The following is a 54,197-nucleotide window of genomic DNA, read 5'->3' as shown; positions in this document are numbered from 1 at the left end:
GCTCGAACAAGGGCAGGCCCAGCTGCATCTCGAGATTGCCGATGCCGTAGCTGACGACCGACACCGCGCGGTTCATCCGGCGCGCGGCGGCGGCGAAGCTGCCCGTCTCGACGACCGCGAGGAACAGGCGGAGCTGATCGAAGGTGGGCGTGCCGGGGCCGGACATTTCTATTTCCTAGAATAAGCTCGCCGATATTATGCGGCTTATCCGCCAAGTTGCGCAAGCCTATCTCGGCTCCAACACGATAGGAGGTCGAGATGATCGCAGCCCAGCCCCAGCTCAGCCGCTCCGAATGGCAGGCGGTATCGATCGCGTTCAAGGACGTCGCGCAGTGCGGCTGCACCTCGAACCGCGAGCCGGGCAAGTTGCGCAAATTCTACGGCGTGCTGACCGGCAATCGGGCACCCCGCCCGCTGGCTGACCAAAGGCTGGAGGCGATCCGCAGCTTCGTCTGCTCCACGCGTCGCAGCCGCAAGCCGGCCGAGGCGCTGGTGCCGAGCTTACGCGATCAGGGCTTCAGCCCCGCGCAGGTCGATGCGCTCGCTCTCCTCTCGCTCTGAACCCAAACCCCGAAATCGGGAAAGGATCTGACATGATCGAAGTACGGCCCTTTGCGTCGCTCGGCGGCGAAAATCACGGTTGGCTAAATGCCAAGCACCATTTCTCCTTCGCGAACTATTATGATCCCAAGCGGACCAACTGGGGCAATCTGCGCGTCTGGAACGACGACGTGATCGCGCCGAACAGCGGCTTCCCCGCGCATCCGCATCGCGACATGGAAATCATTACCTATGTCCGCACCGGCGCGATCACGCACAAGGACAATCTCGGCAACCAGGGCCGCACCGGCGCGGGCGACGTGCAGGTGATGTCCGCCGGCACCGGCATAGCGCATGCCGAATATAATATGGAAGACGTGCCGACGACGTTGTTCCAGATCTGGATCCAGCCGACGCGCACCGGCGAGAAGCCGAGCTGGGGCGCCAAGCCCTTCCCCAAGGACGATCGCGCCGGCCAGTTCGTCGTGCTCGCCTCGGGCTTCGCGAACGACAATGACGCGCTGCCGATCCGCACCGACGCGCGCGTGGTCGCGGCGACGCTGAAGGCGGGTGAAACGGCCGAATATCATCTCGGCGCGGATCGCCGCGGCTATCTTGTGCCCGCCACGGGTGCGATCGAGATCGAGGGCCAGCGCGCCAATGCGCGCGACGGCGTCGCGATCACGGGGGTGGAGACGCTGCGCGTGACCGCGATCGAGGATAGCGAGATCGTGCTGGTCGACGCGGCGTAAGCGCCGCGTACCAATCTTGACCCGTTCGTCCTGAGCGAAGTCGAAGGACGTGCTACAAGCGAAGCACTTGCCAGCACGTACTTCGACAAGCTCAGTACGAACGGGGAATAGTGTCGCCTCTGGAGGCGAATGGAGAGACGAGATGACCCTGCGCACGCACGACATGCCCGGCATCGACGCGATCATCCTGCCGCCCGTCCGCGATCTGGGCGAGGGCTTCCAGGTTCGCCGCGCACTCCCGTCCGCGCATCGCCGGATGGTCGGCCCGTTCATCTTCTTCGACCAGATGGGCCCGGCCGCGTTCGGCGCGGGCCATGGCCTGGACGTGCGCCCGCATCCGCATATCGGCCTCGCGACCGTCACCTATCTGCTGGAGGGCGAGATCCTCCACCGCGACAGCCTCGGCGTCGTCCAGGCGATCCGGCCGGGCGAGGTCAACTGGATGACCGCGGGATCGGGTATCGTCCATTCCGAGCGGACGAGCCCCGAAATTCGCGAGGCGGGCGGCTCGCTCTACGGGCTGCAGACCTGGGTCGCTTTGCCCAAGGCGCATGAGGAGACCGCACCCGCTTTCTCGCACCACAAGGCGCATGAGATCCCGAAGAGCGAGGGCGACGGCGTCGCGCTGACGCTGATCGTCGGCACGAGTGACGGGCTGCGCTCGCCGGTGCCGAGCTTCTCCGACATCGTCTATGCCGACATCGTGCTGGCGGACGGCGCGCGCTACCGGCTCTCGGCCGAGCATCACGAGCGCGCCGTCTATGTCGTCTCGGGCGCGGTGACGGTCGAGGGGCAGGCGGGCGGTTTCGCCGCGGGCGAGCTCGTCGTGTTCAAGCCGGGTGCAGAGATGGTGCTGAAGGCGAGCGGCCCCGCGCGGCTGATGCTGGTCGGCGGAGAGGCCTTCCCCGAACCTCGCCAGATCTTCTGGAATTTCGTGTCGAGCTCAGGCGAGCGGATCGAGCAGGCCAAGGAAGATTGGCGCGAAGGGCGCTTCGCTGAGGTGCCGGGGGAGAGCGAGTTCATCCCGCTTCCCGAGGAGCAGAGGCCTGCGCCGGTCCGCTACCCGTAAGCTCAGGCGGTCTATAAAGCTTCGCGGTGCTCCGGCGAAGGCCGGAGCTTTGGAGACTGGCGGATACCGACGCCAACGCTCCGGCCTTCGCCGGAGCACACCTCATCCCTGCGATGGTGGATATTCAGCCTCAAGCCGCGTGCGCGGCGCGTTCCTCGGCGATCAGCGCGCGGGCGAAGGGGATGCATTGGCCGCACTGCGGCTTGCGACCGAACGCGGCATAAGCGGCGAGCGGATTCTGGCAACCGGAACGCGCCGCTTCGCGGACATCGCGTTCCTTCAGGGCATTGCACACGCAAACGACCATCGGCGACTCTCCTGTCGCGGATGGTCTAACGCTAGTGAGAACCACTCGCAACTGGAAAGTGCGAGGGAGGCGCGCTCGGTTGGTCGCAAGCGCGCGGGGCGGGCGGCCGAAGCCGCCCTGCCGGATTACTTGATCTTGGCTTCCTTGAAATCCACATGCTTGCGGACGACAGGATCATACTTCCGGAAGCTCATCTTCTCGGTCGTGTTGCGCGGATTCTTCTTGGTCACATAATAGAAGCCCGTGTCGGCAGTGCTGACGAGCTTGATCTTGACCGTGGTCGGCTTGGCCATGGGGCTATCCCGGATCTCTGGTGGGCGACCGAAGGCCGCCGGAAAAACAAAGAGCGGCCGGAGCCGCTCGCTTGCCCGCCCTCTGCCGCCGGGGCGCCGAAATGTCAAGGGAGCGGCTGCAACCGCGCCGTCTTAATCCATCGCTAAGTCCTCCTGTGCGAAGCAGGGTGTAACGGAGGCGTTTCATGGCGACGATGATCGATCAGCAATTGGGTTTTCGCGCCGCGCTCGGCCAGTTCGCGGCCGAACTGCCCCGCCTCAAGGGCCCGGACAAGATGCTCCTCGTCAACCAGCTCCGCCGCCTCGCCGTCGCCAACGAACTTCACTCGGCGGCAGAGGTCGTCGGCGGGATGGCCGATGCGATCGTCCGCGAGGAGGGCTCGGCGCTGCTCGGCCCCTGGCTCGCCGCGATCGACCAGGCCGCCGCCTGCGGGCCCGATGCGCGGGATGTCGCGCATCTGCTGCTCGCCACCGTCGGGGTCCGCTACGCGCACTGAGCCTGTTCGGCGCAGTCGATCAGCCTGAATGATTTTGTTGGGCATCCGTAATGGATCGCTTCGCGCATTTTTCCGTTAGGATGGCTGCACCAGCATCCTGAGGAGATTCCCGATGGCGGATACGCCTTCCAAGCTCGCGACCCCGACCGACCTCCAGACCAATGCGCTGCACGGCGTGGCCGAAGCGCTGAACGCCTCGCTTGCCGACGCTTATGCGCTGTATCTGAAGACCAAGAATTTCCACTGGCACGTCTCCGGCCCGCATTTCCGCGACTATCACCTGATGCTCGACGATCAGGCGACGCAGATCCTGGGCGTGACCGATGCGATCGCCGAGCGCGTTCGCAAGACCGGCGGCACGACTTTGCGCTCGATCGGCGACATCGCTCGCCGCCAGTCGATCAAGGACAATGATGCCGAGTTCGTGAGCGCCGATGCGATGCTCGCCGAACTGCGCGACGACAATCTGAAGCTCGTCGAGGGCTTCCGCGTCGTCAAGGAGCAGGCCGAGGAGGCCAAGGACAATGCCACGAGCGGCATCGTCGACGAGTGGACCGATCAGGCCGAAGAGCGCGCCTGGTTCCTGTTCGAGGCGAGCCGCAAGGCCTAAGAAAGAGCGCGGGCGGCGGCCTGGAACGGTGACTTTCGTGGATCGTTAGGCCCCCGAAAGGACATTCCATGCTCAAGCTCGCGCTTATCTTCCTCGTCGTCGGCCTGATCCTCGGGGCGATGGGGTTCGGCGGGATCGGCGGCGCCTTCGTCGGCATCGCCAAGATCCTGTTCTTCCTCGCCATCGCCCTGTTCGTGATCTTCCTGATCCTGGCGCTCGTCGCCGGCAAGGCGGTCACCTGACGGGATCGACATGACAATCGAGACAAGGGCGGCCTCAAAGGTCGCCCTTTCTTTTTCGGCAGATGATCCGCTCGTCCGTTCGCTTCGAGCGAAGATCGAGCTTGTCGAGATCGCAGTCGAGAAGTCAGCGCGGGAGTTCTCGACCGACGCTTCTCGACTTCGCTCGAAGCTGCTCGAACCAAACGGATCGGGGTGAGCCATGCGTGACTTTTCCCGCCTGCTCGATGGCCTCGTCTACACGCGATCGCGCAACGCCAAGCTGAAGCTGATCGCCGATTATCTGCGCGCGACGCCCGATCCCGATCGCGGCTGGGCGATGGCGGCGCTGACCGGCACGCTCGATCTGCCGCACGTGAAGGCGGCCGCGATCAAGGCCATCGTCGAGGAGCGCGTCGATCCCGTGCTGTTTGCGATGAGCCGCGATTTCGTCGGCGATCTCGCCGAGACGGTGTCGCTGCTCTGGCCCAAGCCGCCGGGGATGGTCGAAGAGATCGACAGCGGCGCGCTGCGTATCTCCGCGGTCGTCGAACGGCTGATGACGCTGGGCCGGGGAGAGGCGCCGCGCGCGCTCGCCGACATGCTCGACCAGCTCGACGCGTCGAGCCGCTACGCGCTGCTAAAGCTCGCGACGGGCGCGCTGCGCGTCGGCGTCTCGTCGCGGCTCGCCAAGACGGGGCTGGCGAGCGCGTTCGGGCTCGATGTCGATCAGGTCGAGGAGGTGTGGCACGGGCTCAAGCCGCCCTTCGCGCCGCTCTTCGCCTGGGGGGAGGGCACGGGAGCCCAGCCGACCTCGGCGGACGTGCCGGTCTTCCGCCCGTTCATGCTCGCGCATCCGCTCGAGGACGCGCGCGTCGATCTCGCCGATTTTGCGGCCGAGTGGAAATGGGACGGAATCCGCGTCCAGATCGTCTGCATCGGCGCCGAGACCCGGCTCTATAGCCGCGCCGGCGACGACATCACCGCGAGCTTCCCCGAAGTCGCCGCCGCCTTCCACGAGCCCGGCGTGCTCGATGGCGAATTGCTCGTGAAAGGCGCGCATCAGGGCGGCGAGGCGCTGGCGGAAGGCGAGGGCGCGGCGAGCTTCAACGCGCTCCAGCAGCGGCTCGGCCGCAAGACCGTCTCTCCGAAGGCGCTGGCCGACTACCCGGCCTTCGTCCGGCTCTACGACATCCTGTTCGACGGCGCCGAGGATCTGCGCGAGCGAGGCTGGACCGAGCGGCGCGCGCGGCTGGAGGCGCTCGTCGGTAAGCTCGATCCCGATCGCTTCGATCTTTCGGCGGTGATCGAGGCCAGGGATTTCGAGGCGCTGGAGGAAATCCGCGCCGGCGCGCGCGATGCCGCGATCGAGGGCGTGATGCTCAAGCGCCGCGACTCGCCATATGTCGCGGGCCGCCGCACGGGCCTGTGGTACAAGTGGAAGCGCGACCCGCTCACCGCCGACTGCGTCATCATGTATGCGCAGCGCGGCCACGGCCGGCGGTCCAGCTATTATTCGGATTATACGTTCGGCTGCTGGACCGAGGAGGGCGAGTTGCTGCCCGTCGGCAAGGCCTATTCGGGCATCACCGACGAGGAGCTGAAGATGCTCGACCGCTTCGTCCGCAATGCGACCGTCCAGCGCTTCGGCCCGGTGCGCGAGGTGGAGAAGAGCCTCGTGCTGGAGATCGCGTTCGATTCGATCCACGAATCGAAGCGCCACAAATCCGGCGTGGCGATGCGCTTCCCCCGCATCGCGCGCATCCGCACCGACAAGCCGGCGGCGGAGGCGGACACGATCGCGGGCCTCAAGCGGCTGATCGTCTGACCGGCTTCGTCAGCGCGCGAACTGCGCCAGATAATCGGCAAGGCCCTGCGGGTTCATGCTGCGCGCGTCCGAGAGTGCGGTCGTCTTGCCCGTATTGATCAGCTTGTCGCTCTTGGGATCGACGACGAGCAGCGCGGGCACGCCCTCGAGCCGCTTGGTGAAGCCGTAGCGCGCGGGCACGTCGAGATTCTTGTCGAAGCGGCCGACATCGACCGAGACCAGCTCATAATGTTTGCGCAGCCAGGTCTCGACCTCGGGCAATTCCATCGTGCCCGCGAGGATCCGGCAATCGAGGCACCAATTCCCACCCAGATCGATCAGCAGCAGCTTGCCCGACGCCTTCGCTTTCGCCCGCGCCTTGTCGACCGCGGCCATCGCCGGTGCGGTCTGGCTGTAGGGAAGGGGGAGCGGCTTCGCGAGCTGTTCGAAGCTCTGCGCGGCAACGCGCGGGGCGGGGACCGCTGCGGAGGCCGCGCCGGCGATCGCCAGGGCGATGAAAGGGGTCAGGATCTGGCGCATCGTCTCTTCTCCGGGGCGTTGCGCGGAGCAACGATCAGACAGGAGAGATAGATACGCGGCTGGCCCGATCGAAGAGAGGCTTTCTTGGGGACGCTAAAGATCGCGATGAGGGCCTCGCCTGCGATGACGAACGGTCATTCGGCCGGAGACAAAAGAAAAGGCCCGGCCGGCGCATTCGCCGACCGGGCCCATCTTCGAGCAGTATTTCGAACCCGCGATTACTCGCCGGGAACGAGGTTCACCGCTGCGTACTTGCCGCGACGATCGACTTCCAGTTCAAACTGGAGACGGTCGCCCTCGTTGAGCGTCGTCATGCCCGCACGCTCGACAGCCGAGATGTGGACAAACGCATCGGGCTGCCCGTCATCGCGCTGGATGAAGCCGAAGCCCTTCATCGCGTTGAAGAACTTGACCGTGCCGCCGGCCTTTTCGCCCGTCAGCTGACGCTGCGGACCACCCGCGGGCGCACCGCCTGCACCACCGGCCGGGGGCGGGGCACGCCCTTCGGTCACGGGCAGGATATCGCCGACAAGCTTGAGGTTGGTCGCGGAGACGCGGCCACCGCGATCGACGAGCGTGAATTCCAGCGTCTGGTTGTCGGCGAGACCGGAAAGACCAGCCTGCTCGACCGCCGAGATGTGCACGAACACGTCTTCGCCGCCATCATCGCGAACGATGAAGCCGAAGCCCTTCTGGCCGTTGAAGAACTTGACCGTGCCCTTGCCCTCGCCGATCATCTGCGCGGGCATGCCGCCGCCGGCGCCGCCACGGCCACCGCCGCTGAAGCCGCCGCCACCGCCGCTGCGGAAACCACCGCCGCCGCCGCCGCCGCCGCCGAAGCCGCCGCCACCGCCGAAGCGATCGCCGCCGCCACCGAAGCCGCCGCCGCCACCGAAGCGATCACCGCCGCCGCCATAGCCACGACCGCCGCCGCCGCCGAAATCGGACCCACCGAAGTTGTCCTCGCCAAAGCCGTCGCGCTTGTCCCTGCCACCGCGTTGGCCGCGCCGCCCTCTATCAAAACCCATGCCGCAATAATCTTTCCGTGTCAGTCGCCCCGAGCATCGAACCAGGCGCGACGGGCGAAGTCGTACCGGGCTGGTCAGCATAGTCTATGCCTAAGCTACGACATGCTTACAACAAATCCCGGCCCCTCGCGAGCGAATTCGGCCTTTTTCCCGCCATGATCGTGAACGGCGCTTCACGTTGGCTCATTTTGCCTCCGTCGGATGCCATTGAGCCGATCCCCGGACGCGCCTAAGGGCCGTGCATGACCGTATATTTCCATGAAGAAGACCTGCCCGCAAATGTGCTCGCCGCAGGGCCGATCGCGATCGATACCGAGACGATGGGGCTGCTGACCCCGCGTGATCGCCTGTGCGTTGTTCAGATTTCGGACGGGGGCGGGGACGAGCATCTCGTCCGCTTCTCGCCGGGCAGCGATTATGCCGCGCCGAACCTGCGGGCGGTGTTGTCCGATCCGAACCGGCTCAAACTCTATCATTTCGCGCGCTTCGATCTGGCGGCGATTCGCCACTATCTCGGCGTGGTCGCGGCGCCGGTTTATTGCACCAAGATCGCCTCGCGCCTGATCCGCACCTATACGGATCGTCACGGGCTGAAGGAGCTGGTGCGCGAGCTGCTCGGCCAGGATATCTCCAAGCAGCAGCAATCGTCCGATTGGGGCGCGCCCGAGCTGAGCGACGCACAGAAGGATTATGCCGCGTCCGACGTGCGCTTCCTTCACCAGCTGCGCGAGAAACTGAACGAGCGCCTCGTCCGCGAGGGCCGGATGGAGCTCGCCCAGGCCTGCTTCGATTTCCTGCCCGCCCGCGCCGATCTCGATCTCGCGGGTTGGCCGGAGATCGATATCTTCGCGCACATGTGACCGAGGCCATGTCGCTCCTCGCCAGCGAACGCCGTGCGCAACGCCGGGATTGGGCGATCGCGGGCGGGCGTCACGATGTGCAGATGGCGATCCTACGCGTCGCTCTGCCCGCGGCGGTCGGCATCATCGCCGCCTTCCTCGCGCTTGCGCCATTGACGGTCGGTCGCGACATCAGCTTCGTCTTGTCCAAGAAGGGCGTCGATGTCGCGCCGGAGCGGATGCGCGTCAGCCACGCCGTCTATCGCGGGCGCGATGGCAAGAATCAGCCCTTCATCCTGACCGCCGCTTCGGCCGTCCAGCAATCCTCGCGCGATCCGATCCTGCGGCTGCAGACGCTGCACGCGCGGATCGGCCTAACCGACGGGCCGGCCGACGTGACGGCCCCGCGCGGCCGCTACGACATGAACACCGATCGCATCGCGGTGGACGGCCCGGTGCGCTACGATGGCGCGGGCGGCTACCGCGTCGATACGCGCGACGTGCTCGTCGACATGCGCACGCGCCTGCTCAAGAGCCGCGGGCCGGTCGACGGCAAGATGCCGCTCGGGACGTTCGCGGCTGACCGGATGCAGGCCAATATGGAGACCAAGGTCGTCGATCTCGTCGGCCACGCGCGCTTGCATATCGTCCAGCGGCAGGCCAGAGGCGCGCGATGATCAGGGGGCTTCTTCTCGTCGCGTCGCCATTGCTGGCGACTGCCGCTGCCGCGCAGGGCGTGTCCCTGCTGCGCGGGCATGACAGCAACGCGCCGGTGGACGTCACGTCCGATCGGATCGAGGTGCAGGACCGCGCCGATCGCGCGATCTTCGTCGGCAATGTCCATACCGTGCAAGGCGATCTGACGATGGATGCGGCGCGGATGACCGTCGCTTATGCCAAGGGCACTGGCCCCAATGCGGATCCGCAGATCCAGCGCATCGATGCGTCGGGCGGGGTGACCGTCGTCAGCCCGAGCGAGCGCGCCAAGGGCTCGTTCGGCATCTATGATCTTAATCGGCGCATCATCACGCTGATCGGCGGCGTCTCGCTGGTGCGCGCAGGCAATACCGTTAACGGCGCGCGGCTCGTGATCGATCTCAACAGCGGGCGATCGACCGTGGACGGCAGCGCCGTCGGCGGCGGCGTGACCGGCGCGAAGGGCGGCCGCGTTACCGGCCGCTTCACCGTCCCACAGCGCACGCAGGCGGCGCCGACACCGGCGCCAACGAAGTAAGCCCGAGTCAGCCCATCCAGGCGGGCGGCTCGCCCGGCGGATCATCCCATCGCGCGACGGCAGCCTTTCTGTCCCGCACCGTCGGCAACAAGCCGTTCTTCAGTAAGCTGCGCGCATCGCGCTCGACGATCGCATGCTGCTTCGCGCTGCCGATCATTCGCCGTGCCATCAGCAGCCCGTGCCCGGCGAGCCACGCCGCCGACGCTGCCACGGCGCGCCCGCGCGATCCCGTCAGCGCCAGGAAGCGCCGGCGCGACGCATACCAGTAAGCCGGCAGCTTCGGCCGCAGCGCGGTCGGGCGCGATCCGTTGACCCCGGTCGCGGCGCCGCCGACATGGACGATGCGGCTCGCCGGCTCGTGCCGGATCGACCAGCCCGCACGGCGCATTCGCCACATCAGCTCGACCTCCTCGAAATAGAGGAAGAAGCCGGTGTCGAAGAGCCCCGAGCCGCGCAGCGCCGCGGCACGCATCATCACGCTCGCGCCCGTCGCCCATTCCACCTCATCGGCCGCCTCGCCGAAGGAAACCAGCCTGCCCTTCGCGAACAGGCGCTCGAGGATCGCCATGCGCCCCCCGCGGATCAGCTCGCGGCGCACCGAAGGGAAGGCGAAGGCCGATCCCGAGGGTGATCCGTCCGGCTCCAGCAGCAGGCTCCCGACCGCGCCGCAGCGCGCATTCCGGTCCAGCACGTCGGCAAGCCGCGAGACCGCGCCCGTCTCGATCCGGGTATCGGGGTTGAGCAGGTGGATATAATCGGGTGGATCGTGGCCCTGTAGCAGCCGCTGGATCGCCTGGTTGTTGGCCCAGCCGAAGCCGCCGTTGAGCGGCAGCGCGAGCAATTGGACCCACTCGGCGAGCGAAGATCCGTGCAGCGCCGCCGCCAGTGTCTCGGACGATCCGTCGCCGGAGCCGCCATCGACGAGGATCGCGCGCAGACCCGGCTCGGCGGCGCGCTCGCCCGCAACCGAGGCCAGCGCCGCGAGCGCGAGCTCGGGCGTCCGGTAATTAACCATCACGATCGCGATCGATCGCGCCACGATCAGCGGCCCGCGCGGATCGTCGCGGGCACGCCGAGCGCAAAAGCGCCCGGGGGCACGTCGCTCAGGACGACCGCGTTGGCGCCGATCTTCGCGCCCTTGCCGAGATGGACCCGTCCGAGCACGACCGCGCCCGCGCCGAGCTCCACGCCCTCGTGCAGGATCGGCGCGTCGGCCAGCGCATCCATCCGCTTTATGCCGAGCGTGCAATTCTGGCGCAGGATGCAGCGGTCGCCGATCACCGTCGCGCCATGCACGACGATCCCGCCCTGATGCTCGATCACGACATGCCGGCCGACGACGACCGAATAAGGCAGCTCGATCCCGTAGATGTTGCGGCAGCGGCGGAAGAGGTGGCGATAGAGGATCGAGAGCGGCGCGCGCAGCGGCTGGGGCACTCCCATCCGCCACACGCCGAAGCGGTGGACGGCGAGCGCGCGGAAGCCCGGACGCGTCCAGTCCCGCCCGTTGGCGCGCCAGTCCTCGGCGATCAGCGCGAACAGGCCGGGACGATCGCTCATGCCCGCGTCGTGTCCTTATATTCGATCAGCACCGCCTTGCGCCCGGACCGGCGCTCGCGGTGAAAGGCGACGAAGCCGGCGAACTCGGGGATCTTGCCGATCATGAGCAGCACCGCGCTGGCGCGCGCGAGGCGGGGCGGGAGCCCTTCGGCCAGCCGGCGCCGGTAGATCCGGGCGATATTGACGAGGAACAAAGCGATGCACGCCGCGGTGATCAGCAGGAAGACCGGCCTGAACAGCCCGCCGACGATCCCGAGCATGGCGAGCGCCGGGATCAGTCCGCCCCAGATCACATCGCGCCAGACGCTCGCGCTCCAGTTAGGCCAGGTGCTCCTCGGGTGCCGCCAGGCGAGCTCGGCGAAGGCATGGCCCGCGCGCTTGGTGCGCCGCCACCATTGGCCGAAGCGCATGATCGCCGCATCGTGCAGCGTCATCTCGCCCTCGATCCGTGCGAGCCGCCAGCCGGCCGCGCGCAGCCGCATCGACATGTCGGGCTCCTCGCCCGCGATCATGTCTTCCGGATAGCCGCCGACCGCACGATAGGCCACCTCGCGGATCAGGATATCGCCGCCGCACGCGCCGACTTCGCCGACGGGCACGTCCCACTCGTCGTCGCACAGCGCATTATAGACCGATGCCTCGGGATGGCGCTCCCGCCGCCGTCCGAAGACGAGCGCGAGGCTGGGATCCGCCTCGAGCGCGGCCATCCCCTTCGCGATCCAGCCGGGCTGCATTTCGCAATCGCCATCGATGAACTGGAGGAATTGGGGTTCTTGGACGAACGACGCGCCGGCATTGCGCGCGCGCGCCGCCGTGAAATGCGGCACGTCGATCTGGATGACTTTGGCGCCCAGCGCGTGCGCGAAATCCTGGCTGCCGTCGCTCGATCCCGAATCGACATAGACGACCGGCCCTTCGCCGATGACCGAGCGTAGGCACGCCTTGAGCCGCTCGCCCTCGTTTCGGCCGATCACGACGATGGCGAGCTTCGGGCGTATCAGCCGACGCATGCGGTATATCCGCCGCGCCGCACCGGCCCGAGCCGGCGCGTGATGCGGTCGCCATATTTGCGGACGAAGCCATGCGGCGCGATCGCGTCGCGCTTCTTGGGGAGCGGCAGGATTGCGGCGATGCGCGCGGCCTCGGTCGGGCTCAGCCGGCTCGCATCATGATGAAAATAGCGCATCGCCCCGGCATTGGCGCCGTAGGTGCCGAGCCCCGTCTCAGCGACGTTGAGATAGACTTCCATGATCCGCTGCTTGCCCCAGATCAGTTCGATCAGCCCAGTGAACCACGTCTCGAGGCCCTTGCGAAGCCACGAACGCCCCTGCCACAGGAACGCATTCTTCGCAGTCTGCTGGCTGATCGTCGAGCCGCCACGATAGCGCTTGCCCGCCTCGTTGCCCGAATAGGCCTTGCGGATCGCGGTGAAGTCGAAGCCGTGATGCGAGCAGAAATTGCCGTCCTCGGCGGCGATGGCGGCGCGCGCCATGTTCGGATCCATCCGCGACAGCGGCATCCAGTCCTTCGAGATCGATCGCCCGCCGACGACGTCGCCGATCATGGTCAGCGTGATCGGTGGCGGCACGAAGCGATAGACGATCACCCACAGGATCGATCCGCCGACAAAGATCAGGATCGCGCGCACCAGCCAGCGGAAAAGCGGGCGGGGCAAAGAGCGGGAGGTCGTCGATTTTCGCTTCGCGCTGGCGGCCATGACGCCGATCTAGTCGAAGCAGGCCGCGAGCGGAACAGGCTAGCAATGTGTCCGTTTGATTGCCCGAACGAAAAGGGGCGGGGCATGATGCGGATCTGGGCGATAGCGGCGACGATGCTGGCGGCGGCACCCGCGACGGCGGCGGACCTGCGCGATCTGTGCACCGATCGGCCCGGCCTCGGCACGCCCGCCTGCACGGTGGACGCCGGCCATTTGCAGATCGAGACGGGTCTCGCCGACTGGACGCACGACAGCAATGCCGACAGCCGCACCGACACGTTCCTGCTCGGCAACATGCTCGGCCGCTTCGGCGTGGGCCCGACGACCGAAGTCCGCCTCGGCTGGAGCGCTTATGGCCGCGAGCGCGAGCGCGACAAGATGAGCGGCGACATCGAGACCGCGCACCGGACGGGCGACATCACGCTCGGCCTCAAGCAGAACCTCGCAAACCCGGACGGCGAGGGCTTCTCGCTCGCGGTGCTGCCGTCGGTGTCGATCCCCGTCGGCCGCCAGCCGATTGGCGCGGGCACCTGGAGCGCGAGCCTGCTCGTGCCCGTCTCGTTCGAGATCAATCCCGATCTCCACCTCCAGTTCACGCCCGAGGCGGATGCGGCGGCGAACGAGAGCGGCAATGGCCGCCATCTGGCGGTGGGCAGCACGGCCGGCGTCGATTTCGGCCTGACCAAGCAGCTCGATCTCGAGCTCGAAGTGCAGGCGATCCGCGACCGCGATCCCTCGGGGCACGCGACGACAACGCTGGCATCGGCCTCCTTCGCCTACAAGATCGGCGACAATCTCCAGTTCGATGTCGGCGGCGTCGCCGGGCTCAACCGATCGAGCCCCGATATCGAGGCCTATTGGGGCGTGGTCCGCCGCTTCTGAGGGCGCTGCTCAGACGACGAGCATCACCAGCGCCATCACGACCATCATCACATTCTCGGTCAGCGACAGGAAGCCGAGCGGCACATTGCTGTCGCCGCCGACGCACGCGCATTTGAGGTCGCGTTTGTCGACATAGACCGCCTTGATGACCGAGACCGCGCCGATCGTGCCGATGAAGAGCGCGATCGGGATCGAGAGCCAGCGCAGCGCGCCTGCGATCATCAGCAACCCCGCCAGCGCCTCGCCGAAGGGGTAGAGATAGGCATAAGGCAGCCATCGCCGCGCGAGCAGGTCATAGCCCAGGAACATGCTCGAGAAGCTCTCGATATCGCGCAGCTTCAGGATCGCGAGCACGCACATGCTGAACGCGATGAACCATTGGAAGACGATCCCCGGCACGATCGCGCCGAACGCCCCATAGCTCGCAGCCAACGCCATCAATGCCGTCACCGCGAACACCGCGATCACCGGCCGATGAGTCACCGCCCTGGGATCGCGGACCTTCTTGCCTAGATAGCGGCGCAGATCGTCATTGCCGCCGATACGCTCCCCGTCGATGAAGATCTGCGGCGTCGAGGTCACGCCCTGCGCGGCCTTGAACGCGTCGGTCTCCTCGCGCGTCCGGAAGGTGTGATCCTCGACCGCAAAGCCCTGACTCTTGAGCAGATGCAGCGCCTTGCGCCCGTGCGGGCAGACCGACTTTCCGATCGTCATCCGATAGATTGTCGCCTGCTTGGCTGTGGTCGTCACCATCGTCTTCACCCTGTCGGTCTTTGCCGGGCCGCCGTATAGCCGCCGTACCACGGTACGGAGTCAAGCAGGATGGAGCTCACGATCGGCGCGCTCGCGCAGACCGGCGGGGTCGGGGTCGAGACGATACGCTTCTACCAAAGACGCGGGCTGATGCGCGTGCCCGAGCGCGCCGGCGCGATCCGTCGCTATGCGGAAGCCGATCTGCGCCGGCTGCGCTTCATCCGACAGGCGCAGGCGGCGGGATTCACGTTGGAAGCTATCGGCGAACTTCTCGCACTCGATGCGAGCCACGACCGCGCGAAGGCGCGCGCGCTGACTCTGGAGCGCATCGCCGAACTGGACGCGAAGATCGCGTTGCTAACCGAAGCGCGCACGTCGCTCGCCAGGCTTGCACACGAATGCGGCGCCTCGGCAAAGGGACCATGCCCGATCATCGAGGCGTTCGAAAGCTAGATAGAGCGGCGACCGATCGGCCTCACCGCCCCAGCGCATGCACGAGCCGCAGTCCGATCGTGTTGATGCCGGGATTCTGTTTCCCGAACAGCTGCGCGTGGCTGAAATGCTCGAACGCCGCCTCGATCGCCCAGCGCGTGTCGAGCCGCACGCCGAGCGACAGGCTCGGGTTGAACAGGACGCGCGAGCCGAACGACGTCCGGCGCGAATAGAGCCGGTATCGCCGCGCGGCCTCGGCATCCGACAGGCCGGGGGCGAAGGGATCGGGCGTCATGCGATAGCCGTCGTGGATCGTCAGCCCGATGCCCGTCTGCGCATAGACCCTGTCGTTCAGCAGATGCTGCCGCCATTCCGCGCCGAGGCTGGCGAAGCTCGTCCGTCCCGCCGTGTTGAGCTGCAGGCGCGCGGTCAGGCGCGGCTTGAGCGCTACCGTCAGCGGCGCGCTGCGATAGACGAACTGGAGATCGGCCGTGTGGCGCTCCTCCTCGCCTTCATAGATGAAGCCGGGCGGCGGCGCGCTCCGGAATGGCTTTCGAATGCCGTGGTCGAGCCAGCCGATCGCGATCTCGGCGCCCGGACGCAGGGGCTCGCTCTGAGCCCGTGCCGGAAACGGCACGCACGCCACGATTATGACGAAACTGCCACTCACCCTGTCCATCCCCGATCCCCCTTCGCGCAATGGCTGTCGTCCAGCCGCGATGATTGATGTAAAAAGGCGGATTATTATCGTCAAACAGAAAGAATATGATGTTGGACACATATTCGCTGTCCCCGCGCCGTGCGCGGATCGTGCGTCTCGCGGCCGCTCTGTTCCTTTTGGTCGGGCTGGTCAGCCTGGTCGGGACGGCCGTCTCGATGGCCCGGCCCGCTTTGTCCGTGCGGTGCGGCGCGGCGGGATGCACCGGCCGGACGCCGCTCATCGATCTCGCGCCCGAAGACGCCCGCCCGGCGCTCGCCGCGTCCCGAACGGCGCAGGCGGCGTTCGCGCATCATGTGGCGCGGCCGATCGTGCGCGCAGGGCTGGCCGCGACGCAATTGATCCGCGGCCTGCCGTTCGCGGCGCTCATGCTGGCGGTCGGCCTCGCGCTGCGGCGGCTGGCGGCGCGCGTCGGTGACGATCTGGCGCAAGCTCTGCCCTGGCTGCGCCGTGCCGCGCTGGCGGCGTTGGTCGCGGCGATCGCGCCGCCGGTCACCGACAGCCTGAGCGCGATGATCCTGTTTCCGGGCACGCCATCGGGGGCGATGTGGTATCTGGAGGTCGATTTCCTGCGGCTCGCCTGCGATCTGCTGCTCGCGCTCGCGGCGGTCGCGGTCGCCTGGGCGATCGATGCCGGCGGCCGGGCCGAGCGCGACGTGGCCAGCTTCGTCTGATGCCGGTGATCGTCAATCTCGATGTGGTGTTGGCGCAGCGCAAGATACGCTCGAACGAACTGGCCAAGGCGATCGGGATCACCGAATCGAACCTGTCGCTGCTCAAGTCCGGCAAGGTGAAGGGCGTCCGCTTCGCGACGATCGCGGCGATCTGCCGCTATCTCGATTGCACGCCGGGCGACATACTCGGCTATGTCCCATCGGACGAGGACCTGACGATCGAGGAGTGAGACGGGGAGGGGCGGCGCTCGTGCGTCAGCTGCCGCACGCTGGACAAGGGCGAGCTACGGCAGCCGCCCCCTTATGAAAAATGGACCCTATCCGTCATGCGCCAGCAGCCATGTCATCGCGGCGGTCTCGGAGACGAAGAAGCCAATGATCTCGCCAAAGCTATGCGTGCGCCGCATCTGCATCTTCACGAGACTGGATTCGACGGTGATCGCGACCCGGTCGTCCGGGCGATAGATCTGCTCGAACGACTGCATGACGATCGCCTGGTTTTCCACCGTATGCGGCTGGAGCTTGAGCGCGTCGATCAGCACCCGGATCGGCCGGCCCGCCGCCCTGCGCCGGGTGACGAACTCCGCATTGTCGGCGAAATGGCGGAGCAAGGTCTCGCGATCGAAGAAACCTGCGACGACCATCCGCACGACGCGTTCATGCTCTTCTTCGTGAATCGCGTAAGTCGGCGGCAGTACAACTGGAACAGGATTGCTGAGCATGACGATGCGCTAGGCGGGCGCAGTTAACGATCGCTCAAATGGCGAGGAAGCCACCGCCGACTATATTGCGCAATACCCTATACTTTAGTCGAATGACCCGTCAGGGCCTATTGCGTTTGGCGTCACGCTGGCAGCCGCCGTCACCCCCGCCGGAGCGGGAGTGACGGCGCATCATCATGCCATCGCGGGCAGCAATCGCTTCTCGCCGGCGATCCGCATCATCGCCTTCTGGAGCTTGTCGAACGCGCGCACCTCGATCTGGCGGACGCGCTCGCGGCTCACGCCATAGACCTGGCTGAGCTCTTCCAGCGTCTTGGGATCGTCGGCCAGCCGGCGCTCGGCGAGGATATGCTTCTCGCGATCGTTGAGGCTATCCATCGCCTCGGTCAGCATGTCGTGGCGGACGTCCTTCTCCTGGCTGTCGGCCAGGCGCTCGTCCTGCAGCGGATCGGTGTCGACCAGCCAATCCTGCCACTGGCCCTCGCCATCCTCGCGCATCGGCACGTTGAGCGACGTGTCGCCGCCCATCGCCATCCGGCGATTCATCGAGTGGACCTCGTCCTCGGTCACGCCGAGGTCGGTCGCGATCTTGGCGACGTGGACGGCGTTGAGATCGCCTTCCTCGAACGCGTCGAGCTGGCTCTTCATCCGGCGGAGGTTGAAAAAGAGCTTCTTCTGCGCCGCGGTCGTGCCCATCTTCACGAGGCTCCACGAACGCAGGATATATTCCTGGATCGAGGCGCGGATCCACCACATCGCATAGGTGGCGAGGCGGAAGCCGCGATCGGGCTCGAACTTCTTCACGCCCTGCATCAGGCCGATATTGCCTTCGCTGATCAGCTCGGCGGTGGGCAGACCGTAGCCGCGATAGCCCATGGCGATCTTCGCCACGAGTCGCAGGTGGCTGGTAACGAGCTTCGCCGCCGCCTCGGTGTCGCCATGCTCCTGGAAGCGCTTGGCGAGCATATACTCCTCCTCCGGCTGGAGGAGCGGAAACTTCCGGATCTCGGATAGATAGCGATTGAGACCCGCCTCGCCGCCGAGCGCCGGGATGGTCGCGGGGGTGGAGGACTTGATGGCCATGTTCGTAGATCTCCCTGGGCAGTGCGCCCCGGAGGCGGCCTGCCAGGCCTCCCCCGTCTGTTGATCACCCTAGCAGAAGACGTCTGAATAGATCCTGCATGTCTGCGGGAATACTACTTTCGAACGCCATAGTTTCGCTTGTCACGGGATGGATGAAGCCGAGGCGTGCCGCATGCAACGCCTGCCTCTCGAAACCCAAACTCGCCAGCAGCTTGCGCTGTTCCCGGCTCGGCTGGCCATAGAATTGGTCGCCGAGCAGCGAATGGCCGATCGATGCCATGTGGACGCGCACCTGGTGCGTCCGGCCCGTCTCCAGCCGACACTCGACGAGGCTCGCCCCGTCGAGCGTCTCGATCGTGTCGTAATGCGTGACCGCGCGCTTGCCGTCGCGGACGATCGCCATCTTCTTGCGATCATGGGGGCTGCGCCCGAGCGGCGCATCGACCTTCCCCTTGGCCGGGCGCGGCCGGCCCGAGACGATCGCCTTGTAGCGCCGGTCGATCGAGTGGTCGGCGAATTGCTTGGCGAGCCCCGCATGCGCGCGATCGGTCTTGGCGGCGACGATCAGCCCCGACGTATCCTTGTCGATCCGGTGGACGATGCCCGGCCGCTCGACCCCGCCGATGCCCGAGAGCGAGCCCCGGCAATGGTGGAGCAAAGCATTCACCAATGTCCCGTCCAGATTGCCGCAGGCCGGGTGAACGACCAGCCCGGCAGGCTTGTCAACGACGATCAGATGCTCGTCCTCGAAGGCGATGACGAGCGGGATGTCCTGCGCCGCGTTGTGCGTCGGCGCGGGATCGGGGACGGTGACCACATAGGCGTCGCCCGCCTTCACCTTGATCGCCGGATCGCGGACAAGCGTCTCGTCGCGCGTCACGCTGCCCGACGAAATCAGCGCCTTCAGCCGCTCACGCGACAGCGTCGGGATAAGCACCGCCAGCGTCCGGTCCAGACGCCAGCCAGCGGCCTCATCCGGCACGCTCGCAAATTTGGTCGATACCCCCGCATCCATCCGGTCTCGGATATGGGAGGGAGGGGGCGATTTTCAAGATCGGCGGCGGGGCGACTGGCGACTGCCTTCGTCCTGGATCGCCTTGCGAATTTCACGCCGGGACGGCCGGCTCGACACGTTTCCCGATCGCGATTAGCAGGTCGCGCGGTGACCTTCATCAGCCGCCAGTGCCTCGATCGCCTGATCGCGCTCGCCGCGGCATCGCCGTCGCGCGAGATATGCGGTCTGCTCTTCGGCACGGAGGATCGGATCGACGCCGTCGTGCCGACCGCCAATGTCGCCGTCCGCCCCGAGGACATGTTCGAGATCGATCCAGCCGCGCTCATCGCCGCGCATCGCGCCGAGCGGGCAGGGGGGGCGCGCCTCGTCGGCCATTATCACTCGCACCCCTCGGGCTCGCTCTTGCCCTCGTCGCGCGACATGGTCGCCGCGGAGCCGGGTCGGCTCTGGCTGATCCTCGCGCGAGGCGAGGCGGGTCTGTGGCAGGCCGGGCCGCACGGCTTCGCGCCGCTTCCGCTGTCGATCGCGTAGGGCCAAGGTTGCGCTCCGCCGCGACAACCGTCAGAAGCCGCGTTTTGCCGCTCGGCAACCGGGGATTGGAATGTCCATGCAGGATGTATCGGTCGAATTTGCGAGCCTGCTCTGCTCGCGCCTGTGCCACGATCTGCTGAGCCCTGTCGGGGCGCTCAACAACGGGCTCGAGTTGCTCCAGGACGAGCAGGATCCCGAGATGCGCGCTCAGTGCATGGAGTTGCTCGCCGACAGCGCACGCGCGTCCGCGGACAAGCTCAAATTCTTCCGCTTGGCCTTCGGCGCGGCGGGCGGATATGGCGACGATATCGATGCGCGCGAGGCGAAGGCCGCGCTGGAGGGCATCGTCCGCGGCAACAAGCGCGTCCATTTCGGCTGGCTCGTCGATCAGTCGAACCTGTCGCGCGGCGCGACGCGCATCCTGCTCAATCTCGCTCTGATCGCGCTCGATGCGCTCGTGCGCGGCGGGCGGCTCGATGTCGGCGTCGAGGCGGACGAGGTCGTCATCCGCGCCGAGGGGCCGCGGCTCGTGATCGATGCGGAGATCCGCGCACTGCTGGAAGGGGAGGATGTCGGCGATGCGATGTCGTCGCGTACGGCCGGCGCATTGCTGATCCGCGAACTCGCGCGGCGCGAAGGGCGTTCGCTGCGTTTTTCGGAGGAAGACGGCATTCTCCTGTTCGGCGTCACCGCCCCGGCCGTCATGGCGCCTGCTTAAGCCTCTTTTTACCATCTCCTGCGATGAGCAGCCCGCGCATCGAGGCGTGCGCTGGGCTTGCCGATGGACGATCTCCTTACCGATTTCATTGCCGAGACACGGGAAACCCTCGATGCGATCGCGGGCGAACTGGTCGCGTGGGAAGCCGATCCGGGCGACCGGACGCGGCTCGATGCGATCTTCCGCTTCGTCCACACCGTAAAAGGGAGCTGCGGCTTCCTCGATCTGCCGCGCCTCCAGCGGCTGAGCCATTCGGCTGAAGACGTGCTCGCCGAAGTCCGCGACGGCGCCCGGACACCGGATGCGGCGCTCGTCAGCGCCGTGCTCGCCATCATCGATCGCATCGGCGAGCTGACCGACGCGATGGAGAGCGGCGAATCGCTGCCCGACGGCATCGACAGCCTGCTGATCGCGGCGCTCCAGCCGGGCGAGGCCGAAGCCGTCGCCGGCCCCGCCCAGGCCGCGCCGACCAACGCGCCGCGCGTCGTATCGCGCAGTATCCGCCTGCCGGTCGATCTGCTCGATCGGATGATGGCCGGCGTCTCGGACATGGTGCTGGCGCGCAACGAATTGTCGCGCGCTTTACGCTCATCGGGCACGGACACGGCGGCCGATGTCGCGTTCGAGCGCTTGTCGCAATGCGTCGCCGAGGTGCGCGATGCGGTGACCCGCACGCGCATGGCGCGGATCGACGGCCTCTTCTCGGTCCTGCCGCGCATGGTCCGCGACCTGTGCTCGCAGCTCGGCCGCACGGTCCAGCTGGATATCGACGGGGGCGACGTCGAGCTGGATCGCGAGATGATCGAGATGATCCGTGATCCGCTGACGCATATCGTGCGCAATGCGATCGATCACGGGATCGAACTGCCCGAGGAGCGCATCGCCGCCGGCAAGTCCGCGTCGGGCCGGCTGCGCGTCTCCGCGCGCCAGGCGGGCAACCAGATCCTGATCGATGCGATCGACGATGGCCGCGGCATCGATGCCGACCGGCTCGTCGCCAAGGCGCTCGCCGCCGGGCTCGTCACCGCCGAGCAGGTCGCGGGCATGACGCTGCAGCGCAAGCTCGCTTTGATCTTCCTGCCCGGCCTGACCACCGCCAGCAGCGTCACCGAGATTTCCGGCCGCGGCGTCGGCATGGACGTCGTCCGCGCCAATATCGAGCGGATCGGCGGGATGATCGATCTGGACAGCCGGCCCGGTCATGGCGTGCGCCTGACGTTGCGCCTGCCGCTGACGCTGACGATCATTCCCGCGCTGATCATCGCCTCGGGCGAGCATAATTTCGCCGTGCCGCGCTCCGCGATCGAGGAAATCGTCCGCGTCGGACGCGGCGACGTGAACCTCCAGCATATCGGCGGCGCGATCGTCGCCCATATCCGCGGGCGAAGCCTGCCCGTCATCGATCTGGGCGCGTTTCTCGGCTCCGAAAGCGCCGAGGTGGCGAGCCGCTGGCCGGTCCTGCTCGTCGTCCGCTCGGGCGGGGGCGAGCCGTTCGCATTGCTCGTCGATGCGGTCCTCGATCATGAGGAGCTTGTCGTGAAACCGGCAGCGCCTGCGATCATGGCGACCGGCATCTATGCGGGCACGACCCTGCCCGACAACAGCCGCCCGATCCTGCTGTTCGACGTGGCCGGTCTTGCTGCGACAGCCGGTGTCGCCACCGCCAGCGAGCAGATCCAGGAGGAGCCGGCTGCCGAGCCGGACGGTGCCGTTGCCGTGCCGACCCTGCTGTTTCGCGATCTGGACGGGATCAGGCGGGCCGTGCGGCTGGGACTGGTCGAGCGGATCGAGGATGTCGGGCGCGAGCAGGTCGCCGAGACGGGCGGCCTTCTTAATCTTGCGCATCAAGGCGTGATCGTCCCGCTCATCGCCGGCGGCCCGCTCCCCGCCGCCGGCCGGCTGCGCGTGCTCCAGCTCGGGGATGGGCAGAGCCGGATCGCCTATGCGATCGACGTGGTGATCGACATCGTCGATCTCGGCACCGAATTCACGCCGGTCGCGGCGAGCGGACCGATTGCGGGGATCACGCTGCTCGATGGCGACCAGGTCGAATTGCTCGATGCCCATTGGCTGTTCGCCAGCCGCATCGCGCCGCGATCCGAACGTGCGCCGACCTGCCTGATCGCCGACGAACGCGATCCGTGGGCGCGCCAGTTCCTGGAACCGGTGCTGGTCGCCGCAGGCTACCGCGTGCTGTTCGGAGATGTCGCCGCCACGGAGCGCATCGATGTCGTCATCGGCGCCGTCGGGGGCAGCGAGCTGGAGGTGCCCTGCATCCGCCTGCGTGCCGCCGCGGAGGCCGGCGAGGGCGAAAGCGGCTCGATCTGGCGCTACGATCGGGCGAGCCTGCTCGATGCCGTCGCCGCCGCCGCGCGGGCTGGGAGGGGCTGAATGGAACGTCTGTATCTGATGGTCCGGATCGCCGGCGAGCTTGTCGCGATCGACGCCAACGAAGTGGGTTCGGTCGTCGAGATCGACAATATCACTCGCGTGCCCCGGGTGGCACCGCACATCGCCGGGCTGTTCGCGCTGCGCAGCCGCGTGCTGACCGTGATCGATTCGCGCGCGGCGCTCGGTCTGGGCAAGATCGAGGGCGCGGTCATGCCCGAAGCCGTCGTCATCCTCATCGACGGGCACAGCTATGCGCTGCTAGTCGAAGCGGTCGAGGATGTCGCGAGCGCCGGCGCACCGTCGCCATTGGTCGCCAAGCTCGAGCCGGGCTGGGCGCGCGTCGCGATCGGGCGGCTGGGAACGGAGCGGGGCGATATCCTGCTGATCGATCCGGCCCAACTGATCCTCGGGGGCGAGGAACAGGCGGCCGCCGCCTGACCGGTCTTAACCCGATCCTTACACCCCGATGCCTAAGACGGCGTCCGAACTATTCCGCCCAACAGGATGGACGAAATCATGAAGACCTGCCTGGTTGTCGACGATTCGAAGGTGATCCGGAAGGTTGCCCGCCATATCTTGGAGGCGCTCGACTTCACGGTCGCGGAAGCCGGCGACGGGCAGGAGGCGCTGACCCACTGCACCACCATGGTCCCGCCCGACGTGATCCTGCTGGACTGGAACATGCCGGTGATGAGCGGCATCGAATTCCTGCGCGCGCTGGGCGAAGCCGAATTGCCCCGCCGCCCCAAGGTCGTGTTCTGCACGACCGAGAATGGCAGCGCGCATATCCGCGCCGCGATCGAAGCGGGCGCCGACGAATATGTGATGAAGCCGTTCGATCGCGATACGATCGAGAGCAAGCTGCAGATCGTCGGCGTCGCCTGACGCGGCCGCTGCAGGGCAGTCAGACGATGAGCGCGGAAGCCGCCAGCCGCAGAGCTGATCGCCCGATTCGGGTGATGGTCGTCGATGATTCGATCGTCGCGCGCGCCGTGCTGGTTCGGATGCTCGAGGCGCAGCCCGACATCGTCGTCGTCGCCGAGGCCAGGAGCGGGCGCGCCGCGCTCGCGGCGCTCGACGTCCATCAGCCCGATCTCATCCTGCTCGATCTCGAAATGCCCGACATGGGCGGCCTCGAAGTGTTGCCGACGATGATCGAGCGCGGTGGCCGTCGCGTGATGGTCGTATCGTCCGCCTGCAGCGACGGCGCGGCGTCCAGCCTGCATGCGCTCCGCCTCGGCGCGGCCGATACGTTGCTGAAGCCCGGCGCTGGGCGGCTCGCGGGCAGCTTCGCGCAGGAATTGATCGAGAAGGTTCGGCGGATCGCGGCGGCACCGGCAGGGCAAAGCGGCGGTGCGCGCCGCGCGCTGGCGATCGCCGAGCAGGACTTGCCCGCGCCATCGCCAGCGGCCCGCGGAATCGAATGCATCGCGATCGGAGCCTCCACGGGGGGCGTTCACGCGCTTGCCTCCTTCTTCTCGGTATTCCCGTCCTCGATCCAAACGCCGATCCTCGTGACGCAGCATCTGCCCGCGCCCTTCATGCCCTATTTCGCCGGGCAGCTTCAGGAGATGTCGGGCCGGCCGACCCGCTTGGCGCTCGACGGCATGCCGCTCGCGCCGGGAGCGATATTGCTTGCGCCCGGCGATGCGCATCTGGGCCTCGCGCGCACGCGCGGCACCGTCCACGTCAAGCTGGAGCGTCGGCGCATGCCCTCCGGCTGCACGCCGTCGGTCGATCCGATGCTGAGCGCCGTGGCCACGATCTACGGGGCCGGCGGCCTTGGTCTCATCCTGAGCGGGATGGGCCGGGATGGAGAGATTGGCGCGGCCGATATGGTCACGGCGGGCGGCGAGATTCTCGCGCAGGACGCGGGAAGCTCGGTCGTTTGGGGAATGCCTGGTGCGGTGATGAGCAGCGGCATCGCCCGTCTCGCACTGCCGCCTGCTTCGTTGGCGCGCGAAGTGGCGGATCGGATCGAATCGCGCGGAGCCACTCCATGGATATGAGCCCGCTCGCCGCAGGGGCATTTTCGAAGTTGCTGGAACGCGCGACCGGACAGGAACTCCTCGCCGCCCGCCGCTGGCGGATCGAAACCGCACTAGGTCCGGTCCTGAAAGCCGAGGGACTCGATTCGCTGGATCAGCTCGCGACGCGGCTCGGCCGGGCCGAGGAAGGACGGCTGATCCAAGACGTGGTCGAGGCTTTGCTCAATCACGAGACGAGCTTCTTCCGCGATATCGCAGCGTTCCGGTCGTTTGCGGACGAGGCGCTCCCGGCCATTGCCGAACGTCGGATCGATACGCGCCGCCTGCGCATCTGGTCTGCGGGCTGCTCGACCGGCCAAGAGGCCTACTCCCTGGCGATCCAGCTGCATCGCGCCACGGAGCGCTGGCAGGACTGGGATGTGTCGATCCTCGCCACCGACGTCTCGCCACAGGCCATTTCTCGCGCGCGCGAGGGGCTTTATGGCCAGCTCGAGATCCAGCGCGGCCTGCCGATCGGCGATATGCTCGGCTGGTTCGAGCCCGAGGCGGAGAGCTGGCGTGCGAAGATGGAGCTACGGCGGACGATCGCTTTCGCCGTCCACAATCTGATGGAGGCCGCCCCTGCGGGGCGGTTCGATATCGTGCTCTGCCGCAACGTGCTGCTCTATTTTCCGATCGCGACGCGCCGAAGCGTGCTCGATCGGATCGCCCAGTCGATGGCGCCCGACGGGCTGCTCTTCCTCGGGGCGGGCGAGACCGTGCTCGGCCAGAGCGACGCCTTCGAAGCGGACCGCGAGTTGCGCGGTTTCTACCGCCTGAAAGGCTGGCAGGCGGCGCAGGACTAGCGGATCGGTCCGGCGGCGCTATGCTGGAGGCCCGGCCGCAGCGAGAGCCCATGCCTCAGATCATCGACTGCCCGTCTCCGAATTTCGACGAGCGCAAGCTGCCCCTCTCGATCCTGGTGCTCCATTACACCGGGATGCAGGATGCCGCGTCTGCGATTGCGCGGCTGACCGACGCGGCAGCCAAGGTCTCCAGCCATTATATCATAGCCGAAGATGGCCAGATCCTGCGGCTCGTCGAGGAATCCAAGCGTGCCTGGCATGCCGGCCGATCGCACTGGCGCGGCATCGACGACGTCAATTCGGCGTCGATCGGGATAGAGATCGTCAATCCCGGGCACGAATTCGGCTACCGGCCCTTCACCGAGGCGCAATATGAAGCGCTGCTGCCGCTGATGCATGACATTTGCGGGCGATATGGCATCACCCGCGGCAATATCGTCGGCCATTCGGATATCGCGCCGACGCGCAAGGAAGATCCGGGCGAGCTGTTCGATTGGGAACGGCTGGCGAAGGTCCGGCTCGCTCTGCCCCGGCCGGTGAAATATCTGACCGATCCGCATTGGAGCGAAGGCGGCTTCCTGCTCGCGCTCGAACGCTTCGGCTATGAGGTGATCGATGGCTCTGCGGCCGTGCGCGCGTTCCAGCGCCGCTATCGGCCCGAGCGGATCGATGGCGAGATAGACGGGCAGACGCGCGCGATCCTGCTGTCGCTGCTGACCGGCGGCGACAAGGCGGCCGAGGCCAAGCGCTCGCAAGGCTGACTCGACAGGGGCTGCGACGCGGCGTACCTGCCGCCGCGCCAGAGGGCCGGGCGGCCGCCGCTTGTCGCAAGACGAGGGGAGGAAAGTCCGGGCTCCACAGAGTGACGGTGCCGGATAACGCCCGGCGAGGGTGACCTCAGGGAAAGTGCCACAGAAAGGATACCGCCCGGCGGGCTCCTCCCATCAATATGGGTGGAAATCCGGGTAAGGGAGAAAGGGTGCGGCAAGAGCGCACCGCGCGCCTGGCAACAGGGGCGGCATGGCAAACCCCACCGGGAGCAAGACCGAATAGGGACGGCATAGGGATCTGCTCGATCCGGTCGTCCGGGTTGGTTGCTTGAGGCGGCGCGCAAGCGTCGTCCTAGAGGAATGGTCGCCCATCCCCGGAGACGGGGTGGACAGAACCCGGCTTACAGGCCCTCTGGCATCACTCTCACATCAGGCCGAGCTGGCGGAAGCTCCGCCAGCCGCCCGATCCGAAGATCAGGTGATCCAGCACCTTGATATCCAGCGGCCGCGCGATCTCGACGATCCGGCGCGTGACGACCCGGTCCGCACGGCTGGGCATCGGATCGCCGGCGGGGTGGTTGTGCGCGAGCACCAGGGCGCGGCTTTCCAGTGCTAGAGCATTTTTCGATCAGTATGCGTCATATCCAGCGGCTTTGAAGTAGTTGGCGCACTCAGAGGGTGTGAAGGCGTCGAGGCACTCGCCGATGACGCGCCAGAGGTGATCGACGGTGCGGGCGGCGGCTTTGCGCAGGAGCGTCTTCAGCTTGGCGAAGGCGTTCTCGATGGGATTGAAGTCCGGCGAGTAGGGCGGGAGGAACAGGAGCGTTGCTCCGGCTGCCTCGACCGCCGCGCGGACGGCGCTGCCCTTGTGGGCTGGCAGATTGTCGAGGATCACGACATCGCCGGGGCGCAGCGTCGGCACGAGCACCTGCTCAGTGTAAGCGAGGAACCACTCGGCGGTCATCGGGCCGTCGAGCACCATCGGCGCGGTCATGCCGGAGAGCCTGAGCGCGCCGACGAAGGTAGTCGTCTTCCAGTGCCCGTGCGGAATCGCCGCCCGCAGCCGCTCGCCGCGCGGCGCTCGTCCATGGAGCCGGGCCATCTTGGTGCTGGCACCGGTCTCGTCGATGAACACCAGCGTGTGCGGATCGAGATCGAGCTGGCCCTCGAACCATGCCTCACGCCGGCTCAGAACGTCGGGACGATCCTGCTCGGCGGCATGCCCGGTCTTTTTTTGAGCGTGATCCGCCGCCGCTGGAAGAACCGCCACAGGCCGGCGATGCTGACGCCGATCCCGCCTCCGGCAAGCTCGTCCCGCAGATCGGCCAGCGTGATGTCCGGCTTCCCCTCAAGCGCAGCCAGGATCACAGCGGCATGCGCCTCGATCCGCCCCGAACGGCGATCCCCGCCCTGCGGCTTGGGACTCGCGTCCCCAACGGTCCGCGACAGGGCATGCCAGCGGATCGCGCTCGATGCGCTCACTCCGAACCGCTCGGCCGCCTGGCGGCACGACGCACCACCATCGACCGCGGCAATTACCCGTCTGCGAAGATCAACCGACAGCGCTCTGGTCATGCATGCCAGCCTCCCTCGCCAGCACGCAGCTTGAATCAGAACGTCACAGCTTTGGGAATCCCACGCGAGTTAGTCAGGTCGAAACATGCTCTAGCGCATCGGAGAATAATCGTCGCAGCGGCACATCGACGCCGCCTTCGGATCCTGAGGCATAGGCCTCGTGCCAGATCAGCCGCAGCCGCGTGCCGAGATGGAGGACATGAAACTGCTCGTGATCGAGATTGAGCAAGGCCGGCTCCAGCAATGCCGCCGCGGCCCCGGTATCCGCCACGTCCAGACCGCCGATGACGCCAAGCAGCACGTTCGATCCCCCGAGACATGGCGCGAACAGTGCTTCGGGCGGGGCGGGCGGCTCCAGCGCGGATCGATCCGTTTCGGAGGCTTCGCGACGACTTGGCGGATCGAAAGGGCGGCGCTAGACCGCGCTGCGTGAAGGCCTATCAGGATCTCATGCGCCGCATCCTTGCCGATGGGGTGCGCCAGGACGACCGCACCGGCGTCGGCACCTTGTCCGTCTTCGGCCATCAGATGCGCTTCGATCTCTCGGCCGGCTTTCCCGTGCTGACGACCAAGAAGCTGCATCTGCGCTCGATCATCGTCGAACTTCTGTGGTTCCTGCGCGGCGACACCAATGTCCGCTGGCTGCAGGAGCGCAACGTCAGGATCTGGGACGAATGGGCGCGCGAGGATGGCGATCTCGGCCCCGTCTACGGCAAGCAGTGGCGCGACTGGGAGGGGCCGGACGGCGTCCATATCGACCAGATCAGGGCGTTGATCGACCTGATCAACCGCGATCCCGCCTCGCGCCGCCAGATCGTCTCGGCCTGGAACCCGGCCGACCAGCCGCGCATGGCGCTCGCGCCCTGCCATTGCCTGTTCCAGACGCATGTCGCGAACGGCAGGCTCAGCCTCCAGCTCTACCAGCGCTCGGCCGACGTCTTCCTCGGCGTGCCGTTCAACATCGCGAGCTATGCCCTGCTCACGCACATGCTGGCGCAGCAATGCGGGCTCGAGGTCGGCGATTTCGTGTGGACCGGCGGCGATTGCCACCTCTACGTCAATCATCTCGATCAGGCGCGCGAGCAACTGACGCGCACGCCGGGTCCGCTGCCGCGGCTCGAAATCTTCCGCAAGCCCGACGCGATCGATGCCTATGCCTATGAGGATTTCGCGCTGATCGACTATGTCGCGCAGCCGCACATCAAGGCTGCGGTCGCGGTATGAATGGCCCTGCCGTCGTTATTTACGTTGCGCGCTCGGACAATGGTATCATCGGCCGCGACGGCGGCCTGCCGTGGCGGCTGCCCGAGGACCTGAGGCATTTCAAAGCGTTGACGATGGGCAAGCCCATGATCATGGGCCGCAAGACGTTCGAGAGCCTGCCCGGCCTGCTGCCCGGCCGCCGCCATATCGTCCTGACGCGTGATACCGCGTGGGAAGCTCTCGGCGCCGAGCGCGTGGCGACGGTGGATGACGCGCTGGCCCTGGTTGGCGACGCGCCCGAGGTGGCGGTGATCGGCGGCGCCGAAATCTACGCGCTCTTCATGGATCGCGCGACCCGGATCGAGCTGACCGAGGTGCACCGCACGGTGGATGGCGACACGAAGATGCCGGCGCTGGGCGAAGGCTGGCGGATCGCGAAGCGCGAACTTGGCGGGCCGGATTTCGATTTCGTGACGCTGGAGCGAGGTTAGGCGACGATCCGAGGTCGGAAGCGAGCGCAGCGAGCCTGCGATCATACTGTCCTGTCGCGTCGCGTTGCCATCGCTGCGGATCGCTGCCGCCAAGCCGCGCGAGGCGTCTCGCGCTTTCACGCTCTATCAAAGCCGTGAGCGCTTCGCGCACGAGCGGCGATGTTTCGGATATGCCGGTAAGCGCCTGCGCCAGCCGAATGAGTTCGTCGTCCAGAGCCAGCGTTGTTCGCATCGCGTCACCCCTCGTGCTTTGATCTAGCATCAATCGAGGTTCAAATCATGCCGTTGGCAGCTCTGCCCGCGCTGCCTATACGCCCCCGCATGGAGCGGCTGACAGGTGACGCGCCGCTGCCGGCGGCTTTTTGCGGCGGGGTAATCGCGCTCGGCAATTTCGACGGCTTCCATCTCGGCCATCAGGCGGTAGTCGGGCGCGCGGTGGCGCGGGCCCGAGCCGAGGGGCGGCCTGCGCTGGCGGCGATCTTCGATCCGCATCCGGCGGCTTTCTTCCGCCCCGATCTGCCGCCGTCGCGGCTGACGACGATCGACCAACGCGCACGCTTGTTCGCAGGTGCCGGCGTGGATGCGATGATCGTGATCGGCTTCGATGCCGCGCTCGCCGCGCTCTCGCCCGAGCGGTTTGTCGATGAGCGGCTGGCAGCCTGGTTTGGCGCTGCGGGTATCGTGACGGGCGTCGATTTCACGTTTGGCCAGGCGCGTTCGGGTACGACCGAGATGCTGGCCGCATTGGGCCTGCGCCACGGCTTCACGGCCGAGGCGGTCGCCCCGATCCAAGACGCGGACGGCCCGATCTCCTCGACCCGCATCCGCCAGGCGCTGATCGCGGGCGAGTGCGAGACGGCGACGGCGCTCCTGACGCGGCCGCACCGGATCGAGGGCGTCGTCATCCACGGCGACAAGCGCGGGCGGACGATCGGCTATCCGACCGCCAACGTCGATCTGGGCGATTATCTGCGGCCGCGCTACGGCATCTATGCGGTGCGCGCGCGGCTCGACGACGGGCGCGTGATCGCGGGTGCGGCCAATCTCGGCATCCGCCCGACCTTCGATCCGCCCAAGGAGCTGCTGGAAACCTATCTCTTCGACTTTGCCGAAAGCTTCTACGATCGCGTGATTGAGGTCGAGCTGGTCTCGTTCCTCCGCCCCGAGGCGAAGTTCGACGGGCTCGACGCGCTCGTCGCGCAGATGGACGCCGATTGCGAAGAGGCGCGCCGCCGCCTAAGCGCGGTGGCGACTTGAACCAACCCCGTTCGCATCGAGCGAAGGTTCGAGCCTAGTCGAGAACCGAAGTCGAGATGGCGCGCGCGGTGTCTCGACCGCCGCTTCTCGACAGGCTCGAAGCTGCTCGACACGAACGGAACGGAAGAATTGATGACCGACGTTCCCGAAACACCCGACTACCGCTCCTCCGTCTTCCTGCCGAAGACCGACTTCCCGATGAAGGCCGGCCTCGCGCAGAAGGAGCCCGCGATCCTCGCCAAATGGGCGGCGGACGATCTGTACGGCCGGCTGCGCGCCGCACGCGCCGGGCGCGAGCGCTTCATCCTCCACGATGGCCCGCCCTACGCCAATGGCGACATCCACATGGGCCATGCGATGAACAAGGTGCTCAAGGACATCGTCGTCCGCACCCAGTCGTTGCTCGGCAAGGACGCGCCCTACGTGCCGGGCTGGGACTGCCACGGTCTGCCGATCGAGTGGAAGGTCGAGGAGGCCTATCGCAAGAAGAAACTCGACAAGGATGCCGTGCCGGTTGCGGAGTTCCGCGCCGAATGCCGGGCCTATGCCGAGCATTGGGTCGGCGTGCAGCACGAGCAGTTCAAGCGGCTGGGCGTCATGGGCGACTGGGACGATCCCTATCTGACGATGAAGTACGAGGCCGAGGCCGCGATCGTCGGCGAACTGCTCAAGTTCGCCGAGACCGGCCAGCTCTATCGCGGCGCCAAGCCGGTGATGTGGAGCCCAGTCGAAAAGACCGCTCTGGCCGAGGCCGAGGTGGAATATGAGGACATCACCTCGACGCAGATCGATGTGGCGTTCGAGATCGTCGAGAGCGCGGTGCCGGAGCTGGTCGGCGCACATGCGGTGATCTGGACGACGACGCCGTGGACGATCCCGGTCAACCAGGCTTTGGCTTATGGGCCGGAGGTTGAGTACGAATTAATCTCCTTCGTGCCGGGTGATCTTCGAGAAAATGCTTCGCCCGTAGCGTATTTGATCGCTCGCCAGCTTAGAACGGCTTTCCAAGACAGACTAGAGAGTCAGCTAGGCCCAAATCAGCTTTGGGAGCTTAAGTGGGTAGGGCTTGGCTCGGACCTCGCCGGCACGCTCGTTCGCCACCCGATGCACCATCTCGGCGGCTTCTTCGCCAATCCACGGCCGATGCTGGCGGGCGATTTCGTCACGACCGATGCGGGCACCGGCCTCGTCCATATGGCGCCGGATCATGGCGAGGACGATTTCCTGCTGTGCAAGGCGAACGGTATCGAACCGGTCTTCGCGGTCGAGGGCGACGGTAAGTATCGGGCGGACTGGGGCTGGCTCGGCGGGCAGGGCAGCGTCATCAATCCCAAATTCAACGCGCCGGACGGGCCGATCTGTTCGGACCTGCGCGCAGCGGGCGGGCTGCTCGCGGCGAGCGCTGACTTCAAGCACAGCTATCCGCATTCGTGGCGCTCCAAGGCCAAGGTGATCTTCCGGGCGACCCCGCAATGGTTCATCGGAATGGATAAGCCGCTTGGGGCAAACCTCCCCTCCCGCCTGCGGGAGGGATCGGGGGTGGGCAGCGATGCTGCTGCTGGCGCGTTGGCGGCTGGTGTTGGAGGCCCACCCCTCAATCCCCTCCCGCAGGCGGGAGGGGAAGCAGGCAATGCCCCCACCCTCCGCGAACTCGCGCTCGACGCGATCGCGCACACCCGCTTCGTGCCCGACAAGGGGCGCAACCGGATCGGGGCGATGGTCGAGGGCCGGCCCGATTGGGTGATCTCGCGCCAGCGCGCCTGGGGCGTGCCGATCGCGCTCTATCTCGACAGGAAGAGCGGCGCCTATCTCGTTGATCCGGCAGTCAACGCGCGCATCGTTGCAGCGTTCGAGGAGGGCGGCGCGGATGCGTGGTTCGCGGCCGATCATCAGGCGCTGCTGGGACCTGATTACGACACGGCCGACTACGAGCCGCAGCGCGACATTCTCGACGTCTGGTTCGACAGCGGCTGCACGCACGTCTTCACCGTCGAGGCGCGCTACGGCAAGGATGTGCGCGCCAACCTGTATCTGGAAGGGTCGGACCAGCATCGCGGCTGGTTCCAGTCGTCTTTGCTCGAAAGCTGCGGCACGCGCGGCCGGGCGCCCTACGATGCGGTGCTGACGCACGGCTTCGCGCTCGACGGGCAGGGCCGCAAGATGTCGAAGTCGATCGGCAATGTCGTCGATCCGCTCAAGATCATCGGCGAGAGCGGCGCGGATATCCTGCGCCTGTGGGTCGCCTCGACCGATTATTTCGAGGATGTCCGCATCGGCAAGGAGGTGCTCGCCACCACCTCCGATGCCTATCGCAAGATCCGCAACACATTCCGCTACTTGCTGGGCGCGCTTGAGGGTTTTTCGGATGCGGAGACGATCGCTTTCGCGGCGATGCCGGAGCTCGATCGCTACATGCTCCACCAGCTCGCCGCGCTGGACAGCGAGCTGGCCTCGGCGACCGCGGCGTTCGAGTTCAATCGCTATGCGCGCGCGCTCGGCGATTTCTGCAACAACGATCTGTCGGCCTTCTACTTCGATATCCGCAAGGACAGCCTCTATTGCGATGCGGCCGGCGATCCCAAGCGGCGCGCCTATCGGTCGGTGCTGGACACTCTGTTCCACGCGCTCGTCCGCTATGCCGCGCCGATCCTGTGCTTCACCGCGGAGGAAGTGTGGGGCACGCGCTATCCCGAGGGCGGCAGCGTCCATCTGCTGGAATGGCCCGAGGTCGATGCCGGCTGGCAGGACGACGATCTGCGCATGAAGTGGGAGCGGATCCGCGCGCTGCGCACGACTTTGACCGGCGAGATCGAGCCGCTGCGGCGCGGCAAGGTCATCGGATCGAGCCTCGAGGCTGACGTGACAGTTCACACGTACGCGAGCGAAGATGTCGATCTTATCCGCTCAGTCGATCTCGCCGAGATCGCGATCACGTCGACGGTGTCGATCTGCGATCATCCCCCGATCCCAGAAGCCGGCGAGGGTGAATTGGTCCGCTTCGAGGTCGCCAAGACCGAGCTCGAGAAGTGCGGGCGCTGCTGGCGGCATCTGCCCGAGGTGACGGAGGACGGCGCCTTGTGCGCGCGCTGCACCGAGGTCGTCGGCTGATGCCGGCGCGCGTAGCCGGCTTTCTCACGGCCCTGATCGTGCTGCTCGCCGACCAGATCACCAAATGGATCATCATCGGGCCGATCGCGCTGCCGGCGCGCGGGCCGGTCGATCTGCTGCCGATCTTCCGGCTGATCTGGGTCGAGAATTACGGCGTCTCGATGGGCTTCCTCGTCGCGGGCAGCACTGCCGAGCGCTGGCTTCTCACCGCCGTCACCGCCGCGATCGCGATCGGCGTGCTCGTGTGGCTGCTGCGCGAACGCAACCGGATCGATGCGCTCGCGCTGGGCTCGATCCTCGGCGGCGCGATCGGCAATATCGGCGATCGGGTGCGGCTCGGCTATGTCGCGGACTTCCTCAACCTTCACTTCGGCGCATGGTCGCCCTTTTTGGTCTTCAATGTTGCCGACGCGGCGATTAGCGTCGGCGTCGTACTTTTGGCCGTGCGCGCATTGTTCGTGCGTGACGCATCGCCTGCGGAGAAAGAGAATGTCTAAGCGTATCTGGGTCGCGGCCGTGCCGTTGGCGCTCCTGACCCTGGCGGGTTGCGCGGCGAAGACGCCAAAGGGCGTGTTTGCGGGCCGCTCCGGTCCCGACGAGTTCGTCGTCGGCCGCGCGCAGCCGCTGGTGGTGCCGCCCGATTTCGCGCTCGTGCCGCCGCGTCCCGGTGAGCCCCGCCCGCAGGAAGCCGACAGCTCGACTCAGGCGCTCAACGCTCTGTTCGGCGGTCAGGTGCAGCCGAGCGCCGGAGAGCAGGCGATGCTCCAGGCCGCCGGTCCGCCCGCGGCGCCCGGCATCCGCAGCGAGGCCGGGTCGCCCGGCACGACGACCGTCAACAAGGGATCAGCGACGCGCGATATCTTGAACGCGCCGCCGAGCGCGGGCACGGATGCGAAGGCCTCGACCCCCTCGAGCGCGCCCGCGCCGCAATAAGCGCCGTGCTGCGGCAGGCGAGCGGCGAGCTTCGGATCGAGACGCGGCGGCAGGGCCTCGTCGAGATCACGCGCGAGATCGTCGACTGGACGGGGGAGCAGGGCATGGCCACCGGCCTGCTCACGCTCTTCTGCCGCCACACCTCCGCGTCGCTGCTGATCCAGGAGAATGCGGCGCGCGAGGTGCGCACCGATCTGGAGGCGTATTTTGCTCGGATCGCGCCCGAGGACCCGTCTGCTTACGCGCATGACGACGAGGGGCCGGACGACATGCCCGCGCATCTGCGCACTGCGCTGACGCAGGTCCAGCTGACGATACCGGTCTCGGGCGGCGTGCCTACGTTGGGCACGTGGCAGGGCATCTACCTGTTCGAGCACCGCCGCCGCCCGCACCGCCGCGCGATCGCGCTGCATCTGCTGGGCGAATAGCTCGCCCGGAGCGACGGGATTAGGGCTGGGCGGGCTGGGCCGGCGGCGCGCCGTCGCGATAATCCCCGCCGAACGCGCGGACCAAAGCCACCGCCGCCTGCATCCGCCGCGTCTGCACCTGGAGCGCCGAACGCTCGGCATCGAGCGCCGCGGTCTGCGCGGTCACGACATCGAGGTAATCGGAGGCGCCGTCGCGATAGCGGATCAGCGCGAGCTGCTCGGTCCGGGCCGCGGCCTCCGCCGCATCGCGCTGATCGACCGAGGCCTGCGCGAGCAGGCGCGCGCCGGCGAGGCTGTCCTCGGCTTCGCGGAAGGCGGTGAGCACCGTGCCGCGATAGTCGGCGGCGGCGGTCTCATATTCGGCGCGGCTGATGCGGACCTGCGCGGCGCGGCGGCCGCCGTCGAAGATCGTCTGCACCAGCATCGCCGGCCCGAGCGTCCAGAAGCTCGCCGGCGACGAGATCACATCGCTGCGTACGGAATTGTAGCCGCCCTGCGCGCCGAGCGAGAGCGTCGGGAACCAGGCGGCGCGTGCCACACCGATCCGGCGATTGGCGGCATAAGCGCTGCGCTCGGCCTGCGCCACGTCGGGGCGACGCTGGAGCAGCTCCGAAGGCGGTGCGGCGGGCAGGATCGGCGGCGCGAACGGCTTCACGTCGGCGGCGAGCGCGAAGGTCGAGGGCAGCTCGCCGATCAGCGCAGCGATCTGGTGCTCCAGCGCGGCACGGCTGTTGGCGACGTCCGACAATTGCGCGCGCGCCGAGGAGAGGATCGTGCGCGAGCGGCTCACGTCCAGCCCGTTGGCGACGCCGCCGTCGTGGCGCGTCTGGGTCAGGTCCCGCGCGCGGGTGTAGGCGACGACGGTGCGCTCGAGCAGCTGCTTTTCGGCATCGAGCCCGCGCAGCCGCAGATAGGCATCGGCGAGATCGGCCTGCAGGCTGAGACGGACATTGCCCAGATCGGCCCGGCTCGCCTGCGCCTCGGCGCCGCGCGCGGACACTTCATTGCGGATGCGGCCCCACAGATCCAGCTCGTACCGTGCCGAGGCACCGACAAGCCGCTGCGTATATTCGGCCGAACCGCTCAGCGCGACCGGGCGGTCGCCAGACAGCCGCTCGCGCCTGATCTGCGCGCTGGCATCGACCTGCGGATACAGATCGGCCTTGGCCTCGCGGACTTCGGCACGCGCGGCATCGTAGCGGCTGATCGCGGCGGCGAGCGTGGGGCTGGCCCGTTCGGCGCGCGCTTCCAGATCGTCGAGTACGGGATCCGCGAAGACCGTCCACCAAGCGCCGCGAGTCGCCATATCTTGCGGCGCGGCGGCGGCCCAGCCAGCGGGCGGGACCGGCTGATCCTCCTTGAACGCGGCGGGCGTCGGTGTCGCCGCGGGTCGGTAGGCGGGAGCGAACGAGCAACCGGCGAGCAGCAGCGCCGTCGCGGCGCTGGCGAAAATCCTAGCTCGCACGGCCATCGTCCGCCTTCGCGCCCTGAGCGATCTTGACCTGATCGCCGGCCTGGATCGCGTCCGGGGGCGTATCGACGATCTGGTCGGACGTTTTGAGCCCCTGCGCGACTTCGATCTGCTTGCCCAGATCGCGGGCGATGACGATCTTCTTCATCGCGACATGGCCCGACGGATCGACGGTCGCCACGGTCGTGCCGTCCGCGCCGAAGATCAAAGCGCTCGCCGGAATGCGGAGCGCTCCGGACTGGGCATTGAGCGGGAAGCTGACCTGGACGAAGGCGCCCGGCTTCAGCTCGCCGCTCGCATTGGGCGCCTCCACCTGCACGAGCACCGCGCCCGAGGCATTGTCGATCGCGCCCGCCGAGCGGGTGAGCGTGCCGGTGAAGGTACGGCCCGGAAATTCGGGCAACGTCATCTTCACGACCATGCCCTGCCGCACTTGGCCCGAATAGGTCTGCGGTACGCGCACATAGATGCGCATCCGGCGATTGTCCGAGACGGTGAACAAGGGCTGCGCGGCGGCGGTGCCCGAGATGACGAGCGCGCCGTTCTGCGCCGATCGGCTGGTGACCGTGCCCGCGAACGGCGCGCGTAGGATCGTGAAGCCCTTCTCCGCCTCGAGCCGCTTGACGTTGGCGAGGCTCGCATTGGCGACGGCGATCTTGGCTTTGTAGTCGCCGGCCTTCTCGTCGGCTTCCTGCTGCGAGACCGCGTCCTGCTTGCGCAGCCCCGCCCAGCGCACCGAGGTCGTTTTTGCGAGCGATTCCTGCGCGAGAGTCGTCTGATAATCGGCGCGCGCCTGTGCGAGCTGCTGATCGAGATCGGGCGCATCAAGGATCGCGAGCGCCTGGCCCGCCGTCACCCGATCGCCGATATCGACGAGCCAGCGATTCATATAGCCGCTGGTGCGCGCATAGATGGCGGCGCTGTTGAAGGCCTGGATCGTGCCCGGCAGAGCGAGATCGCCGCCTTCCGCAGGCTTGGTCGGATGCACGACCGTGACGGTCAGCGTCGAGGCGGTGCTGGCCGTCTCGGCTAGCGCATGATCGGCGCGGTTGCGGCTGACGATGCCGAAGCCGACCACGGCGACCGCGACGATCGCGGCACCGATGCCGAAACGCTTGAGGTTCCGCGTCTGCCGATCATCCGGCAGCGGGGGGAGTTCCTGATTCTCAGACACTGGCAAGCTCGAGTTGACCGGGCGCCTTGTGCTTGGCGGCGCGTCGGTTGTGGAAGGCACAGAAAATGGTCGGCACGAAGAACAGGGTCGCAATGGTGGCGACGATCAGCCCGCCGATCACGGCGCGGCCGAGCGGCGCATTCTGCTCGCCGCCTTCGCCCATGCTCATCGCCATCGGCAGCATGCCGATAATCATCGCGAGCGCGGTCATCAGCACCGGGCGGAAGCGGACCATGCCCGCCTCCAGCGCGGCCTTGGTCGCATCGCCCAATTCGGCGAGCCGTTCGCGCGCGAAAGACACGACGAGGATCGAATTGGCCGTGGCCACGCCCATGCACATGATCGCGCCGGTCAGCGCCGGGACCGACAGAGTCGTGCCCGTCAGAAACAGCATCCAGACGATGCCGGCCAGCGCGCCGGGCAGCGCGGTGATGATGATGAACGGATCGAGCCAGCTCTGGAAGTTCACGACGATCAGCAGATAGATCAGCACGACCGCGCCGACGAGTCCGACGCCAAGCCCCGTGAAGGAGGTGTTCATCGTCTGATATTGCCCGCGGATCGTGACCGTGACGCCCTTCGGCTTCTCCTTGTCGAGCTTCTTGAGCACACTCTGGATCGCATTCGCGACCGAGCCGAGATCGCGGCCCTGCGTCGCCGCATAGATGTCGACGACCGGCTGGATGTTATAGTGGCTGACCACCGGGGTGGTGTTGGTCCGATATACCTCGCCGAGCGCGCCGAGCACCTGCGGCGTCGTGCTCCCGGAGCCTGAGATTGGCACGTTCGTCAGGTCGCCGATCGATCCGATCTGATATTCGGGAGTCTGCGCGACGACGGGATAGGAGACCCCGTTGTCCGGATTGAGGAAGAAGACCGGCGCGGTCTGCGACGTGCCCGCCAGCGTGTTGGCAAGGCTCGTCGTCACGTCGCGCTCGGTCAGCCCATATTGGCCGATCCGCGTGCGATCGATGTCGACGTTGAGCTGCGGATAGCGCGCGGTCTGCTGGATGCGCGCATCGGCGACGCCCGGAACCGAGCGGATCTCGCGCAGGACCCTGGCGGCGAATGCGGCATTGTCTTTGCCGTTGCGCCCGGTGACCTGGATATCTATCGGCGCGGGCGCGCCGAAGTTCAGGATCTGGGTCGTGATATCGGCCGGCAGGAAGGCGAAGGTCGAGCCGGGGAAGCTCTTGGGCAATTCGCGGCGCAGCATCGCGATGTGATCGGCGGTCGGCTGATGACCCTCGCCGAGCGTGATCAGGATATCGCCGTCCTGCGGTCCGATCGTGCCTGAATTGTTGTAGACCGTGTTGATGGCGCTCACCGGCAGGCCGATATTGTCGGTGACGGCAGCGATTTCCTCGCCGGGGATCAGCTGATGGATGCGCCGCTCCATCCGATCGAATTCGGCCGCGCTCTGTTCGATCCGAGAGCCGACCGGCGCGCGGACGTGGATCATGATCTGCCCGGCATCCACCGCCGGGAAGAAGTTGCGGCCGAGGAACGGCACGAGCAGCATCGAGGCGAGCACGATCACGATGAAGCCGATCATGAACGGCTTGCGGTGCGACAGCGCCAGCGACAGATATTGGACGTAGCGCTCGCGAACGCTCTCGAAGCGGGCTTCGAAGCCGCGCTGGAAGCGAACCAGCGGATTGCCCGAGCGCGGCGCGTCATGGCCGTCGGTGTGGGCATGCGGCTTGAGCAGATACATCGCCATCGTCGGCACGAGCGTGCGCGAGAGAATGAACGAAGCGATCATCGCGAAGACGACTGCGAGCGCCATCGGCACGAACAGGAAGCCGGCGACGCCAGGAAGCGCGAACATCGGCACGAAGACGATGCAGATGCAGAGCAGCGAGACGAACGCCGGGGTTACGATCTGCGCGGCGCCGTCGAGGATCGCGGTGGTGACGTCCTTGCCCTGTTCCAGATGCCAGTTGATATTCTCGATCGTGACCGTTGCATCGTCGACGAGGATGCCGACCGCGAGCGCCAGCCCGCCCAAAGTCATCACGTTGAGCGTTTCGCCGACGGCCGACAGCGCGAAGATGGCGGCAAGCACGGCCAGCGGGATCGAGAGCGCGATGATGACGGTCGATCGCCACGAACCGAGGAACAGCAGGATCATCAGGCTCGTCAGCGCCGCTGCGATTGCGCCTTCCTTGACCACGCCCGACACCGCCGCCTTCACGAACAGCGACTGATCGCCGACCGGCTTTATCTTGAGCGTGTCCGGCAGGCCCTGGGCGATCTTCGGAATGGCGTCCTTGATCCCGTCGATGATCGCGAGCGTCGACGTCGAGCCGTTCTTGAGCACGGTGATGAGCACCGAACGCCCGCCATCGACATGGACGACATTGGTCTGCGGCGCGGCGCCGTCGCGCACATACGCCACGTCGCGCATGTAGATAGTCGCGCCGTTGACGACCTTCACCGGCAGATCGTTGAGCGCGTCGATCGAACTCGGCGCATTGTTGAGCTTCACGCTATACTGGTACGTGCCGATCTTGGCGAAGCCGGCCGGATTGATCTGGTTTTGCGCCGCGATCGCCGCGCCCACATCCTGCGCCGATAGCCCGCGCGCCTGCAGTGCATCGGGATTGATGTCGATCTGGACCTGGCGCGTCTTGCCGCCGGACGGGTAGGGAACCGCCGCGCCGGGGACCGTGACGAGTTGGGTGCGGATCTGGTTCTGCGCAAGATCGAACAATTCCTGCTCGCCGAGGCCGCGACCGGAGAGGGCCAGCTGGATGATCGGCACCGTCGATGCGCTGTAGTTCAGAACCAGCGGCGGCGTGACGCCGGGGGGAAGCTGGCGAAGCACGCTCTGCGACACGGCGGTGACCTGCGCGGTTGCGGTGCGGACGTCGGCGCCCGGCTGAAGGAAGATTTTGACGATGCCGATGCCCTGGAGCGACTGGCTCTCGACATGTTCGATATTGTTGACCGTGGTCGTCAGCACGCGCTCGTAAGGGGTGATGATGCGGCCGGCCATCTCCTCGGGCGGAAGGCCGGCATACTGCCACGCGACGGCGATGACGGGCACCCGAATGTCGGGAAAGATATCGACCGGAGTCCTGAGCGCCGCACCGATGCCGGCAATCAGGATCACCACCGCCATAACGATAAAGGTGAGCGGGCGCGAGAGCGCGACCTTAACGATACCGATCATCGACGCACGTCAGCTCCCAAGGCAGATCGCGGTCCCCGGAGGGCTGCTTCGGGGGAAGCGTGCGACGACCTGTATGTATCGATACTCATCGGTACATCTTTTCCGCATTGCACCATAGCCAATCGATCCTCAAATATATGATATGGCTCAATCGATAGCTTTTACGACCTGATCATGGAACTTCGGCACCTACGCTACTTCGTCCGTGTGGCGGAAGAACTGCACTTCGGGCGCGCCGCTGCCAAGCTCGGCATCTCGCAGCCGCCGCTGAGCCAGCAGATCCGGGCGCTCGAGGAGGAACTCGGGATCGAGTTGTTCGATCGAACGAGCCGGCGCGTCCGCCTGACCGACGCCGGCGTCATCTTCCTCGTCGAAGCGCGCCGCACGCTTGCCCAGGCGCGGCATGCGATCGCGGTCGCGCGCCGCATCCAGCAGGGCGAGGAAGGCGAGTTGTCGATCGGCTTCGCCAGCTCGGTTCCGTTCGTCCCGTTGGTCTCGCGGAGCTTCGCGCAGTTCCGCGCCGAGCATCCCGCCATCCACCTGACGCTGCGGGAGCTCGGGCGGGATGCGCAGTTCAGCCAATTGCGCGAGGGGCAGCTCGATCTCGGCTTCATCCGCGGCCTCGATCGGCCGGTCTTGCCGACGGCGCTGATCGCCAGTCTCGTTCAGGAGGAGCCCTTGCTGGTCGCTCTGCGCGAGGATCATCCGCTCGCGCTGGAAAACCGCCCGCTCAGCATCGGCGACATCGCCGATCAGCCCTTCGTCATGTTTTCGGCCGACGGGGGTGCGGGCTTCAACGAGCAGGTCGATCTGCTGTTTGCGCGCGAGGGCCGCGAAGTCCGCGTCGTTCAGGAGGTTAATGGCCTCGGCTCGATGCTCGGGCTCGTCGCGGCGGCGCTTGGGATTACCGTCATCAGCCAATCGCTAAACGCGCTGCGGGCGGATGGCGTCGTCTATCGGCCACTGATCGCAGGAGGCGCGTTGAGCCGCCTCTGGCTCATTCGCGGGACCGAGCCTTCCCCGATCGCGCGAACGTTCATGCGGATGCTGAAATCGGGCGACGGCTGACGCCGCCCGCCCGGCTACATCGAATGATCGCTGTGCTTCATCGCCATGTTGCCGCTCTCGGCAGGAGACGCAGGCGCGTCGCCCGCTATACGGCGCATGAGCGCGATTTCCTCGGCTTGCTTGGCAACGATGTCGCGCGCGAGCGCCTTCAGCTCCTCGTTCTTGCCGTATTTCAGCAGGACCTGCGCCATGTCGATCGCGCCCTGATGGTGCGGGATCATCATCAAGGCGAAATCCTTATCGACATCGCCGGTCGGCTTCACCTCCATGGCGGCCATCATCGCCCCCATCGCCTTGTCATTGGCCTCGAGGAAGGCGCGCTCGACCGGATCGGTTACCTTCGGCGCCTCGCCCCCCGACGAACAGGCCCCCAGTGCCAGGGCCGCCAGCAGCGCGAGGCGGCGGGCGAAGGGGCGGGGCGTGTCGATCATGGCAGGTCCTTGGGCTTGTCGGAACGAAGAGGTGGCATACCGGCGGCAGCGACGTAGCGGCCTAATACGGGCCAGCGATCGCCGCCGCCAGCCTCGCGCGCGACGCGCGCCGCGACCCAGTCACGCGCGACCGTGTAACCGAGCGCATATGCTCCAAGGGCATCGACGAAGCCGAGCAGAGCCTGGGGGCTCGAGACGAGCGCGTCGCGCTGAAGCGCGGCGGCGGCGGCGTCGGCGGAGAGGCGACCGTCGCGATAGTCGCGCAGGATGGGCGCGGTCGCGGGCGAGAGCGCGTCGATCAGCGCGCGGACCTGCTCGAACCGCGCCGCCTCGGCCGGGCGGAATCCGGCCAGCGGAAACAGCACGTCGCGCTCGAACGCGAGCCGCTCGCCGGGCGGGAAAGCGAGATCGACCCCGTAATTGGCCGCGCCTTCGCGGAACATCGTCTCCGGCGAGCGAAGGATCACGACGCGATCCTCGATCGGCAGGCCGGCGGGACGCGCGGCGAGATCCTGCATCACGAACTGGGCATGATGCCCGGGATAGCCTTCGTGGCAGGCGATATCGAGCGCCGAGCCGAGGAAGGCGACCGCCTGCGGATTGACCTGCAGCACGCTATGATAGCCGCCACGATAGCGATGCCATGCGGCTTCGGCCGCCGACGTCCATTCCACGTCGAGCCGTTCGGTCGCGGGGAGCTTCCAGTGGGCGCGCGTCCGCCGCCGGCATTCGCCGAGCGCACGGCTGAACACCGCCTCGCGCTTCGCCTCGGGAATGACGTAGCGCGCGCGGAACGCGTCGACGCGCGTGGCGAGTAGTCCCGGACCGGGCAGGAGCCTGCCGAGCGCGGCTTTCGCCTGCGCCATCGCCGCCGCATCCACGGGCACGGGATCGATTCCGTAGATGCGCTTCGCCTCCTCGTCGAACGACAAAGCATGTGGCGTGCGGATGCTTTCGATCAGCGCCTGGAGATGGACCACACGGCTGGCGAGCCTCGTGCGGCGCGGGGAGGGTGGCCCCGGCTCAGCGGAAATCTCCCCAGCGAGGGCGGCAAGATCGCGCTGGAGAGCATCGAGCGTCGGCGCCGGCTGGCCCTCTTTCGGCAGCAGCGCGTCGGGGCCGAAATAGCTGTCGACCTCCTTCGAATCTGTCTTGCCGAACGCCAGCGCCAGCTCGACGAAGCGGCGCGCTTGCAGATCGACGGAATCGCTTGCCGCGAGCGGTGCGGGCATACCGAGCCGCAGCGCCGCGAGCAGCGCGAGGAGGAGGATCGCGCCGCCCGCAGCCAGCGCCAGCAGGCGGCGATTGGAATGGCGCGATGGGAGCGCGGGATCGGGGGCCGTCACCGGTGTCGCGCTCCCGCCGGCCTCATTCCGTGCGGAGCGCGTCGATCGGATCCAGCAGCGAGGCGCGGCGCGCGGGATAGATACCGAAGACGAGGCCGACCGCGGCGGCAATCCCCATCGCCAGGCCCATCGCGGCGAACGACACGCTCACCGGCCACGCCAGCGACCAGCCGATCAGGCGCGAGGCGACGAGGCCCAGCACCAGCCCGATAAGCCCGCCGAGCACCGACAAAGTCACAGCCTCGATCAGGAACTGCATCGCGACATCGCTGGAGCGCGCGCCGCTGGCGACGCGCAGCCCGATCTCACGGGTGCGCTCGGTCACCGAGACGAGCATGATGTTCATGATGCCAATCCCGCCGACGATCAGCGAAACGCCGGCGATCGAGGCGAGCAGCGCCGTCATCGTGTCGCTCGCATGATCGAGCGTGTCGGCCATCTCTTCCAGATTGACCTCGTCCAGCTTGGGCAGGTTGGCGAGCGCGAAGGCGGCGGCGGGCGTGTAGAGGCCCTTGGTCAGCGCCTGCGCGGCCTGCGTCTCGACCGTGAAATCGTCGGGCGAGGTGCCGCTGCCGGCTTGCGCCGACAGATAGCTTTTCGCCGCGCCATTGCCCTGACCGTGGCGCTTGCGGAGCACCTTCTTCACGTCCTCGCCGATGCGCGAGGCTTCGCCGGCCTTGTCGGCGGCAATGACGATTTCCTTGATATTCTGCATGCCGAGCGCGGACTGCAGCTTCTGGTACGGGACGAAGACGGTGTCCTTGTGATCCTCGGACTCGCCCGAGGTGACTCCGACGATCTCGAACACCTGATCGCGGATCTGCATCGATTTGCCGACCGGATTGGAGCCCTTGCCGAACAATTGATCGGCCAGCGCGCGGCCGACGACCGCCTGGCTGCTATTGTCCTCGAACATCTTGCCGGGCTTTAGATCCCAGGAATAGGCATCCGAATATGCAGGGGCGACGCCCTCGATCTTGGCGAAGGCCTTGGTCGCGCCGACCGTGACGCTCGTGCGCGTGCTCAGGCCCGGGCTGATGAACTTGATGCCCTGCACCTCGCTCTTGATCGCGTTCATGTCGGCCAGCGTCAGCGTATCGGCGCCGCCGCTGCCTTCCTCGATGCCGACGCTCGCGCCGCCACGGATATAATTGCCCGAGTGAACGAAGACCAGCTTGGTGCCGGCCGAGCCGACCTCGCCCTCGACCGAGGCGCGCGCGCCCGTGCCGAGCGCGACCATCGTGAGCACCGCAGCGACGCCGATGATCATGCCGAGCATGGTGAGCAACGTCCGCAGCCGGTTACGGCTGAGCGAGCGGAGCGCGAGCCGGATATTGACGGGCATCAGCGCGAACATGGAGACCTCCGATCGGGGCAGGCAGACGTGGAAGGAAAGAAGCGCATCGTCATTCCGATTTCAGCGCGATGACGGGATCGAGCAGCGAGGCGCGGCGCGCGGGGCCGAAGCCGAAGACGATGCCCGTGATCGCCGCCATCGCGACCGCGACGAACAGCATGATCGGCGAGATCGCGGTGGCCGTGTGGAAGCCGTGCTCGGTCACGTAGAGGCCGACCCCGCCCAGCGCGAGACCGATGATCCCGCCGAGCGCCGCCAGCGTGACCGCCTCGACGAGGAACTGGATCATCACGTCCTGCGTGCGCGCGCCGAGCGCCATGCGCAGCCCGATCTCGCGCGTGCGCGCGGCGACCGAGACGAGCATGATGTTCATCACGCCGATCCCGCCGACGAGCAGCGACACCGCCGCGGCACCGCCGAGCAGATAGCCGAAGGTCCGGCCTGCCTGGCGCAGGCTCTTCGCCATCTCTTCCCACGAGGTCTGCTCGAAGCCGACCGAATTGGAATGGACCGCGCGGGCGAGGCGCGGATCGGAGCCCATGCCGGGCAGTGCGCTGTTGCTCTGCGTCTCTGCGCGGAAGTCGTTCGCCCAGCCTTCGCCAAGGCCGTGCATCCGGCGCAGCTCTGCCGTAACCTCCTTGTTGACCTTGGTCGTCACGCCGATCGATTGCGTGCGGATCGTGACCGTGTCGTAGCTGTTGCGGCCGAGCAGTTCGCCCGCCAGCTTGTTCGGGATATAGACGAGCGGCACGACGACCGAGCCGCCTTTCTCCTCGGCACCGCTGACGACGCCGACGACGCGGACCTGCTTGCCACTCATCGGCACGATCTTGTCGATCGCCGACGGCGCATCGGGCCATAGCCGCTTGGCGACGGCGGGGCTGACGAGCATCACCGGCGCGCCGCTGTCATGCTCGCTTGCGCTCGGCATGCGGCCCTCGCGCAGCTTCCAGCCCGTCATTTCGGGCCAGGCGGCATCGAAGCCCGAGACGCGCAGGATCGTGGTCGGCAGGTTCGCGCTCGCATCGAGGCTCGCATTGCCCTGCATCTGCCCGGCGATTGCCTTGACGCCGTCGAGCTTGCCGAGCGCCGCGACCTGCGCGGCGTCGATCGGCGTCGGCGGCGATTTGAACTCGGTCCGCTTGGGCGCTGTGATGCGGCGCCGCGCATCGAGGACCGCCTCGTCCTTGGACAGATCGGCCATCGCGCTGCCGTCACCACCGGCGCCGCTCGTCGTCGCGATGCCTTCGGAGGGCTCGCCGCCGCCGCTGTCCTGCTGGCCGCTATTGTCGATCGCGGACGGCGTGAAATTGCCGGACTTGATCGTGATGCGCGTCGGCCCGGCGCTTTCGATCTGGCTTTCGATGCGCAGCTGCGCGCCGCGGCCGAGCCCCGAGACGATCACGACCATCGCCACGCCCACGCTCATGCCGAGCAAGGTCAGGATCGCCTGAAGCTTGTTCTGCGTGAGCGCCTTCAGCGCCATGCGGAGATTAGTGAGCATGGGTCTTGCCCTTCGCCGGAGCTTCCTTGCCGTAGACCGGGAATTGCGAACGCGGCACTTCGATCAGCTCGGATTCGCCGCGCACGACGCTGCCGATGCGGATCACGCTCTTCGGGTCGTTCGCGGGCTTGCCGTTGCCGGTCCACAGCGTTCCGGTCGGATCGGGCCGCATCGTGATATATTCGGTCTTCTGGCCGGGCCGGTCGATCTCGACCGACACGTCACTGGCGGCCGAGGCGGGCAGGGGCTTGCCCGAGGCATCCATGAAATAGATGCGCGCGCCGCCCTGGGGCGCCAGAACGATCTCGAGATGCGAGGTCTTTGTCGCCTTCATGATGCCCCCGTGCGGGGCTTCGTGGATGACGCCGTTATGGGCGAGCGCAGGCGTCGTGCCGAGGATCAGCGCGGCGAAGGCGAGAAGCGTCTTATTCATGGCGGAGAGCCTCGATGGGATCGAGAAGCGCGGCGCGGCGCGCGGGATAAACGCTGAAGACGATGCCGAGCAAAGCGGCGACGATCAGCGAGACGAAAGCCGACATCGGCGAGATGACGGCGGACCAGGAGAAGAAGCGCTGGAGCCCCCCCGAGGCTAGCACCCCGGTCAGGATCCCCAGCACGCCGCCGATGATGCACAGCAGCAGCGCTTCCAGCACGAACTGCGTCGCGATGTCGCTGCGGCGCGCGCCGAGCGCGATGCGCAGGCCCACCTCGCGCGTCCGCTGCGTCACGGAAAGCAGCAGCAGGTTCATCACGCCGATGCCGCCGACGAGCAGGGAGATCGTCGCGACGCCGGCCAGCATGATCAGCATGATCATGTTGGTCTTCTTGAGCGACGAGGACATCTGCTCGATCGTCAGCCGGTCGATATCCTGCAGATTGCCCGAGATCACGCGGGCGAGCTGCGGCGGAATGCCCTTGCCGATCGCCTGCTGCGCCATCGTCGTGACGGTGAAATCGTCGGGGACTTCCTCGCCGATCTTGTGGCGCTTGCGCAGCAGCAGTTTGACTTGCGTCGAGAGGCGGCTGACGTCGCCGACCGACTTCGCCGAGAGCGAGATCGTGTTGAGCTTGCTGAGGTTGAGGAGCCCGTCGATCGTCTGGACGGGGACATAGACGGCGTCGAACTGGTCGTCGCCGGCGACGGGTGACGATGCCCAGCTGCGGCTGGAGAGGACGCCGATGATCTTGAACGGCTGGTTCCACATCGTCGTCATCTGGCCGACGGGATTGACGCCCTCGCCGAACAACCGATCGGCGACGACCTTGCCGAGCACCATGACCTGAGCCTTCTCCTCGCCATCCTCCTTGGAGAGGAAGCGGCCATGGATCATCGACCAGCCGCTGCGCAGCTCGGGCAGCGCCCATTCCGTGCCATGGTAGCGCGTGAACCACTGCTTGGTCTTGTCGTTCGCGACGAAGATGCGCGCATTTTCGTGGACGCCGGCGACGACATGCTGGACGCCCGCCAGCTCGGCTACGGCGCGTGCATCCTCGACGGTCAGCGTCGCGGCCGATCCGAGGCCCGCGGTCACGTCGCCGAGCCGGTCCTTGGCGGTCGGGTGATCGTGGATCGCGAGCGGATCGTCCTCGAAGTGGCTCGGGATCAGCAGCGCGTCGGCGGGGCTGCGCGCAGGCTCGGCGAGCGCGCCGTCGCTGGTCACATAGCCATAGGGCATCGGGTACAGGATCTGCGCGCCCTGCGGCGCCATGCGATCTTGGAAGATGCGGAAGGGCTGCGCGTTGAGGGCGACCTGTTCGAGCCGGGCGCCAAGCGGCGGCATCGTTCGCAGATAGGGGGGAGCGAGATCGCGCGGATCAAGTGCGCCGGTATGGCCGATATTGCCGTCCGGATCGCTCCGATCCTCCTTGCCCTTGGCATAATTGCCGGCAGTGACGACGATCAGGTTCGCGCCCGCCGCGCGCAGCTGATCCTCGACCGATTCCTGCGCGCCGCGGCCGAGCGCGAGGCTCGTCACGAGCGCGGCGACGCCGACCAGCACGCCGATCATGGCAAGCGCGGTCTGCATCCGGTTCCGGAGCAGCGCCTGGAAGGCGAGGACGACGAAATGGCGACCCGGAATCATGGCTTCGATATTCCGATCAGTTCGCGGTCACCATGATCTGTTCGGGCGCCATCTCGAGCGTCGAGCGCGGCGTGTTCGGCTCGTCCGACAGGATCTTGCCGTCGCGCACCGCGATGATGCGCGTGCCGTAGGCGGCGATATCGGGCTCGTGCGTGATCAGCACGATCGTGATGCCTTTCTCCTCGCGCAGCTCCTGCAGGATCCGCATCACCTCGATCGAGGTCTTGGTGTCGAGATTACCGGTCGGCTCGTCCGCCAGGATCAAAGTCGGCTCGTTGACGAGCGCGCGGGCGATCGCGACGCGCTGTTGCTGGCCGCCCGAAAGCTGGTTCGGATGGTGATCGTAACGATCCTGCAGGCCCATCGCGGTGAGCGCCTTCATCGCCCGCTCGCGCCGCTCGGCTGCCGGCATCACCGGGCGGGTGTAGAGCAGGGGCACCTCTACATTCTCGACCGCGGTCGTGCGCGGCAGCAGATTGAAGCCCTGGAAGACGAAGCCGATCTGCTTGTTGCGGATGTCGGCGAGCTCGTCGCGCGGCAGCGACGACACATCCTTGCCGTTGAGCATATATTTGCCCTCGGTCGGGCGATCGAGGCAGCCGAGGATGTGCATCATCGTCGACTTGCCCGAACCGGACGGCCCGGTGATCGCGACGAATTCGCCCTGCGCGATATCGAGCGTAACCCCGGCAAGTGCCTGGACGATATTGTCGCCCAATTTGTAGGTCTTCTTGAGCCCTTGCAGTGAAATGATCGACATGAGCGTACCTGCCTGGAAGGAGAGGAAAAGTGAGGCCTAGTTCTTCTTGGCCGGGGGCGGGGTGGCGGCAATCGGGCCGTTGAGACCTGCATAATTGTAGAGCACGGCGACGACCGACTTCTCGGCGCCGGCCATGCCGTAGACCTTGCCCGCACCTTCGATGACATAATATTCGTTGGCGGCGTGGGCATTGCCGCCGCTGCCGAGCATGCCGCCGACGATCGGGATGTCGAACGGCGCGCCATTGCCGGCGAACAGATAGGCCGGCCAATAGCCGCCGCCGATACTCTCGATCGCCGTGATCGGTGCATGGCCGATGCCGAACTGGTCGAACGCGGCGTAGACCGAGCGACCGATCTCGTTGTCCGTGCTGCGCTTGGCCCAGGGCACGTCGCCGACGATGTTGATCTCGACATCCTTGTAGCCCAGCTGATCGAGATATTTGCGCAGCTTGGCGACGATGTCGGGCCCCGTCATGTTGGGGACGTAGCGGAAATTGTGCTTCGAGGTGATCTTGTTGGGCAGGATCGCACCGGAGCCGCCGGCGAACATGTTGCCGCCCCAGATGCCGTCGAGGTTCATCGACGTGCCGTAGCGCGCCATCTTGAGCATCTCATAGGGATCGTCCGAGGTGAAGCGGGCGACGCCGAGGCCCTCGGCCGCCTTCTTCATGTCGACGCCCTTGGCCTGGGCGTGCAGCTCGGCATCCTTCTCGGGCGTCAGCGGCACGATATTGTCGTAGAAGCCGGGGATCATCACCTTGTTGCCGCTGGCATCGGTCAGCTTCGAGAGCATCTGGATGTGGCGCCAGGCGGGGCTGTCGACCGAGCGCTTGTTGCCGCCGTGAATGTCCGAATAGACCGGGCCGCGCCCCCAGCTCTTGCCGCTCGTCGTCAGCTCGACGAACACGCAGCCTTCGGAGCCCGACAGCACGAAGCCAGAGCCGCCCTGCTGGAAGCCGAACGTGTACATCGCGTCGGCGCCCTTCATCAGCTCGGGATGCGAGGTAACGAACTTGTTGTAGCCGATGTCCATCCGCTCCTCGTCGCCCTCGGCAACGAAGATGAGGTTGACGGGCAATTTGCCGGTGACCGCCTTGATCGACATCAAAGCGTTCAGCATCGACATTTCGGGGCCTTTGGAGTTGACCGCGCCGCGGCCGATCAACACCTTCTTGTAGGGCGCCTGTTCGACGAGGCGGCCTTCGAACGGCGGCGCCTTCCACAGATCCGGCTGGGTGACCGGCATCGTATCGTACATCCAGTAGATGACGAGCGTCTTCTTCGCGCCTTCGTTGCAATTGGCATAGACGACAGGGTTGCCCTGCTGGCCCCACTTGGTCTTGCCGACGTCATAGACCTGCGTCTTCTGGCAGCCGAGCTGGTCGAAGAAGCCCTTCACCATCTCCGCCGATTCCTGGATACCTTCGCCGGTATTCGAGATCGACGGCTGCTGGATCCACTTCTGCAGGTTGTTCACATGCTCGTCGATGTGGCTGTCGATATAATCGTAGATCTTCGGCAGATCCGCATTGTGGATCATCGCCTTGTCGATCTTGACCGTCTCGTCGCCCTGCGGACGGATGCCGAGCTTGGGCGCGGTGCTCTCCCGCGCGGCGGTGGCGTTGCCGCCTTCGCTGCCTTTGCCGCAGGCGACGAGCGCCAGCGACAAGGTCATCAGCGAGACGAGCGAGACGGTCTTGTTCTTCACGATCCGGAGCCTGCCTTCTGTGCGGTGGGAGCGGGTGGGGCGGGCGCCGCGATCGGGCCGTTGAGCCCCGCGAAGCTGTAGAGCGCGGTCGCGACGAGCTTCTCGCCGCTGGCCATGCCCATCTGCTTGCCCGAACCCTCGATCGCATACCACTCGTTGGCGGCATGCGCGTTGCCGCCGGCGCCGCCATAAGCCGCGCTGATCGGCAGATCGATGTTCGTCTCTTTGCCTGCAAAGACATAGGCCGGCCAGTAACCACCGCCGCCGCCGGCGAACGCCATGCCGCCGCTGCCGCCGAAGATGCTCCGGCTATAGGCGTTCGACTTGGCGAGATCGTTATTTTGGTCGCGGATCGCCCAAGGCACGTCGCCGACGACGTTGATCTGGACGTCCGTGTAGCCGAGCTGATCGAGATATTTGCGCAGCTTGGCGACGATGTCCGGCCCCGTCATGTTCGGCTGGTAGCGGAAATTGTGCTTGGACGTGATCTTGTTGGGCAGGATCGCCCCAGAGCCGCCCGCGAACATGTTGCCGCCCCAGATGCCGTCGAGGTTCATCGACGTGCCCGTGCGCAGCATCTTGAGCACGGTATAGGGATCGTCCGAGATGAAGCGGGTGATGCCGAGATTCTTCGCAGCCTTCTTCAGGTCATAGCCTGCTGCCGCCTTGCGCAGCCCGGCCTCGGTTTCCTTCGTCGGAGGAAGGAGATCGTCGTAGAAACCGGGGATCGCGACCTTGTTGCCCCCATCCGTGGTCAGCTTCGACAGCATCTCGATATGGCGCCACGCCGGGCTGTCGACGGCGAGCTTGAACGCGCCGTGGATGTCCGAATAATCCGGGCCGCGGCCCCATTTGTTGCCACTCGTCGTCAACTCGACGAACACGCAGCCTTCGGAACCGCCCGGACCCCAGACGCCGTCGGCGCCCTTGAACAGGTCCATATGCTCGGACATGAACTTGTTGAGGCCGATGTCCATCCGCTCCTCGTCACCCTCGGCGACGAAGATGAGATTGACCGGCAGCTTCCCCGTGACGGCCTTGATCGACATGACCGCGTTGAGGAACGTCATCTCCGGACCCTTGGAGTTGGTCGCTCCGCGGCCGATCAACACTTTCTTGAACGGCGCCTGCTCGACGAGGCGGCCCTCGAACGGCGGCGCCTTCCACAGATCGGGCTGCGTCACCGGCATCGTGTCATATTGCCAATAGACGATCAGCGTCTTCTTCGCGCCCTCGTCGCACTTGGCATAGACGACCGGATTGGCCTGCGATCCCCACTTGGTCTTGCCGGGTTCGAAGACCTGCGTCTTCTGGCAGCCGAGCTGATCGTAGAAGCCCTTTACCATCTCGGCCGATTCCTGAATACCTTCGCCTGTATTCGAGATCGACGGCTGCTGGATCCACTTCTGCAGGTTCACGACATGATCGTCGATATGCTTGTCGATATAGTCGAACACCTTCGGAAGATCGGCATTCTTGATCTTCGTCATGTCCGGCTTGACGGTCTCGTCGCCATAGGGACGGATGCCGAGCTTGGGTGCGCTATCCTTGGCGGCGGTGGCGTTGCCGCCCCCGTCGCTCTTGCCGCAGGCGGAAAGAGCGAGGCCGAGGGCCATCACCGAAACGAGCGATACGAACTTCATTATGAGCCACCTCCATCACCGGCGCTTGTCTTCTCTTTGACCGGAACCGGGCCGTTGAGCCCCGCATAGGTATAAAGCGCGGTCGCGACGATCTTCTCGGCCGTCGCCATGCCGAACTGCTTGCCGGCGCCTTCGATGACGTACCATTCGTTGGCGGCGTGGCTGTTGCCGCCGGTGCCGCCGCGCGCCGAGCTGATCGGCAGATCGATGTTCGTCTCCTGCCCCGAGAACAGATAGGCCGGCCAGTAGGCGCCCGTGCCGCCCGCGGAGACGGGCTTCGTGAAGATCTCCGTCGCATAGGCATTCGCGCGTGCGAGATCGTTATTTCTGTCGCGCACCGCCCACGGCACATCGCCGACGAGGTTGATCTCGACGTCCGAATAACCGAGCTTGTCCAGATATTTGCGCAGCTTGGCGACGATGTCCGGCCCATGCATGTTGGGCATGTAGCGGAAATTGTGCTTCGAGATGATCTGGTTGGGCAGGATCGCGCCCGATCCGCCTGCGAACATGTTACCGCCCCAGATGCCGTCGATGTTCATCGACGTGCCGGTGCGGGCCATCTTGAGTTGCGTATAGGGATCGTCCGAGATGAAGCGCGCGACGCCCAGCCGCTCGGCGGCCTTCTTCAGATCGTAGGTCTCGGCGGTCTTGCGCAGGCCCGCCTCGGTCTCCGGGCTGTTCGGCAGCAGATTGTCGTAGAAGCCCGGGATCAGCACGGTGTTGCCGTCGGCCGAGACCAGCTTCGAGAGCATCTGGATGTGGCGCCAGGCCGGGCTGTCGACCGAGCGCTTGTTGCCGCCGTGAATGTCCGAATAGACCGGGCCGCGGCCCCACTTGGCACCGCTCGTCTTCAGCTCGACGAACACGCAGCCTTCCGAGCCGCCCGGGCCCCAGACGCCGTCGGCGCCCTTGAACATGTCCATGTGCGTCGTCATGAACT

At 66.6% G+C, this 54,197-nt stretch carries 59 protein-coding genes, 1 other RNA gene and 2 pseudogenes (2 of these 62 running past the window's edge); 31 read left to right on the top strand and 31 right to left on the bottom strand.

Features of this window, described 5'->3' with window-relative positions; genetic code table 11:
• Positions 1 to 166 carry the beginning of a LysR family transcriptional regulator gene (locus Q4F19_RS02715; RefSeq protein ID WP_303539596.1) on the bottom strand. The gene continues 755 nt to the left of window position 1, outside the view, so the window shows 166 of its 921 coding nt (coding positions 1–166); the start codon lies at positions 164 to 166; its stop codon lies off the left edge, out of view.
• A gap of 92 nt (positions 167 to 258) precedes the next feature.
• Here Q4F19_RS02715 and Q4F19_RS02710 point away from each other — a divergent pair, with 92 nt between their 5' ends.
• The 3 genes from Q4F19_RS02710 to Q4F19_RS02700 all read left to right on the top strand — a co-directional run bounded on the left by Q4F19_RS02710 (position 259) and on the right by Q4F19_RS02700 (position 2,361).
• On the top strand, positions 259 to 561 hold the full coding sequence (locus Q4F19_RS02710; RefSeq protein ID WP_303539595.1) for a hypothetical protein: 303 nt from the start codon (positions 259 to 261) through the stop codon (positions 559 to 561).
• A gap of 32 nt (positions 562 to 593) precedes the next feature.
• Positions 594 to 1,292: a pirin family protein gene (locus Q4F19_RS02705; RefSeq protein ID WP_303539594.1), complete on the top strand. Its 699-nt coding sequence runs from the start codon at positions 594 to 596 to the stop codon at positions 1,290 to 1,292.
• Between the two features lie 142 nt (positions 1,293 to 1,434).
• A complete protein-coding gene (locus tag Q4F19_RS02700) occupies positions 1,435 to 2,361 on the top strand; it encodes a pirin family protein (protein ID WP_303539593.1) in 927 nt (308 codons plus the stop codon).
• Positions 2,362 to 2,491: 130 nt separating this feature from the next.
• On the opposite strand, the gene Q4F19_RS02695 is transcribed toward Q4F19_RS02700, so the two are convergent.
• Positions 2,492 to 2,668 carry a (2Fe-2S)-binding protein gene (locus tag Q4F19_RS02695; protein WP_303539592.1) on the bottom strand — a complete coding sequence of 59 codons (177 nt, stop codon included), beginning with the start codon at positions 2,666 to 2,668 and terminating at the stop codon, positions 2,492 to 2,494.
• Between the two features lie 125 nt (positions 2,669 to 2,793).
• Positions 2,794 to 2,961 (bottom strand): 50S ribosomal protein L33, encoded by a 168-nt coding sequence (rpmG, locus tag Q4F19_RS02690; protein ID WP_303539591.1) that lies wholly within the window; start codon positions 2,959 to 2,961, stop codon positions 2,794 to 2,796.
• 185 nt (positions 2,962 to 3,146) lie between these two features.
• On the opposite strand from rpmG, the gene Q4F19_RS02685 reads away from it, so the two are divergent.
• The 4 genes from Q4F19_RS02685 to Q4F19_RS02670 all read left to right on the top strand — a co-directional run bounded on the left by Q4F19_RS02685 (position 3,147) and on the right by Q4F19_RS02670 (position 6,114).
• Entirely contained in the window at positions 3,147 to 3,458 is a 312-nt protein-coding gene (locus tag Q4F19_RS02685) for a hypothetical protein (protein WP_303539590.1), read from the top strand.
• A gap of 112 nt (positions 3,459 to 3,570) precedes the next feature.
• The gene (locus Q4F19_RS02680) at positions 3,571 to 4,068 is read left to right on the top strand and encodes a Dps family protein (protein WP_303539589.1); all 498 of its coding nucleotides are present in this window, start codon (positions 3,571 to 3,573) and stop codon (positions 4,066 to 4,068) included.
• Positions 4,069 to 4,136: 68 nt separating this feature from the next.
• Entirely contained in the window at positions 4,137 to 4,310 is a 174-nt protein-coding gene (locus tag Q4F19_RS02675) for a DUF1328 family protein (RefSeq protein ID WP_303539588.1), read from the top strand.
• A 199-nt stretch (positions 4,311 to 4,509) separates the two neighbouring features.
• The gene (locus Q4F19_RS02670) at positions 4,510 to 6,114 is read left to right on the top strand and encodes a cisplatin damage response ATP-dependent DNA ligase (protein ID WP_303539587.1); all 1,605 of its coding nucleotides are present in this window, start codon (positions 4,510 to 4,512) and stop codon (positions 6,112 to 6,114) included.
• Between the two features lie 9 nt (positions 6,115 to 6,123).
• Here Q4F19_RS02670 and Q4F19_RS02665 read toward each other — a convergent pair whose 3' ends face one another.
• Both Q4F19_RS02665 and Q4F19_RS02660 read right to left on the bottom strand, forming a co-directional pair.
• Positions 6,124 to 6,633: a thioredoxin family protein gene (locus tag Q4F19_RS02665; RefSeq protein WP_303539586.1), complete on the bottom strand. Its 510-nt coding sequence runs from the start codon at positions 6,631 to 6,633 to the stop codon at positions 6,124 to 6,126.
• A 218-nt stretch (positions 6,634 to 6,851) separates the two neighbouring features.
• The gene (locus tag Q4F19_RS02660; RefSeq protein ID WP_303539585.1) at positions 6,852 to 7,661 is read right to left on the bottom strand and encodes a cold-shock protein; all 810 of its coding nucleotides are present in this window, start codon (positions 7,659 to 7,661) and stop codon (positions 6,852 to 6,854) included.
• A gap of 242 nt (positions 7,662 to 7,903) precedes the next feature.
• Here Q4F19_RS02660 and Q4F19_RS02655 point away from each other — a divergent pair, with 242 nt between their 5' ends.
• From Q4F19_RS02655 to Q4F19_RS02645, 3 genes are read left to right on the top strand one after another with little or no spacing between them, the layout of a single operon-like run.
• Positions 7,904 to 8,521 (top strand): ribonuclease D, encoded by a 618-nt coding sequence (locus tag Q4F19_RS02655; protein ID WP_303539584.1) that lies wholly within the window; start codon positions 7,904 to 7,906, stop codon positions 8,519 to 8,521.
• A gap of 8 nt (positions 8,522 to 8,529) precedes the next feature.
• A complete protein-coding gene (gene lptC, locus Q4F19_RS02650; RefSeq protein WP_431312358.1) occupies positions 8,530 to 9,177 on the top strand; it encodes an LPS export ABC transporter periplasmic protein LptC in 648 nt (215 codons plus the stop codon).
• Positions 9,174 to 9,734 carry an LptA/OstA family protein gene (locus Q4F19_RS02645; protein WP_303539582.1) on the top strand — a complete coding sequence of 187 codons (561 nt, stop codon included), beginning with the start codon at positions 9,174 to 9,176 and terminating at the stop codon, positions 9,732 to 9,734. Before lptC ends, Q4F19_RS02645 begins: the two co-directional genes overlap by 4 nt.
• 7 nt (positions 9,735 to 9,741) lie before the next feature.
• On the opposite strand, the gene Q4F19_RS02640 is transcribed toward Q4F19_RS02645, so the two are convergent.
• The 4 genes from Q4F19_RS02640 to mtgA are packed head-to-tail and all read right to left on the bottom strand — an operon-like array spanning position 9,742 to position 13,011.
• A complete protein-coding gene (locus Q4F19_RS02640) occupies positions 9,742 to 10,773 on the bottom strand; it encodes a glycosyltransferase (protein WP_303539581.1) in 1,032 nt (343 codons plus the stop codon).
• Positions 10,774 to 10,775: 2 nt separating this feature from the next.
• The gene (locus Q4F19_RS02635; RefSeq protein WP_303539580.1) at positions 10,776 to 11,294 is read right to left on the bottom strand and encodes a serine O-acetyltransferase; all 519 of its coding nucleotides are present in this window, start codon (positions 11,292 to 11,294) and stop codon (positions 10,776 to 10,778) included.
• Entirely contained in the window at positions 11,291 to 12,304 is a 1,014-nt protein-coding gene (locus Q4F19_RS02630) for a glycosyltransferase family 2 protein (RefSeq protein ID WP_303539579.1), read from the bottom strand. The genes Q4F19_RS02635 and Q4F19_RS02630 overlap by 4 nt, the downstream gene beginning before the upstream one ends.
• Positions 12,292 to 13,011, bottom strand: coding sequence for a monofunctional biosynthetic peptidoglycan transglycosylase (gene mtgA / locus Q4F19_RS02625; RefSeq protein ID WP_303539578.1), 720 nt, complete (start codon positions 13,009 to 13,011; stop codon positions 12,292 to 12,294). Before mtgA ends, Q4F19_RS02630 begins: the two co-directional genes overlap by 13 nt.
• Positions 13,012 to 13,095: 84 nt before the next feature.
• Here mtgA and Q4F19_RS02620 point away from each other — a divergent pair, with 84 nt between their 5' ends.
• Positions 13,096 to 13,893, top strand: a complete 798-nt coding sequence (locus tag Q4F19_RS02620; RefSeq protein WP_303539577.1) for a transporter — start codon at positions 13,096 to 13,098, stop codon at positions 13,891 to 13,893.
• Positions 13,894 to 13,902: 9 nt separating this feature from the next.
• Here the strand turns inward: Q4F19_RS02620 and Q4F19_RS02615 are convergent, their stop codons facing one another.
• Positions 13,903 to 14,646, bottom strand: a complete 744-nt coding sequence (locus tag Q4F19_RS02615; protein ID WP_303539576.1) for a glutaredoxin — start codon at positions 14,644 to 14,646, stop codon at positions 13,903 to 13,905.
• 69 nt (positions 14,647 to 14,715) lie between these two features.
• On the opposite strand from Q4F19_RS02615, the gene Q4F19_RS02610 reads away from it, so the two are divergent.
• Positions 14,716 to 15,099: a MerR family transcriptional regulator gene (locus Q4F19_RS02610; RefSeq protein ID WP_303539575.1), complete on the top strand. Its 384-nt coding sequence runs from the start codon at positions 14,716 to 14,718 to the stop codon at positions 15,097 to 15,099.
• Between the two features lie 22 nt (positions 15,100 to 15,121).
• Here the strand turns inward: Q4F19_RS02610 and Q4F19_RS02605 are convergent, their stop codons facing one another.
• Complete coding sequence (locus tag Q4F19_RS02605; RefSeq protein WP_303539574.1) at positions 15,122 to 15,757, bottom strand: acyloxyacyl hydrolase; 636 nt, start codon at positions 15,755 to 15,757, stop codon at positions 15,122 to 15,124.
• An 86-nt stretch (positions 15,758 to 15,843) separates the two neighbouring features.
• On the opposite strand from Q4F19_RS02605, the gene Q4F19_RS02600 reads away from it, so the two are divergent.
• The gene (locus tag Q4F19_RS02600) at positions 15,844 to 16,470 is read left to right on the top strand and encodes a hypothetical protein (RefSeq protein ID WP_303539573.1); all 627 of its coding nucleotides are present in this window, start codon (positions 15,844 to 15,846) and stop codon (positions 16,468 to 16,470) included.
• Entirely contained in the window at positions 16,470 to 16,700 is a 231-nt protein-coding gene (locus Q4F19_RS02595) for a helix-turn-helix domain-containing protein (RefSeq protein ID WP_303539572.1), read from the top strand. Before Q4F19_RS02600 ends, Q4F19_RS02595 begins: the two co-directional genes overlap by 1 nt.
• 87 nt (positions 16,701 to 16,787) lie before the next feature.
• Here Q4F19_RS02595 and Q4F19_RS02590 read toward each other — a convergent pair whose 3' ends face one another.
• The 3 genes from Q4F19_RS02590 to Q4F19_RS02580 all read right to left on the bottom strand — a co-directional run bounded on the left by Q4F19_RS02590 (position 16,788) and on the right by Q4F19_RS02580 (position 19,290).
• Positions 16,788 to 17,192: a hypothetical protein gene (locus tag Q4F19_RS02590; RefSeq protein ID WP_303539571.1), complete on the bottom strand. Its 405-nt coding sequence runs from the start codon at positions 17,190 to 17,192 to the stop codon at positions 16,788 to 16,790.
• A gap of 174 nt (positions 17,193 to 17,366) precedes the next feature.
• Positions 17,367 to 18,275 (bottom strand): RNA polymerase sigma factor RpoH, encoded by a 909-nt coding sequence (rpoH, locus tag Q4F19_RS02585; RefSeq protein ID WP_303539570.1) that lies wholly within the window; start codon positions 18,273 to 18,275, stop codon positions 17,367 to 17,369.
• A 64-nt stretch (positions 18,276 to 18,339) separates the two neighbouring features.
• Positions 18,340 to 19,290, bottom strand: coding sequence for an RluA family pseudouridine synthase (locus Q4F19_RS02580; protein ID WP_303539569.1), 951 nt, complete (start codon positions 19,288 to 19,290; stop codon positions 18,340 to 18,342).
• Between the two features lie 147 nt (positions 19,291 to 19,437).
• Between Q4F19_RS02580 and Q4F19_RS02575 the strand changes: the two genes are divergently transcribed.
• The 9 genes from Q4F19_RS02575 (at position 19,438) to rnpB (ending at position 26,953) form a co-directional block, all read left to right on the top strand.
• Positions 19,438 to 19,821, top strand: coding sequence for a M67 family metallopeptidase (locus Q4F19_RS02575; protein ID WP_303539568.1), 384 nt, complete (start codon positions 19,438 to 19,440; stop codon positions 19,819 to 19,821).
• Between the two features lie 76 nt (positions 19,822 to 19,897).
• Positions 19,898 to 20,539, top strand: coding sequence for a histidine phosphotransferase family protein (locus Q4F19_RS02570; protein ID WP_303539567.1), 642 nt, complete (start codon positions 19,898 to 19,900; stop codon positions 20,537 to 20,539).
• Between the two features lie 63 nt (positions 20,540 to 20,602).
• Positions 20,603 to 22,930, top strand: a complete 2,328-nt coding sequence (locus Q4F19_RS02565; protein ID WP_303539566.1) for a chemotaxis protein CheA — start codon at positions 20,603 to 20,605, stop codon at positions 22,928 to 22,930.
• Positions 22,931 to 23,368: a chemotaxis protein CheW gene (locus Q4F19_RS02560; protein WP_303539565.1), complete on the top strand. Its 438-nt coding sequence runs from the start codon at positions 22,931 to 22,933 to the stop codon at positions 23,366 to 23,368.
• A gap of 78 nt (positions 23,369 to 23,446) precedes the next feature.
• On the top strand, positions 23,447 to 23,815 hold the full coding sequence (locus Q4F19_RS02555) for a response regulator (RefSeq protein WP_303539564.1): 369 nt from the start codon (positions 23,447 to 23,449) through the stop codon (positions 23,813 to 23,815).
• Positions 23,816 to 23,889: 74 nt separating this feature from the next.
• Positions 23,890 to 24,939 carry a chemotaxis-specific protein-glutamate methyltransferase CheB gene (gene cheB / locus Q4F19_RS02550; RefSeq protein ID WP_303539563.1) on the top strand — a complete coding sequence of 350 codons (1,050 nt, stop codon included), beginning with the start codon at positions 23,890 to 23,892 and terminating at the stop codon, positions 24,937 to 24,939.
• A complete protein-coding gene (locus tag Q4F19_RS02545; protein ID WP_303539562.1) occupies positions 24,930 to 25,763 on the top strand; it encodes a CheR family methyltransferase in 834 nt (277 codons plus the stop codon). Before cheB ends, Q4F19_RS02545 begins: the two co-directional genes overlap by 10 nt.
• Before the next feature lie 50 nt (positions 25,764 to 25,813).
• Positions 25,814 to 26,524 (top strand): N-acetylmuramoyl-L-alanine amidase, encoded by a 711-nt coding sequence (locus tag Q4F19_RS02540; RefSeq protein ID WP_303539561.1) that lies wholly within the window; start codon positions 25,814 to 25,816, stop codon positions 26,522 to 26,524.
• Between the two features lie 38 nt (positions 26,525 to 26,562).
• Positions 26,563 to 26,953, top strand: an RNA gene (rnpB, locus tag Q4F19_RS02535) — RNase P RNA component class A.
• Positions 26,954 to 26,957: 4 nt separating this feature from the next.
• Here rnpB and Q4F19_RS02530 read toward each other — a convergent pair.
• The 3 genes and pseudogenes from Q4F19_RS02530 to Q4F19_RS02520 all read right to left on the bottom strand — a co-directional run.
• Positions 26,958 to 27,146: pseudogene (locus tag Q4F19_RS02530) on the bottom strand (JAB domain-containing protein); the annotation flags it as partial.
• Between the two features lie 15 nt (positions 27,147 to 27,161).
• Positions 27,162 to 28,108, bottom strand: a protein-coding gene (locus Q4F19_RS02525; protein ID WP_303539560.1) for an IS630 family transposase whose coding sequence is annotated in 2 segments (ribosomal slippage) — positions 27,162 to 27,757 and positions 27,757 to 28,108 — 948 coding nt in all. Because the reading frame shifts where the segments join, the coding sequence is not laid out codon by codon here.
• Between the two features lie 73 nt (positions 28,109 to 28,181).
• Positions 28,182 to 28,409 carry a JAB domain-containing protein gene (locus tag Q4F19_RS02520; protein ID WP_303539559.1) on the bottom strand — a complete coding sequence of 76 codons (228 nt, stop codon included), beginning with the start codon at positions 28,407 to 28,409 and terminating at the stop codon, positions 28,182 to 28,184.
• A 128-nt stretch (positions 28,410 to 28,537) separates the two neighbouring features.
• Between Q4F19_RS02520 and Q4F19_RS02515 the strand changes: the two genes are divergently transcribed.
• Together Q4F19_RS02515 and Q4F19_RS02510 are read left to right on the top strand one after the other, a co-directional pair.
• Positions 28,538 to 29,332 (top strand): thymidylate synthase, encoded by a 795-nt coding sequence (locus Q4F19_RS02515; RefSeq protein ID WP_303539558.1) that lies wholly within the window; start codon positions 28,538 to 28,540, stop codon positions 29,330 to 29,332.
• A complete protein-coding gene (locus tag Q4F19_RS02510; protein ID WP_303539557.1) occupies positions 29,329 to 29,802 on the top strand; it encodes a dihydrofolate reductase in 474 nt (157 codons plus the stop codon). The genes Q4F19_RS02515 and Q4F19_RS02510 overlap by 4 nt, the downstream gene beginning before the upstream one ends.
• 106 nt (positions 29,803 to 29,908) lie before the next feature.
• Here the strand turns inward: Q4F19_RS02510 and Q4F19_RS02505 are convergent.
• A pseudogene (locus Q4F19_RS02505) lies at positions 29,909 to 30,034 on the bottom strand (type II toxin-antitoxin system VapB family antitoxin); the annotation flags it as partial.
• A gap of 89 nt (positions 30,035 to 30,123) precedes the next feature.
• Here Q4F19_RS02505 and Q4F19_RS02500 point away from each other — a divergent pair.
• From Q4F19_RS02500 to Q4F19_RS02480, 5 genes are all read left to right on the top strand, one after another.
• Positions 30,124 to 31,059, top strand: a complete 936-nt coding sequence (locus Q4F19_RS02500) for a bifunctional riboflavin kinase/FAD synthetase (protein ID WP_303539556.1) — start codon at positions 30,124 to 30,126, stop codon at positions 31,057 to 31,059.
• 132 nt (positions 31,060 to 31,191) lie between these two features.
• Complete coding sequence (gene ileS, locus Q4F19_RS02495) at positions 31,192 to 34,167, top strand: isoleucine--tRNA ligase (RefSeq protein ID WP_303539555.1); 2,976 nt, start codon at positions 31,192 to 31,194, stop codon at positions 34,165 to 34,167.
• Entirely contained in the window at positions 34,167 to 34,664 is a 498-nt protein-coding gene (gene lspA / locus Q4F19_RS02490; protein WP_303539554.1) for a signal peptidase II, read from the top strand. The genes ileS and lspA overlap by 1 nt, the downstream gene beginning before the upstream one ends.
• Entirely contained in the window at positions 34,657 to 35,100 is a 444-nt protein-coding gene (locus Q4F19_RS02485; RefSeq protein WP_303539553.1) for a DUF3035 domain-containing protein, read from the top strand. The genes lspA and Q4F19_RS02485 overlap by 8 nt, the downstream gene beginning before the upstream one ends.
• Before the next feature lie 8 nt (positions 35,101 to 35,108).
• On the top strand, positions 35,109 to 35,528 hold the full coding sequence (locus Q4F19_RS02480) for a secondary thiamine-phosphate synthase enzyme YjbQ (RefSeq protein WP_303539951.1): 420 nt from the start codon (positions 35,109 to 35,111) through the stop codon (positions 35,526 to 35,528).
• Positions 35,529 to 35,547: 19 nt separating this feature from the next.
• On the opposite strand, the gene Q4F19_RS02475 is transcribed toward Q4F19_RS02480, so the two are convergent.
• Genes Q4F19_RS02475 through Q4F19_RS02465 form a run of 3 tightly spaced genes read right to left on the bottom strand, consistent with a single transcriptional unit; the run spans position 35,548 to position 41,351 of the window.
• The gene (locus tag Q4F19_RS02475) at positions 35,548 to 36,999 is read right to left on the bottom strand and encodes an efflux transporter outer membrane subunit (protein WP_303539552.1); all 1,452 of its coding nucleotides are present in this window, start codon (positions 36,997 to 36,999) and stop codon (positions 35,548 to 35,550) included.
• Entirely contained in the window at positions 36,983 to 38,173 is a 1,191-nt protein-coding gene (locus tag Q4F19_RS02470; RefSeq protein WP_303539551.1) for an efflux RND transporter periplasmic adaptor subunit, read from the bottom strand. The genes Q4F19_RS02475 and Q4F19_RS02470 overlap by 17 nt, the downstream gene beginning before the upstream one ends.
• Positions 38,166 to 41,351: an efflux RND transporter permease subunit gene (locus Q4F19_RS02465; protein ID WP_303539550.1), complete on the bottom strand. Its 3,186-nt coding sequence runs from the start codon at positions 41,349 to 41,351 to the stop codon at positions 38,166 to 38,168. The genes Q4F19_RS02470 and Q4F19_RS02465 overlap by 8 nt, the downstream gene beginning before the upstream one ends.
• A 174-nt stretch (positions 41,352 to 41,525) precedes the next feature.
• On the opposite strand from Q4F19_RS02465, the gene Q4F19_RS02460 reads away from it, so the two are divergent.
• On the top strand, positions 41,526 to 42,419 hold the full coding sequence (locus tag Q4F19_RS02460; RefSeq protein ID WP_303539549.1) for a LysR family transcriptional regulator: 894 nt from the start codon (positions 41,526 to 41,528) through the stop codon (positions 42,417 to 42,419).
• A 14-nt stretch (positions 42,420 to 42,433) separates the two neighbouring features.
• On the opposite strand, the gene Q4F19_RS02455 is transcribed toward Q4F19_RS02460, so the two are convergent.
• The 10 genes in view from Q4F19_RS02455 to Q4F19_RS02410 are tightly spaced (at most 49 nt apart) and all read right to left on the bottom strand, a layout consistent with a single transcriptional unit that may run on beyond the window.
• Complete coding sequence (locus Q4F19_RS02455; RefSeq protein ID WP_303539548.1) at positions 42,434 to 42,850, bottom strand: DUF305 domain-containing protein; 417 nt, start codon at positions 42,848 to 42,850, stop codon at positions 42,434 to 42,436.
• A complete protein-coding gene (locus Q4F19_RS02450; protein ID WP_303539547.1) occupies positions 42,847 to 44,196 on the bottom strand; it encodes a hypothetical protein in 1,350 nt (449 codons plus the stop codon). The genes Q4F19_RS02455 and Q4F19_RS02450 overlap by 4 nt, the downstream gene beginning before the upstream one ends.
• A gap of 22 nt (positions 44,197 to 44,218) precedes the next feature.
• Positions 44,219 to 45,553, bottom strand: a complete 1,335-nt coding sequence (locus tag Q4F19_RS02445) for an ABC transporter permease (RefSeq protein ID WP_303539546.1) — start codon at positions 45,551 to 45,553, stop codon at positions 44,219 to 44,221.
• A gap of 49 nt (positions 45,554 to 45,602) precedes the next feature.
• Complete coding sequence (locus tag Q4F19_RS02440) at positions 45,603 to 47,057, bottom strand: ABC transporter permease (RefSeq protein WP_303539545.1); 1,455 nt, start codon at positions 47,055 to 47,057, stop codon at positions 45,603 to 45,605.
• Positions 47,047 to 47,490, bottom strand: a complete 444-nt coding sequence (locus tag Q4F19_RS02435; RefSeq protein ID WP_303539544.1) for a hypothetical protein — start codon at positions 47,488 to 47,490, stop codon at positions 47,047 to 47,049. The genes Q4F19_RS02440 and Q4F19_RS02435 overlap by 11 nt, the downstream gene beginning before the upstream one ends.
• Positions 47,483 to 49,141, bottom strand: coding sequence for an ABC transporter permease (locus Q4F19_RS02430; protein WP_303539543.1), 1,659 nt, complete (start codon positions 49,139 to 49,141; stop codon positions 47,483 to 47,485). The genes Q4F19_RS02435 and Q4F19_RS02430 overlap by 8 nt, the downstream gene beginning before the upstream one ends.
• A 16-nt stretch (positions 49,142 to 49,157) precedes the next feature.
• The gene (locus Q4F19_RS02425) at positions 49,158 to 49,901 is read right to left on the bottom strand and encodes an ABC transporter ATP-binding protein (protein WP_303539542.1); all 744 of its coding nucleotides are present in this window, start codon (positions 49,899 to 49,901) and stop codon (positions 49,158 to 49,160) included.
• Between the two features lie 36 nt (positions 49,902 to 49,937).
• Positions 49,938 to 51,611 carry a M20/M25/M40 family metallo-hydrolase gene (locus Q4F19_RS02420; protein ID WP_303539541.1) on the bottom strand — a complete coding sequence of 558 codons (1,674 nt, stop codon included), beginning with the start codon at positions 51,609 to 51,611 and terminating at the stop codon, positions 49,938 to 49,940.
• Entirely contained in the window at positions 51,608 to 53,254 is a 1,647-nt protein-coding gene (locus Q4F19_RS02415) for a M20/M25/M40 family metallo-hydrolase (RefSeq protein WP_303539540.1), read from the bottom strand. The genes Q4F19_RS02420 and Q4F19_RS02415 overlap by 4 nt, the downstream gene beginning before the upstream one ends.
• On the bottom strand, positions 53,254 to 54,197 hold the 3' portion of the coding sequence (locus Q4F19_RS02410; protein WP_303539539.1) for a M20/M25/M40 family metallo-hydrolase. Its footprint extends 694 nt past the window's final position; the window shows 944 of its 1,638 coding nt (coding positions 695–1,638); its start codon lies beyond the right edge, outside the window; its stop codon occupies positions 53,254 to 53,256. Before Q4F19_RS02410 ends, Q4F19_RS02415 begins: the two co-directional genes overlap by 1 nt.

Source organism: Sphingomonas natans (assembly GCF_030546695.1).
Taxonomy (GTDB): domain Bacteria; phylum Pseudomonadota; class Alphaproteobacteria; order Sphingomonadales; family Sphingomonadaceae; genus Sphingomonas_I; species Sphingomonas_I natans.
The sequence above is the reverse complement of the archived record's forward strand: the minus strand, read 5'-3'. Positions and strand labels throughout refer to the sequence as shown.

Coding starts and splice junctions, on each gene's coding strand:
- Q4F19_RS02710 (WP_303539595.1), top strand. CDS start 259: ATGATCGCAGCCCAGCCCCAGCTCAGCCGCTCCGAATGGCAGGCGGTA.
- Q4F19_RS02705 (WP_303539594.1), top strand. CDS start 594: ATGATCGAAGTACGGCCCTTTGCGTCGCTCGGCGGCGAAAATCACGGT.
- Q4F19_RS02700 (WP_303539593.1), top strand. CDS start 1,435: ATGACCCTGCGCACGCACGACATGCCCGGCATCGACGCGATCATCCTG.
- Q4F19_RS02695 (WP_303539592.1), bottom strand. CDS start 2,668: ATGGTCGTTTGCGTGTGCAATGCCCTGAAGGAACGCGATGTCCGCGAA.
- rpmG (WP_303539591.1), bottom strand. CDS start 2,961: ATGGCCAAGCCGACCACGGTCAAGATCAAGCTCGTCAGCACTGCCGAC.
- Q4F19_RS02685 (WP_303539590.1), top strand. CDS start 3,147: ATGGCGACGATGATCGATCAGCAATTGGGTTTTCGCGCCGCGCTCGGC.
- Q4F19_RS02680 (WP_303539589.1), top strand. CDS start 3,571: ATGGCGGATACGCCTTCCAAGCTCGCGACCCCGACCGACCTCCAGACC.
- Q4F19_RS02675 (WP_303539588.1), top strand. CDS start 4,137: ATGCTCAAGCTCGCGCTTATCTTCCTCGTCGTCGGCCTGATCCTCGGG.
- Q4F19_RS02670 (WP_303539587.1), top strand. CDS start 4,510: ATGCGTGACTTTTCCCGCCTGCTCGATGGCCTCGTCTACACGCGATCG.
- Q4F19_RS02665 (WP_303539586.1), bottom strand. CDS start 6,633: ATGCGCCAGATCCTGACCCCTTTCATCGCCCTGGCGATCGCCGGCGCG.
- Q4F19_RS02660 (WP_303539585.1), bottom strand. CDS start 7,661: ATGGGTTTTGATAGAGGGCGGCGCGGCCAACGCGGTGGCAGGGACAAG.
- Q4F19_RS02655 (WP_303539584.1), top strand. CDS start 7,904: ATGACCGTATATTTCCATGAAGAAGACCTGCCCGCAAATGTGCTCGCC.
- lptC (WP_431312358.1), top strand. CDS start 8,530: ATGTCGCTCCTCGCCAGCGAACGCCGTGCGCAACGCCGGGATTGGGCG.
- Q4F19_RS02645 (WP_303539582.1), top strand. CDS start 9,174: ATGATCAGGGGGCTTCTTCTCGTCGCGTCGCCATTGCTGGCGACTGCC.
- Q4F19_RS02635 (WP_303539580.1), bottom strand. CDS start 11,294: ATGAGCGATCGTCCCGGCCTGTTCGCGCTGATCGCCGAGGACTGGCGC.
- Q4F19_RS02630 (WP_303539579.1), bottom strand. CDS start 12,304: ATGCGTCGGCTGATACGCCCGAAGCTCGCCATCGTCGTGATCGGCCGA.
- mtgA (WP_303539578.1), bottom strand. CDS start 13,011: ATGGCCGCCAGCGCGAAGCGAAAATCGACGACCTCCCGCTCTTTGCCC.
- Q4F19_RS02620 (WP_303539577.1), top strand. CDS start 13,096: ATGATGCGGATCTGGGCGATAGCGGCGACGATGCTGGCGGCGGCACCC.
- Q4F19_RS02615 (WP_303539576.1), bottom strand. CDS start 14,646: ATGGTGACGACCACAGCCAAGCAGGCGACAATCTATCGGATGACGATC.
- Q4F19_RS02610 (WP_303539575.1), top strand. CDS start 14,716: ATGGAGCTCACGATCGGCGCGCTCGCGCAGACCGGCGGGGTCGGGGTC.
- Q4F19_RS02605 (WP_303539574.1), bottom strand. CDS start 15,757: ATGGACAGGGTGAGTGGCAGTTTCGTCATAATCGTGGCGTGCGTGCCG.
- Q4F19_RS02600 (WP_303539573.1), top strand. CDS start 15,844: ATGATGTTGGACACATATTCGCTGTCCCCGCGCCGTGCGCGGATCGTG.
- Q4F19_RS02595 (WP_303539572.1), top strand. CDS start 16,470: ATGCCGGTGATCGTCAATCTCGATGTGGTGTTGGCGCAGCGCAAGATA.
- Q4F19_RS02590 (WP_303539571.1), bottom strand. CDS start 17,192: ATGCTCAGCAATCCTGTTCCAGTTGTACTGCCGCCGACTTACGCGATT.
- rpoH (WP_303539570.1), bottom strand. CDS start 18,275: ATGGCCATCAAGTCCTCCACCCCCGCGACCATCCCGGCGCTCGGCGGC.
- Q4F19_RS02580 (WP_303539569.1), bottom strand. CDS start 19,290: ATGGATGCGGGGGTATCGACCAAATTTGCGAGCGTGCCGGATGAGGCC.
- Q4F19_RS02570 (WP_303539567.1), top strand. CDS start 19,898: ATGCAGGATGTATCGGTCGAATTTGCGAGCCTGCTCTGCTCGCGCCTG.
- Q4F19_RS02565 (WP_303539566.1), top strand. CDS start 20,603: ATGGACGATCTCCTTACCGATTTCATTGCCGAGACACGGGAAACCCTC.
- Q4F19_RS02560 (WP_303539565.1), top strand. CDS start 22,931: ATGGAACGTCTGTATCTGATGGTCCGGATCGCCGGCGAGCTTGTCGCG.
- Q4F19_RS02555 (WP_303539564.1), top strand. CDS start 23,447: ATGAAGACCTGCCTGGTTGTCGACGATTCGAAGGTGATCCGGAAGGTT.
- cheB (WP_303539563.1), top strand. CDS start 23,890: ATGGTCGTCGATGATTCGATCGTCGCGCGCGCCGTGCTGGTTCGGATG.
- Q4F19_RS02545 (WP_303539562.1), top strand. CDS start 24,930: ATGGATATGAGCCCGCTCGCCGCAGGGGCATTTTCGAAGTTGCTGGAA.
- Q4F19_RS02540 (WP_303539561.1), top strand. CDS start 25,814: ATGCCTCAGATCATCGACTGCCCGTCTCCGAATTTCGACGAGCGCAAG.
- Q4F19_RS02510 (WP_303539557.1), top strand. CDS start 29,329: ATGAATGGCCCTGCCGTCGTTATTTACGTTGCGCGCTCGGACAATGGT.
- Q4F19_RS02500 (WP_303539556.1), top strand. CDS start 30,124: ATGGAGCGGCTGACAGGTGACGCGCCGCTGCCGGCGGCTTTTTGCGGC.
- ileS (WP_303539555.1), top strand. CDS start 31,192: ATGACCGACGTTCCCGAAACACCCGACTACCGCTCCTCCGTCTTCCTG.
- lspA (WP_303539554.1), top strand. CDS start 34,167: ATGCCGGCGCGCGTAGCCGGCTTTCTCACGGCCCTGATCGTGCTGCTC.
- Q4F19_RS02485 (WP_303539553.1), top strand. CDS start 34,657: ATGTCTAAGCGTATCTGGGTCGCGGCCGTGCCGTTGGCGCTCCTGACC.
- Q4F19_RS02475 (WP_303539552.1), bottom strand. CDS start 36,999: ATGGCCGTGCGAGCTAGGATTTTCGCCAGCGCCGCGACGGCGCTGCTG.
- Q4F19_RS02465 (WP_303539550.1), bottom strand. CDS start 41,351: ATGATCGGTATCGTTAAGGTCGCGCTCTCGCGCCCGCTCACCTTTATC.
- Q4F19_RS02460 (WP_303539549.1), top strand. CDS start 41,526: ATGGAACTTCGGCACCTACGCTACTTCGTCCGTGTGGCGGAAGAACTG.
- Q4F19_RS02455 (WP_303539548.1), bottom strand. CDS start 42,850: ATGATCGACACGCCCCGCCCCTTCGCCCGCCGCCTCGCGCTGCTGGCG.
- Q4F19_RS02445 (WP_303539546.1), bottom strand. CDS start 45,553: ATGTTCGCGCTGATGCCCGTCAATATCCGGCTCGCGCTCCGCTCGCTC.
- Q4F19_RS02440 (WP_303539545.1), bottom strand. CDS start 47,057: ATGCTCACTAATCTCCGCATGGCGCTGAAGGCGCTCACGCAGAACAAG.
- Q4F19_RS02435 (WP_303539544.1), bottom strand. CDS start 47,490: ATGAATAAGACGCTTCTCGCCTTCGCCGCGCTGATCCTCGGCACGACG.
- Q4F19_RS02430 (WP_303539543.1), bottom strand. CDS start 49,141: ATGATTCCGGGTCGCCATTTCGTCGTCCTCGCCTTCCAGGCGCTGCTC.
- Q4F19_RS02425 (WP_303539542.1), bottom strand. CDS start 49,901: ATGTCGATCATTTCACTGCAAGGGCTCAAGAAGACCTACAAATTGGGC.
- Q4F19_RS02415 (WP_303539540.1), bottom strand. CDS start 53,254: ATGAAGTTCGTATCGCTCGTTTCGGTGATGGCCCTCGGCCTCGCTCTT.